Origin of the sequence: Aurantimonas sp. E1-2-R+4 (assembly GCF_036549515.1) — a bacterium.
Classification (GTDB): Bacteria; Pseudomonadota; Alphaproteobacteria; order Rhizobiales; family Rhizobiaceae; genus Aurantimonas; species Aurantimonas coralicida_A.
The window spans coordinates 115,343-155,933 of record NZ_JAZHLK010000002.1 but is presented as its reverse complement, the minus strand read 5'-3'; the positions used below and the strand labels follow the sequence as shown (position 1 = coordinate 155,933).

38 protein-coding genes, 2 tRNA genes and 2 pseudogenes (1 of these 42 only partly in view) are annotated in these 40,591 nt (G+C 63.0%); 33 read left to right on the top strand and 9 right to left on the bottom strand.

The features are described from left to right. The first annotated feature begins 284 nt into the window (after positions 1–284). The 8 genes from VQ045_RS02140 (at position 285) to VQ045_RS02105 (ending at position 6,177) form a co-directional block, all read left to right on the top strand. Positions 285–863 (top strand): head-tail connector protein, encoded by a 579-nt coding sequence (locus VQ045_RS02140; protein WP_331828997.1) that lies wholly within the window; start codon positions 285–287, stop codon positions 861–863. Then, positions 863–1,273, top strand: coding sequence for a hypothetical protein (locus VQ045_RS02135; RefSeq protein ID WP_331828996.1), 411 nt, complete (start codon positions 863–865; stop codon positions 1,271–1,273). The genes VQ045_RS02140 and VQ045_RS02135 overlap by 1 nt, the downstream gene beginning before the upstream one ends. A 50-nt stretch (positions 1,274–1,323) precedes the next feature. Then, positions 1,324–1,677 (top strand): phage terminase small subunit P27 family, encoded by a 354-nt coding sequence (locus VQ045_RS02130; protein WP_331828995.1) that lies wholly within the window; start codon positions 1,324–1,326, stop codon positions 1,675–1,677. Positions 1,678–1,686: 9 nt separating this feature from the next. Then, positions 1,687–3,291 carry a terminase large subunit gene (locus tag VQ045_RS02125; RefSeq protein ID WP_331828994.1) on the top strand — a complete coding sequence of 535 codons (1,605 nt, stop codon included), beginning with the start codon at positions 1,687–1,689 and terminating at the stop codon, positions 3,289–3,291. 69 nt (positions 3,292–3,360) lie between these two features. Next, positions 3,361–4,356: an exonuclease domain-containing protein gene (locus tag VQ045_RS02120; RefSeq protein WP_331828993.1), complete on the top strand. Its 996-nt coding sequence runs from the start codon at positions 3,361–3,363 to the stop codon at positions 4,354–4,356. 527 nt (positions 4,357–4,883) lie between these two features. Beyond that, positions 4,884–5,255, top strand: coding sequence for a hypothetical protein (locus VQ045_RS02115; RefSeq protein ID WP_331828992.1), 372 nt, complete (start codon positions 4,884–4,886; stop codon positions 5,253–5,255). Next, the gene (locus VQ045_RS02110) at positions 5,252–5,656 is read left to right on the top strand and encodes a hypothetical protein (protein WP_331828991.1); all 405 of its coding nucleotides are present in this window, start codon (positions 5,252–5,254) and stop codon (positions 5,654–5,656) included. Before VQ045_RS02115 ends, VQ045_RS02110 begins: the two co-directional genes overlap by 4 nt. Before the next feature lie 254 nt (positions 5,657–5,910). Then, on the top strand, positions 5,911–6,177 hold the full coding sequence (locus VQ045_RS02105; protein ID WP_331828990.1) for a hypothetical protein: 267 nt from the start codon (positions 5,911–5,913) through the stop codon (positions 6,175–6,177). A 140-nt stretch (positions 6,178–6,317) separates the two neighbouring features. Here the strand turns inward: VQ045_RS02105 and VQ045_RS02100 are convergent. Beyond that, positions 6,318–6,393, bottom strand: a tRNA-Asn gene (locus tag VQ045_RS02100). Between the two features lie 176 nt (positions 6,394–6,569). On the opposite strand from VQ045_RS02100, the gene VQ045_RS02095 reads away from it, so the two are divergent. Continuing rightward, on the top strand, positions 6,570–6,908 hold the full coding sequence (locus VQ045_RS02095; protein ID WP_331828989.1) for a hypothetical protein: 339 nt from the start codon (positions 6,570–6,572) through the stop codon (positions 6,906–6,908). 173 nt (positions 6,909–7,081) lie between these two features. Beyond that, positions 7,082–7,357 (top strand): hypothetical protein, encoded by a 276-nt coding sequence (locus VQ045_RS02090; RefSeq protein ID WP_331828988.1) that lies wholly within the window; start codon positions 7,082–7,084, stop codon positions 7,355–7,357. Between the two features lie 74 nt (positions 7,358–7,431). On the opposite strand, the gene VQ045_RS02085 is transcribed toward VQ045_RS02090, so the two are convergent. Next, a tRNA-Cys gene (locus VQ045_RS02085) sits at positions 7,432–7,505 on the bottom strand. A 330-nt stretch (positions 7,506–7,835) separates the two neighbouring features. Here VQ045_RS02085 and VQ045_RS02080 point away from each other — a divergent pair. From VQ045_RS02080 to VQ045_RS02040, 9 genes are all read left to right on the top strand, one after another. Then, entirely contained in the window at positions 7,836–8,951 is a 1,116-nt protein-coding gene (locus VQ045_RS02080; protein WP_331828987.1) for a GNAT family N-acetyltransferase/peptidase C39 family protein, read from the top strand. Positions 8,952–8,962: 11 nt separating this feature from the next. Then, on the top strand, positions 8,963–10,417 hold the full coding sequence (locus VQ045_RS02075; RefSeq protein ID WP_331828986.1) for a RimK family protein: 1,455 nt from the start codon (positions 8,963–8,965) through the stop codon (positions 10,415–10,417). 179 nt (positions 10,418–10,596) lie between these two features. After that, positions 10,597–11,250, top strand: a complete 654-nt coding sequence (locus VQ045_RS02070) for a protein-L-isoaspartate O-methyltransferase family protein (RefSeq protein WP_327622935.1) — start codon at positions 10,597–10,599, stop codon at positions 11,248–11,250. A gap of 248 nt (positions 11,251–11,498) precedes the next feature. Further along, on the top strand, positions 11,499–12,863 hold the full coding sequence (locus VQ045_RS02065; protein ID WP_327650861.1) for a TolC family outer membrane protein: 1,365 nt from the start codon (positions 11,499–11,501) through the stop codon (positions 12,861–12,863). A 177-nt stretch (positions 12,864–13,040) separates the two neighbouring features. Next, positions 13,041–14,237 carry a PopZ family protein gene (locus VQ045_RS02060; RefSeq protein WP_331828985.1) on the top strand — a complete coding sequence of 399 codons (1,197 nt, stop codon included), beginning with the start codon at positions 13,041–13,043 and terminating at the stop codon, positions 14,235–14,237. 143 nt (positions 14,238–14,380) lie between these two features. After that, positions 14,381–17,221: a valine--tRNA ligase gene (locus VQ045_RS02055; RefSeq protein ID WP_331828984.1), complete on the top strand. Its 2,841-nt coding sequence runs from the start codon at positions 14,381–14,383 to the stop codon at positions 17,219–17,221. Positions 17,222–17,606: 385 nt separating this feature from the next. Further along, complete coding sequence (locus VQ045_RS02050) at positions 17,607–18,893, top strand: long-chain fatty acid transporter (protein WP_331828983.1); 1,287 nt, start codon at positions 17,607–17,609, stop codon at positions 18,891–18,893. Positions 18,894–19,155: 262 nt separating this feature from the next. Continuing rightward, complete coding sequence (gene ilvD / locus VQ045_RS02045; RefSeq protein ID WP_327622931.1) at positions 19,156–20,880, top strand: dihydroxy-acid dehydratase; 1,725 nt, start codon at positions 19,156–19,158, stop codon at positions 20,878–20,880. Then, on the top strand, positions 20,867–21,697 hold the full coding sequence (locus tag VQ045_RS02040; protein ID WP_327622930.1) for a tetratricopeptide repeat protein: 831 nt from the start codon (positions 20,867–20,869) through the stop codon (positions 21,695–21,697). Before ilvD ends, VQ045_RS02040 begins: the two co-directional genes overlap by 14 nt. Positions 21,698–21,733: 36 nt before the next feature. On the opposite strand, the gene xth is transcribed toward VQ045_RS02040, so the two are convergent. Both xth and erpA read right to left on the bottom strand, forming a co-directional pair. Then, the gene (xth, locus tag VQ045_RS02035; protein WP_331828982.1) at positions 21,734–22,528 is read right to left on the bottom strand and encodes an exodeoxyribonuclease III; all 795 of its coding nucleotides are present in this window, start codon (positions 22,526–22,528) and stop codon (positions 21,734–21,736) included. A 9-nt stretch (positions 22,529–22,537) separates the two neighbouring features. Continuing rightward, positions 22,538–22,879 (bottom strand): iron-sulfur cluster insertion protein ErpA, encoded by a 342-nt coding sequence (gene erpA, locus VQ045_RS02030; RefSeq protein WP_331828981.1) that lies wholly within the window; start codon positions 22,877–22,879, stop codon positions 22,538–22,540. 106 nt (positions 22,880–22,985) lie between these two features. Here erpA and VQ045_RS02025 point away from each other — a divergent pair, with 106 nt between their 5' ends. The 13 genes and pseudogenes from VQ045_RS02025 to VQ045_RS01965 all read left to right on the top strand — a co-directional run bounded on the left by VQ045_RS02025 (position 22,986) and on the right by VQ045_RS01965 (position 36,597). Next, complete coding sequence (locus VQ045_RS02025; RefSeq protein ID WP_331828980.1) at positions 22,986–24,200, top strand: deoxyguanosinetriphosphate triphosphohydrolase; 1,215 nt, start codon at positions 22,986–22,988, stop codon at positions 24,198–24,200. Between the two features lie 247 nt (positions 24,201–24,447). Then, on the top strand, positions 24,448–26,148 hold the full coding sequence (gene argS / locus VQ045_RS02020; RefSeq protein ID WP_442879818.1) for an arginine--tRNA ligase: 1,701 nt from the start codon (positions 24,448–24,450) through the stop codon (positions 26,146–26,148). A 90-nt stretch (positions 26,149–26,238) separates the two neighbouring features. Further along, a complete protein-coding gene (locus VQ045_RS02015; RefSeq protein ID WP_331828979.1) occupies positions 26,239–28,098 on the top strand; it encodes an SPOR domain-containing protein in 1,860 nt (619 codons plus the stop codon). Positions 28,099–28,217: 119 nt separating this feature from the next. Beyond that, on the top strand, positions 28,218–29,240 hold the full coding sequence (nagZ, locus tag VQ045_RS02010) for a beta-N-acetylhexosaminidase (protein ID WP_331828978.1): 1,023 nt from the start codon (positions 28,218–28,220) through the stop codon (positions 29,238–29,240). A gap of 243 nt (positions 29,241–29,483) precedes the next feature. Next, entirely contained in the window at positions 29,484–30,608 is a 1,125-nt protein-coding gene (locus tag VQ045_RS02005) for an ABC transporter ATP-binding protein (RefSeq protein WP_327622923.1), read from the top strand. Positions 30,609–30,651: 43 nt separating this feature from the next. Next, positions 30,652–30,891, top strand: coding sequence for a twin-arginine translocase TatA/TatE family subunit (locus VQ045_RS02000; protein ID WP_331828977.1), 240 nt, complete (start codon positions 30,652–30,654; stop codon positions 30,889–30,891). Between the two features lie 86 nt (positions 30,892–30,977). Continuing rightward, a complete protein-coding gene (tatB, locus tag VQ045_RS01995) occupies positions 30,978–31,547 on the top strand; it encodes a Sec-independent protein translocase protein TatB (RefSeq protein ID WP_331828976.1) in 570 nt (189 codons plus the stop codon). Beyond that, the gene (tatC, locus tag VQ045_RS01990) at positions 31,544–32,350 is read left to right on the top strand and encodes a twin-arginine translocase subunit TatC (RefSeq protein ID WP_327622920.1); all 807 of its coding nucleotides are present in this window, start codon (positions 31,544–31,546) and stop codon (positions 32,348–32,350) included. Before tatB ends, tatC begins: the two co-directional genes overlap by 4 nt. Positions 32,351–32,409: 59 nt before the next feature. Next, positions 32,410–33,078, top strand: a pseudogene (locus VQ045_RS01985) (serine--tRNA ligase); the annotation flags it as partial. A 9-nt stretch (positions 33,079–33,087) separates the two neighbouring features. Next, entirely contained in the window at positions 33,088–33,858 is a 771-nt protein-coding gene (gene serS / locus VQ045_RS01980) for a serine--tRNA ligase (RefSeq protein WP_331829001.1), read from the top strand. Continuing rightward, positions 33,858–34,613 (top strand): 5'/3'-nucleotidase SurE, encoded by a 756-nt coding sequence (surE, locus tag VQ045_RS01975; RefSeq protein WP_327645796.1) that lies wholly within the window; start codon positions 33,858–33,860, stop codon positions 34,611–34,613. Before serS ends, surE begins: the two co-directional genes overlap by 1 nt. Next, entirely contained in the window at positions 34,610–35,260 is a 651-nt protein-coding gene (locus VQ045_RS01970) for a protein-L-isoaspartate(D-aspartate) O-methyltransferase (RefSeq protein WP_327645794.1), read from the top strand. Before surE ends, VQ045_RS01970 begins: the two co-directional genes overlap by 4 nt. Positions 35,261–35,433: 173 nt before the next feature. Then, positions 35,434–36,597: a peptidoglycan DD-metalloendopeptidase family protein gene (locus VQ045_RS01965; protein WP_331828975.1), complete on the top strand. Its 1,164-nt coding sequence runs from the start codon at positions 35,434–35,436 to the stop codon at positions 36,595–36,597. A gap of 349 nt (positions 36,598–36,946) precedes the next feature. Here VQ045_RS01965 and VQ045_RS01960 read toward each other — a convergent pair whose 3' ends face one another. From VQ045_RS01960 to VQ045_RS01950, 3 genes are read right to left on the bottom strand one after another with little or no spacing between them, the layout of a single operon-like run. After that, complete coding sequence (locus VQ045_RS01960; protein WP_331828974.1) at positions 36,947–38,242, bottom strand: GGDEF domain-containing protein; 1,296 nt, start codon at positions 38,240–38,242, stop codon at positions 36,947–36,949. Positions 38,243–38,254: 12 nt separating this feature from the next. Further along, entirely contained in the window at positions 38,255–38,644 is a 390-nt protein-coding gene (locus VQ045_RS01955; RefSeq protein ID WP_331828973.1) for an Hpt domain-containing protein, read from the bottom strand. Next, on the bottom strand, positions 38,641–39,429 hold the full coding sequence (locus tag VQ045_RS01950) for a GGDEF domain-containing protein (protein WP_331828972.1): 789 nt from the start codon (positions 39,427–39,429) through the stop codon (positions 38,641–38,643). Before VQ045_RS01950 ends, VQ045_RS01955 begins: the two co-directional genes overlap by 4 nt. Between VQ045_RS01950 and VQ045_RS01945 the strand changes: the two genes are divergently transcribed. Further along, positions 39,322–39,588 carry a hypothetical protein gene (locus VQ045_RS01945; RefSeq protein ID WP_331829002.1) on the top strand — a complete coding sequence of 89 codons (267 nt, stop codon included), beginning with the start codon at positions 39,322–39,324 and terminating at the stop codon, positions 39,586–39,588. The two genes, VQ045_RS01950 and VQ045_RS01945, sit on opposite strands and share 108 nt — an antisense overlap. 11 nt (positions 39,589–39,599) lie before the next feature. Here the strand turns inward: VQ045_RS01945 and VQ045_RS21935 are convergent. Both VQ045_RS21935 and VQ045_RS01940 read right to left on the bottom strand, forming a co-directional pair. Continuing rightward, positions 39,600–39,830: pseudogene (locus VQ045_RS21935) on the bottom strand (response regulator); the annotation flags it as partial. Positions 39,831–40,027: 197 nt separating this feature from the next. After that, positions 40,028–40,591: the 3' portion of an ATP-binding protein gene (locus VQ045_RS01940; RefSeq protein WP_327622911.1), read on the bottom strand. Its footprint extends 324 nt past the window's final position; only the last 564 of its 888 coding nucleotides appear in the window; the start codon falls outside the window, past its right edge; its stop codon occupies positions 40,028–40,030.

Genomic DNA, 40,591 nt, shown 5'->3' with positions numbered 1-40,591 from the left:
GGCCTCGCAGTTTGTTACCATCGTCGATGGCGATGACGGCCTGCTCTACACCATCGGCGTGGACGCGGTTCGCAGGCCAGATCACGAGATGCCACGCCGCACCGCAGCTTGATGCTGGGCGTGGTTGTGTGTCGCAGCCGCAACACAACCTCCGGGGGTGGTCGTCGACTTTGGCCGGGTGGCCTCGCACCGACGCCCCCCCGTCGCGCACGACGCGCTCGAATTGGCGCAGTCGCAAAAGGCTGACGCCCCTTACCCATTAGCACTACTAAGGAAACAATTAAATGTCTCTGATTCGCGTAACTGGACCGGCGGCGGAAGTCCTTCCGACCGTCGATTTCAAGCAGCACTCTCGAATCGATTACGCCGATGAAGATGTGCTAATTGCGTCATATATCAAGGCCGCTGTAAGCCGCTTCGATGGCCCGTTCGGATTGCTGGGGCGCTGCCTCATTTCGCAGACCTGGCGGCTGTCGCTCGACGCCTTTTCGACGCGGATCACCATTCCTACGTCGCCGGTCCAATCAATCACGTCAGTGAAGTATCTCGACACGGACGGAGTCGAGCAGACCCTTGCCGCTTTCCGCACCTACGGCATCGGAGGGCTTGAGCGCCCGTTCCTCCTCCCGGCGGAAGGCGAATCCTGGCCGCAGAGCGCAGAGCGTCCGGACGCCGTGACGGTCGAATTCGTCGCCGGCTATGGCGCCGCGCCTGAGGATGTCCCCGCCGACCTCATCAACGCCATCCGTCGCACGGTGGCGCACTACTTCGAAAATCGGGAATCCATCGTGATCGGCGACAGGTTTGATGAGTTGCCCGACGTTTCTGCGGCGATCAACGCGCACCGACTGTGGATCTTCTGATGACCGACCAGATCAAAATCAAGGGGCTGTCGATTGTCGACCAGCGCCCGAATAAAGCCGGTAACACGATTATCGCTTTCTTCGATTGCGAGGCTCGCGGCATGCTCCTGCGCCAGTGCGCGCTGATGCGCACGGCGAAGGGTGGACTGTCGGCCAGTCCGCCGCGAGTAGAGCTATCCAGCCGGCGCTGCAACGGCGTCTGGTTTATGGATTGCGCATTGTCCCATGCGGTGATGGATGCGGCGCGCACCGTCTACATCGCTATGGGCGGGACGATGGCTGAGTGGATAAAGCACGAGGACTGGAGGGCTCTCCCTGACGGCGTAGACGGCGAGGACGACTCGTCTGGCCTTCGGCGCGTTCTCGGCGCCGACGCGATCAACGAGACGCTGGCGCAGGCGGGGATATGAGCCACCACACACGCGGCCGTAAGGCCGAGCCGAAACCGATCGGCGATGCCGTGCGCAAGGTTCCGAAACCGCCCGCCGACATGAGCACTGAAGCCAAGGCGGAATGGCGGCGCGTGATGCCGGTCCTTGTCGAGCGGCGCGTGCTTTCACCTGCCGACATCGGCGCGGTTGAACGTTTCTGCGAGGCGTCCGGCGACATTAAGATTGCACGGGCCGCCATCGCAAAAGATGGCGGCTACGTCGAAAACCGGCTTGGGGAACTGAAACGGCATCCGGCCTTCGCTACATTGCGCGAGTCCACTGCCGAGGCTCGTCGCTGGGCGGCCGAACTTGGTCTGACACCTGCCAGCCGCAGTCGAGTCGGCGCGCATGAGGATGACGAAGACAATCCGCTAGACCTTTAAGGAGCCAATATGGCGCGACCCGCATGGCTGTTCGATGACAGCCCGATTGATGATCCCATGGGTTATGGCCAGCGGGCGGTCGATTTCCTTCTGGCGTTGAAGCATCCAAAATCGCGGCTTCCCGGCAGGCAATTCCAGCTCGATCCCTGGGTGGAGCGTCTGGTGCGGCGCATCTACGGTCCACGTGATGACGACGGCCAGCGGCAGGTCCGTACCGTGTTCGCCATGATCCCGAGAGGCGCCCGGAAAACTTCCATCGGAGCCGCGCTTATAGCGCTCCATACTTTCGGCCCGGAACGTGTCCCGAACGGCCAGACGGTGAGCGCAGCGGCGGATTCCAAACAGGCACTTATCGCTTATGACGAAGCACTCGGCATCGTCCAGGCTGATCCTGCAATCGCCGGCAAGCTGCAAATCCGCATCGGTACTCACAAGATACGTCATCCGCGAAAAGGTGCGACCTACGAGTCCATATCCAGCGACGGCGCGACACAGCACGGCAGGACGGTGAACTTCCTTCTGTCGGACGAAATCCATGCATGGAAGAAGCGCGACCTTTGGGAAGCGCTGAAAACCAGCTTGGCGAAGACGCCTGAGTCCCTGCACGTCATCACCACCACGGCAGGGCGCGGACAGGAAAATCTTGCGTTCGATCTCGTTTCTTACGCCCGCAAGGTTGCCAAGGGCGAAATCGATGATCCATCCTTCCTCCCTGTGCTCTTCGAGCCCGATGCTGGCGCTGACTGGAAAGACGAGGCGCTATGGCACGATGTCAATCCCGGCCTGACGCTCGGATATCCCGATCTGAAGGGCTTGCGGGCAATGGCTCGGGAAGCCGAGAACCGGCCCGCCGATCAAGATGCCTTCCGCCAATACCATTGCAATTTCTGGCCTGATCATTCGACCTCGCCCTTCGTGGATATGGCGACCTACGATGCCGGCTCCGAGCCGATCGACCTTTCGGAACTGCAAGGCTTGCCTTGCTGGATTGGCGTCGACCTCAGCTCATCGGGCGATCTTACCGTCATCGTCGCCGCATTTCGTAATGGTGATGGCTACATCGTGGTTCCGTGGTTCTTCTGTCCAAAGGAGAATTTGCGCCAGCGGCAGGATCAGGCCGGGGCACCATATGTGCGGTGGGCCGATGAATCGCTGATCACTGCGACGCCGGGCAACGTGGTCGACTTCCGTGCTGTCGAGGATAATATTCGCGAGTTATGCGACCGGTTCGATGTTCGCGAGATTGCCTTCGATCCGGCGCTGGCCCGCAACGTCTTGAACAACCTTTTGGACGAAGGCTTGCCGGCGATCGAACACCGGCAGGGCAGCCTTTCCATGATGCCGGCAATTGCTGAACTGGAGCGGGCGATTGTCGCCAAGCGGTTCAAGCATGGCGGGCACGAAATCCTCCGCTTCTGCTTCGCCAACGTCGAAGTCGAGACGAACAGCCATGGCCACAAGGTGCGACTCCACAAGGGTAAGCGGCATCTTTCAATCGATGGTGCTATCGCCGCGGCAATGGCGGTCAATCGTGCGGCTGCGGGCGGTAGTGCCGAGGCGGGCAGTCTTTATGACGACCCGAACTGGCAGACGGCGGTGGCGGCGTTTGGGTGAGTGGAGGTGCGCCTCGACAATCTCCCATGCGACCAGCATGATCTCCCAATAACCTTGGGAGCCATTTGAGTGGATTATTTCGTACTAGACCTGGAAACAGCTAATCCCGACTATTCATCGATTTGCCAGATTGGGCTCATCGAGGTTCGAGAGGGGGATGTCATTGCGTCAGATTCATTTCTCATCGATCCGAAGGATTTCTTTGATCCATTCAATACCTCGATCCACGGGATCACGCCCGCGCACGTGAGGGAGGCCCCCTCCCTCACGGAGATCTACGATGACCTGTCACGCCGCCTCCGTGATCAGATCGTGCTGCATCATGGTCCTTTTGATCGTGTCGCCATGATGAGAGCGGCCGAACGCCACGATCTGCCTCCGATTCCGGCACAGTGGCTCGACAACCAGGCGGTGGTTCGCCGGGCATGGCCCGATTTTGCCCGCAGCGGTTACGGTCTTCGGAACCTCTGCCGGCACTTCGAACTCACCTTTTCTCATCACGACGCGCTAGAGGACGCCCGCGTCACCGAGATCATATTCAGACGAGCCGTCTCAGAAACGGGGATCGAGCCGGGAGACTGGCTTGCACGCGCACGGCAGCCGCGTACCAGGGGACGAAAGAGCCATGCGGAAAGGCAGGGTATAAGCGACGGGATTTTCTACGGCCAAACGATCGTATTCACGGGTCAGCTAGGGGCGCCCAGAGCGAAAGCCGAGGAAATCGCGAACGCACTTGGCTTCACGACCGCCGCTGCGGTGACGAAAAAAGCGGCAATACTGGTCGTAGGTCTCCAAGATAGGGACAAGCTCGCGGGATACGAGAAGAGCAGCAAGCAGCGAAAGGCCGAGATTCTCCGGGACACAGGGCACGAAATAGACATCATCTCGGAGGCGGATTTTTGGGCATTAGTGCCAGACTCTCTGCGCCCGCCCACTAAGAGCAAGAAGGCAGCACCCTCAAGGCGACATCCATCCAGCATTAGTGTCGAACTTTCGCTTGAGACACTGTTCTCAGATGAGGAGTTAGCTGAAATGTTCGGATTCTCTGAAGAGGAAAGCGACTGACAGCATCAGGCGACAGCCCTGAATGCGAAGACCGAACAAGGTTGTCATATTTGACTGACCCTGCCACAAGCAGCTATCAAGCAAGTGGTAGATTGGTAAAATGGTATTTGCTTGCGTCCTGCTAGCCTTCACTGCGGCTCTGCCTCCTTCCGGCGACATTTATGCCACAGAGAGGCAGGCGCCCCGTAAGGAACGCTTGCTTCTGCTTCGGTCGGTGGGTATGTGTGTCCTCGGAGCGTCAGAAACTCCCGAGTCGCACCGCCAAGGCGGTAGTCTCATCTACAGAGCAGGACTGATCTCGCCAAAGATCTGACTGCAAGGGAACGTGCCGGACTGCGAGCCGCGCACGAACGGTAGTACTATGCCGGGAGTCCGGCCGCTATACAAGACCTCATCTTGAGGGAAGGCGGTCGGGCACGTTCTCTCTGTGACGTGTTTCTGACACTCCCGGTGCCAGTGCCGCTTGCTGGTTTGAAGGTACGCCTTCCCGGCCGTCAGAAAGCCGGTCCAATGCAGAGACCTAAAACATGACTATTCATCAGAATGCCATCGCTGATACCGCAACCGATGAAGCCCGGTACGCTCGGCTCGAGATCGTCGACTCCGAGGTCATCGACGACGCGATCCTCGTTTACACTGCCCGCGAGATCGCCGCCCCGTACCAAGAGTTCGAACGCTCTATCGTCCTGGTAGACGAGGACCCGCGCGTGGAGGAATTTGGTCGCCTCGAATTCTGGCAGCTGTGTCGCGCAATTGGGCGGGAGGATTTCCCGACCGAAACTGTGGACATCCTTCTGCGTGACTTCGCGGCTGTCGTGTCTGCAGGTCAGATCGTGAGGTTCCTCGATCGAGCCTGGTACCGGCAGCCGGCCAACGACAACGCCTCGGTGTCGGCATGAGCGCGGCGACGGCACGCCACGTCGGGCCGCAGCTTGCCCGGCAGGCCAGCCGCGCACTCGCCGCGCAACGGGAGATCCTGACGACCAGCCCCATATCGGACGCCAAGGCGTGGGCGCTGTTCGACCGTCTAAGGGCGCTGGAGGCAGAAGCCGAGTTCCACCCTAGCGGCAACGGCGACGGCTTGTTGTTCAAGCTGGCGACGCTATCGGCGGTTATCGAGATGTTGCCGGTGGAGATGGACCCCGTCACCGAGTACAATCTTCGCCGCATCGGACGTCTGGTGGAGCAGCTACGCGAGGACATCGAGCGACTGACCGGCGCCAGTGCGGAGGCGTTGGGCTATGCAGGTCACTATTTCGATGCGGAGCCGGCGGCGGACAACGACGACGTGGCGGCATAGCGGCCCGCAGAACCAACAGCGAACGGCGACGACGTTTTGTGTGCATCCTCGCCGACCTCGATTGACGGTCCAGCGGAATAGCCGCACGGTTCGGTCACACGCCCGGCGATGTCGGGCCATCGTCTCGCCGCAACCCATTATGCGAGACCCCAATGCAAAGCGCCCGTGAAGGGCAATCAAGCCGAGGCTCAATGAAGGGTCGCGGAACAATGATGACGCGCGCTTACAAGGCCGCGAATGAGGAGAGACTTACCATGGAAAAGGCACACGGATTGCTGGCTGATTTCAATGATGACGCCGCGCACGCGATTACACTTACCGTCGCCTGTTTACGAGACGGCATAAAAGAGGACCAGGCTCGCACTGGCGACCATACGCAAGCGAGCCTCACCATGACGACTCAGGATTGGGAGGAGACGTTCGCATTCTTTGACCAACTGGTCGCGGAGTTAAAGACGATGGGAGACGGTTTCCGAATTAGCGCGGTCCTGCTGGCCTGCGACTCTGTCCCCACCGATTAGCCATTCGCGACTCGCTGAACTGGTCTGATACCCCTCGTAAATCCGCTCGGATCTAACCGCGACGTAGTTGGGAGTGGGAGTGGGAATGAGAAAGGCCAGAGCGGATTTGATCAATAAAATCAACGCTCTGGCCTTTAATTTGGCTCCCCGAGCAGGGCTCGAACCTGCGACAATTCGATTAACAGTCGAACGCTCTACCAACTGAGCTATCGGGGAATGACGCGTCAGGCGCGTTGGCGTGCCTATAGCAAAACGATGACACTCTTGCCAAGCCGCGAGTTGAGGAAAAATCCCCGATCGCGGCGCGAATGGCGAAAATGGCTTTGTTCCGGCCGGCCGCATTCCCATTTCAAGGGCCGGGCCGATAACTACTGGTAAATCATGGCGGCAGGATGAGCGATCAAGAGACGCAGCACGACGAAAGCGATGGCGAGCGCAAATCCGAGAGCCGCGGGATCGAGATATTCGGTCGCAGACTTCCGCTGCCGGCGAGCCGCGGATGGCGGATAGCCCTGGGAAGCGGCCTTGTCGTGGGCGGCCTCTTGGGTTTCCTGCCGATTCTCGGCTTCTGGATGATCCCGTTGGGGCTCCTCGTCCTGTCGGTCGATCTGATCTTCGTGCGCCGCTGGCGCCGCCGGTCAACGGTGAAGTGGGGACGCGCCCGCTCGCCCCGCGACGCGAGCCGAGCCGGCAAGCCAACGCGCGAACCGCCCACGAACCAGCCATCATAGAGCATTCGTCGCGACGACCCTATAAGGAGCGTCGTATCCGCAAACCTCGCCGGAGAGCGGCCACGCACCGATGCTCCGCGTTACCGTTCGATTCATAATAATTGTGAAGGCGGGGAACCAGAATGTCGCGCCAAGCCTTGTGCCCAAAAGAAAACACATTGCAGGTGGCGCACATGTTTACGAAGACCGGAATGACGATCTTGGCCCTGACCTTCGGCTCGCTGACCCTTCCCGCTTACGCTCAGGATGTGGTTGGCTCGGATCAGTTCGAGGCGCCGGTCGAAATGGCGTCGCTTCAGATCGCTCCGAGACAGCCTGGCGAGACGGCTTCGATCCCGGTTCCCATGCCGCGGCCCGACATCACCCAGGCGGCGCAACCGCAGCAGGAAATCCGCCGGACCGCCAGCGGCATTCGCATCGTCGGCCCTCGCTTCTTTCCGGCAGAATAGGGCGCGTCACCGGTTTGTCGCCGGCGCGCGTCGGCCAAAGCCGAAAGTAGTCCGTTATACATCAGGGAGAGGAATGGAGGCCTCGGAGGGAATCGAACCCCCGTACAAGGATTTGCAGTCCTCTGCGTAACCACTCCGCCACGAGGCCTCACCGGCGCCGTACCTACGGATTCCGTTGGATTTCCGCAAGGCCGGAAATGCCCATTCGGAAAATCTGGCTCGAGCGCCATGCTGACCGAGCGGTCGAGACACGTCGGCATTGGTGAACGCTCGATTTTAGAACGCCAACATCCTGCGCCATTGCATCACGCGCATGCCGTCGTCGTATCGCACGCTGGCACCGGATCCTTTGCCTTGCCAACCGTCGGGATTGGGCGCACGCCTAGTCAAATCCGCGGCCCAGCGTCTCGACAGACAGAAAATGATTCGGAACAATTCGCGAGCGCCTTCCGCGCCTGCCATCCCCGACGCTGCCGACATGCTCATCCGTGCGGCGCGCACGGATGATATCGATCGGCTGGTCGAGATCGAGGTGGCTGCTTTCGATGTCGATCGCATCTCGCGCCGCTCGTTCCGTAATCTCGTCAGCGCGGACAGTGCCATCGTGCTGGTCGCGGAGGATGGCGGACTTGCTGCACAAGCCTGCCGGGTCGTCGGCTACGCGGCCATCCTGCTGCGTCGCGGCACGGGGCTTGCGCGGCTCTACTCCCTCGCCATCGCACCGGATGCGTCGGGGCGTGGAACCGGCCGGAAGCTGCTCGAAGCGGCAGAATCCGCGGCCTTCGATCGCGACCGCATCGCCCTTCGACTTGAGGTTCGCGAGGATAATGCCGCCGCGATCGCGCTCTATCGCTCCCGTCATTTTCGCTCGACCGGACGCTATCTCGACTATTATGCCGACCACATGCCGGCACTTCGCTTCGAGAAGACCCTGCGCGGCGACCAGGCGATCGACACCGGTGTCCCCTATTATGAGCAGACGACGGATTTCACCTGCGGCGCCTGCTGCCTGATGATGGCGCTGGCGCGGGATGTTCCCGGTTTTGTGCTGGAGCCGGTGGCGGAGATCCGCCTCTGGCGCGAGGCGACGACGATCTTCATGATGTCGGGACCCGGCGGCTGCGAGCCCTATGGCTTGGCGGTGGCGGCGCATGAAGCCGGGCTCGGCGCCGAAATTCATGTCTCGGAACCGGGCGATCTGTTCCTGGAAGGGGTTCGCAGCGCGGAGAAGCAGCGGGTGATGGCGCTTGCCCAGGAAGATTTTCGCCGTCGCGCCGACGCCTATGCGATTTCGGTCACCATTCGCCCGTTCACCCTCGTTGAACTGCGCGCCGCGATCGCCGCGGGCAAGACCGCCGTGGTGCTGATTTCTGGCTATCACATGTTCGACAAGAAGGTGCCGCACTGGGTGCTCGCCCATGGCGACGATGGCCGCCATATCATCATCCACGATCCCTGGGTGGCGGACGAACGCGGCGAATCCGTCGCCGACGCCGCGAGTCTTCCGATTCCATACGAAACATTTGACCGGATCGCGCGTTTCGGCAAGGTCGGCCTTCGCGCGGCCGTTTTCCTCTCCCGGCGCGAGGCTTAAAAGGTCGTCCGATGTCTCAATGGGTCGTCCTCGTCGGGCGCGCGTCCGATCTCGACAACGGCGCGACGCCGCACAAGGTCATGACCAGCCGCGACTATCTTGCGCGATCCGGGCTGTTCTGGGGCCAACGGCCCAAGGTCATCAACCTGTCGCGGTCCTACGCCTATCAAAGCAGGGGGTATTACGCCTCGCTCCTCGCCGAGGCCCGCGGCCACCGCATCATCCCCTCGGTCGAGACGATGATCGACCTTTCGGAAAAGAAGCTTTACGAAAACGCCTTGCCCGAGCTCGATGCCGTGCTGTCGAAGGCACTCGACAAGGGCGAAGCACCGACTGCCCCGATACGCATCTATTTCGGCCACGCTGACGACCCCCGCCTTGATCGTTTCGCCAAGCTGATCTTCGACTGGTTTCGAGCGCCGGCCCTTGAAGTCCATCTGGAGCCCAAAGCAGGACGCCCGCGAATCCGGCGCATCGGTTTTGCCTCGATCGGCAAGCTCGACAGCGCCGAGACGGCGCGCCTGCTCGTCGCCATGGAGCGGTACACCGCGCGCCAATGGCGCGCAGCCAAAGCCAAGACTCCGGCGAAATATGCATTCGCCACCCTCTACGACCCCAAGGAAGACATGCCGCCGTCTTCGGTGGATACGCTGCGGCACTGGGCGCGCATCGCGGCCCGGCTCGGCGTCGATGTCGAACCGATCGGTCGCAAGGATCTGCCCCGGCTGGCCAATTTCGATGCCTTGTTCATCCGCGAGACGACCTCGATTTCCAATCACACCTACCGGTTCGCTCGCCGCGCCATGCAGGAGGGCATGCCGGTGATCGATGATCCAATCTCGATGATCCGCTGCACGAACAAGGTCTATCTCAACGAATTGATGGCGGCGAATGGTGTCGCCACCCCGTCATCGGTGATGATCGGGGGCAAGGAGGACTTCGCCAGGGCGGCGGACGAGCTCGGCTTTCCGATGGTGCTGAAGATCCCCGACGGGTCGTTCTCGCGAGGCGTGAAGAAGGTCGACGACGTCGCCGGTCTGGTGACGCTGGCGAATGCCTGGCTGGAGGATAGCGACCTTCTGATCGCCCAGAAATTTATGCCGACGACTTTCGACTGGCGGATCGGGGTGCTCGGCGGCGAGCCCTTGTTTGCGGTCCAGTACCTGATGGCCAAGAGCCATTGGCAGATCATCAACCACGACAATGGCGGGCGACCCTTGGAGGGTGGGTTCAGGGCGTTCTCGCTCGGCGATACGCCCCCGCATGTGCTGGATGCCGGACTGCGGGCAGCCCGCTGCATCGGCGACGGACTCTACGGCGTCGATCTCAAGGAGACCGACGACGGGATTTTCCTGATCGAGGTCAACGACAATCCGAACCTCGAGCATGGGGTTGAGGATTTTGCTGAGAAGGACGAGGTCTGGACTCGGCTCACCCGGTGGTTCATCGACCGCATCGAGCGTTGAGGCCGGTCGCCGAAAGTGTGCGTCGCGAGCGGGATAACCGCCGCTCCTTGGCCCGCGCCGAGCCGGAACCGCGCCGCCATCGCCCAGAGGCCGGTCCGCCTTGCGCGCGGCAAGAGCCGCGACTATGGAAACGGGGCGGCCGCAAGGCGACGATGCGGCGAGACACGAGGATTTCGACCATGGATTTCGAGACCGCCCGCACGAAGATGGTGGACAACCAGATCCGCACCACGGACGTCACCCGTCACGACATTCTGCGGGCGTTCCTGCAGGTGCCGCGGGAAGAGTTCGTGCCCGCCTCGCGCAAACCGCTTGCCTATATCGATGAGGATCTGCCGATCGGCAACGGCCGCTACATCATGGAAGCCTCGCCCTTCGCCAAGCTCCTGCAACTTGCCGCGGTCACGCCCGACGACGTCGTCCTCGATGTCGGATGTGGTTCCGGTTACTCCTCGGCGGTCCTGTCGCATCTTGCTGGCTCGGTGGTCGCTCTGGAAGAGGATGCCGACCTTGCCGCGTCCGCGGGCGACAATTTGGCGCGACTCGATTACGTCACCTGCGTCGTGGTCGAGGGAAAGCTGGAGGATGGCTACCCGTCCGAGGCTCCGTATGACGTGATCTTCTTCGAGGGGGCCGTCGAGCGCTTGCCGGACACATTCTTTCAGCAGTTGCGCGAAGGGGGGCGTCTCGTGGTCGTCGAAGGCGTCGGAAACGCCGCCTCGGCCAGGCTCTATTTCAAAGACGAGAACGGCCTCGTCTCGGACCGCTTCGGCTTCAATTGCAGCGTGAAGCCGCTGCCCGGATTCGACAAGGCGAGAGAATTCGTCTTCTGATCACATCGTCGTGGCAGATATGTTTCGTTTCACGATAAAGCCACTGGAAATTCAGGTCCGCACTTGATCAGACCGTTACAATACTGATCAAATACCGTCGGTATGGAATGGCGTAGCGGGAAACGTCTGCGAGGGATTGTTCGCGGGCATGCTTTTCTCGACCCCATCCGCGGTATGGAGTCATCGGGTTGCGTAGTATCTGGATTGTCGCCGCACTTGTCGCCGGTACGTTCTTGTCAGTTCCCGCCATGGCCGAGACCCTCACCGGGGCATTGGCCAAGGCCTACGCCAACAGCCAGGGCTTGAATTCGGCGCGGGCGCAACTGCGTGCCACCGACGAGAATGTTCCACAGGCGCGGGCTGGACTCAGGCCGTTCGTCAGCGGTGTAGGCTCTGCCAACGCGACCCGAAGCCGGACGACCTTCGGCGACGATATTTCGTCGCAGACGGCGCGGTCGGAATCAATCGGCTTTGGTATCCAGTTGAACCAGACGCTGTTCGACGGCTTTCAAACCCCCAACAACGTCGCCGCGGCGCAGGCGCAAGTTCGCGCCTCGCGGGAAAACCTCGCCAATACCGAGCAGAATACCCTGTTCGACGCGGCGACCGCCTATATGGACGTGCTACGCGACCGGCAGATCGCCGCGCTACGCCGCCAGAATCTCGGATTTCTGCAGGAGCAGGTGCGGGCGTCGCGGGCGCGCTTTGAGGTGGGCGAGGGAACGCGCACCGACGTAGCACAAGCCGAATCCCAGCAGGCCCTCGCGACGGCGCTGCTCAACAGCGCGCTGGCGCAGGTCGCTTCCAGCGAGGCGACCTATCTCGATGTGGTGGGCAATCCCCCAACGAATCTGAAGCCGGGCAGAACCCCGGCGGGTTACATTCCGAAGTCGCTCGATTCGGCCGTCGCCATATCTCAGCGCGAGCATCCGGCGATTTTAGCGACGCTGGCCGTCGTCGACGCGGCGGCCTTTCAGGTCAAGTCGGCCGAGGGCGCGCTGCTGCCGACTCTGAGCCTGACCGGCCGTGTTGATGATACCTATGCGCTGAGCGAAACCCATGGGGGCAACCTGCCCGGCGTCAATACGTCGCTCGGCCGTCCGAACGTCAATACGCAGAACCAGGTGTCGGCGACCGTGGGCGCCCAATTGACGATACCGATCTACCAGGGCGGTCGTGCGAGTTCCAAGGTCCGCCAGTCCAAGGAAGTGCTCGGCCAGCGTCGGATCGAGGTCGACGGAACCCGCGATCAGGTGAGAACGGCGGTGGCGAGCGCCTGGGCACAGTTGCAGGCCGCCCGTGCCAACATCGCCGGCTTTCAGGCGCAATCGCGGGCCGCTCGCCTGGCCCTGGATGGTGTCATCGAGGAGCGCAACGTCGGCCAGCGGACCACGCTCGACGTCCTCAATGCTCAAGGCGAGGTGATTTCGGCGCAGATTTTGCTCGTCGGCTCGCAACGCGACGAGGTGGTGGCCGGCTATGCAGTGGTCTCGGCCACCGGCCGGCTGTCAGCCGAGCGGCTCGGCTTGGCCGGCAAGACCTACAAGCCGGAAGAGCATTACGAGCAGGTCCAGGACCAATGGTACGGTCTGAGAACGCCGGACGGGCGGTAGACACTCCGCGTACGTGTCGCGGCCGAGGCCGCCATCGCGACAGCCTCGGCCAAGAAGCTGGTGATAGTTTCCCCAAAAGGGCTCGCGGGATTCACGCCGGGGCTCTTTCCATTTAGGCTTCGCGCATGATTCGATCGATAGGGTCGACCCTTGTCGCGGAATTTGCGGGAGCGTCCCATGAGCAATGCCCTTTCGGCCCGTGAGCCGTCGATGGACGAAATCCTGGCCTCGATCAGACGGATCATCGAGAGCGGCGACGAGACCGTTATCGCGACACAAGCGCCCGATCTCGAGCCTTTGCACGGCGAGCCGGCAAACGCCGCCGGCAAGGCTGCGGAGCTGGCGGCCGATGCGGTGGTCTGGAGAGCCGAAACGCCATCCGAATCCGACGGCGCGTCTGTCGCTTCGGGGGCGATTGGAGACGAGACGGCCAAGCCACCGAGCGCCGGTACCGCCACACCCGCTGCCGACGGCACAACTGCGCCGGGACGCCCCCGGCTGGGGATCGTGCCGCCCGTCAAGCCGGTGGATTCCATGTTTGCCGAGCAGCCCGGCGAGGCTGGCGCCGAACAGTCGACCGCGGGGCTGAAGGTCGACCCCGTCGCCGAGATGGGTAGCTTGCCGGATCGGCAGACGGCCGAGGTGATGCAGGGTGAGGATGGTCTCGTTGAGTCCGGCGAGGATTCGTCACTGTCGACCGCGCGGCTGCGCGCGGTGTCGTTGGCCTCCGTATCCGAGCGCCGCATCGAGGCGGTGCGCGCCGGCGCTGTCCCGTCTGAAGCTTCGGAGCCGATCGAAGAGGGCGATGACGATTATCTTGGCGCCCTGTCAAACGCGATCGATGCAGAGGGCGACGAGGGCGAGACCGTGGACCCGCTGCCGGATGGCGACCAGACGATTGGTTTGGACGATGACGAAGATGCGGTGGGCGAGTTCGACGAGGAGGGGTTCGCGTCCGAACTGATCGAGAACGCCAGCCAGATTGCGGCTGAATCGCAGGTGGAAGGGCAATCGGGCGCGGTGGAGGTTGCGACCGCGTCGTCGCCGGCTGCCGCTACAACGGAAGCGGCCGCACTCGACCTGCCGGCAGGTTCCAAGGAGGCAAGTTCGGCGAGCGGTCCGAGCCTTCACGGAAACGCGGCCAGCGCACCGATCCACGAACTGATCTCACAGGAAACGGGCAGCCGCGTCGCCGCATCCTTCGACAATCTTGCGCGCGTCATTCGCGAGGAACATCTGGATTCCATCGACGAGACGGTGGGCGAAATCCTGCGGCCGATGCTGCAGGAGTGGCTGGACGACAATCTGCCGAGCCTGGTCGAGAAGCTGGTCCGCGAGGAAATCGAGCGGGTCGCGCGCGGCGGCCGCCGCTGATCGCGCCGACGAAGGCTGTTTTCCGGGGTCCCGGGAGTGTCGCGAGCCGCTCTTCGTTGACAGCCGCGAAAGCGAGGCTGTAACCGGAAGGCACGCTTCAACGCCCTCGGGCAATGCCCCGTGCCGGGGCCACCGGACATGTCATGATTGAAAAGACCTACGACGCCGCGGCGATCGAGCCGCGCATTGCCGAACGCTGGGAGAAGGCCGACGCCTTTCGGGCTGGGGCGGGAGCGGCCGAAGGCGCCGAAGCCTATTCGATCGTGATACCGCCGCCGAACGTGACCGGCTCGCTCCATATGGGGCATGCCCTTAACGATACGCTGCAGGACATCCTGATCCGCTTCGAGCGCATGCGAGGGAAGAATGTCCTATGGCAACCGGGCCTCGACCACGCCGGCATCGCCACGCAGATGGTGGTCGAGCGGCAATTGGCCGAACGTAAAGAGCCGGGTCGCCGCGACATGGGCCGCGACGCCTTCATCGATAGGGTCTGGCAATGGAAGGGCGAATCCGGCGGCACGATCCTCGAGCAGCTGCGCCGGCTTGGTGCCTCCTGCGACTGGTCGCGCGAGCGTTTCACCATGGACGAGGGGCTGTCGAAGGCGGTTCTCCATGTGTTCGTAGAGCTCTATCGTAAAGGGTTGATCTATAAGGATAAGCGGCTGGTCAACTGGGACCCGAAGCTGCTGACGGCGATCTCGGACCTGGAGGTCGAGCAGAAGGAGGTGGCGGGCCACCTCTGGCATTTCCGCTATCCGCTGGCTGACGGCGCGAGCTACGAGCACCCTTACAATCTGGACGACGAGGGCAACCGCGTCGCTTGGAAACCCTCCGACGGCGAGCCGGCGGGACACGAAACGCGCGACTATCTGGTGGTCGCGACGACCCGGCCCGAGACCATGCTGGGCGATACCGGCGTCGCCGTCCACCCGGACGACCCACGCTACAAGGACCTTGTCGGCAAGCATGTCATCCTGCCGCTGGTCGGCCGCCGCATACCGATCGTCGCCGATGAATATCCGGACCCGGAGGCCGGCACCGGCGCGGTGAAGATGACGCCTGCCCATGATTTCAACGATTTCGAGGTCGGCAAGCGGCATGATCTGCAGCAGATCAGCATCTTGACCGTCGCCGCGGCGGTCACTCTGGCCGAGAATCCGGACTTTCTCGATGGCGTCGAGCCGTCGGACGATCTCGATCGCACGGTCGCCGAACTCGATGGCAAGGATCGCTTTGCCGCGCGCGATATGGTCGTGACGATGATGGAGGAGCGAGGCTATCTCGACCGGGTCGAGAACCACGCGCATACGGTGCCGCATGGCGACCGTGGCGGGGTGCCGATCGAACCCTTCCTGACCGACCAGTGGTATGTCGACGCCAAGACGCTGGCCGAGCCGGCGATCGCCAGCGTGCGCGAGGGTCGCACCAAATTCGTCCCGAAGAACTGGGAAACGACCTATTTCGACTGGATGGAGAACATCCAGCCTTGGTGCATCTCGCGCCAGCTCTGGTGGGGCCACCAGATTCCGGCGTGGTACGGGCCGGACGGCGAAATTTTCGTCGAAAAGAGCGAGGAGGAAGCGGTCGCCGCCGCGCTCGCCCACTACGTCATGAACGGCACGATCTCCGATGACGAAGCCAAGGCGATGGCGGCCGATCCGGCCCGCCGCGACGGCTTCCTGCATCGCGACGAGGACGTTCTCGACACCTGGTTCTCGTCGGCGCTGTGGCCGTTCTCGACGCTGGGCTGGCCGGAGAAGACGCCGGAGCTCGCCACCTACTATCCGACGAGCGTGCTGGTGACCGGCTTCGACATCATCTTCTTCTGGGTCGCCCGGATGATGATGATGGGGCTGGAATTCATGGACGAGGAGCCGTTCCACACGGTCTATGTCCATGCGCTGGTCCGCGACAAGACCGGCGCCAAGATGTCGAAATCAAAGGGCAACGTCGTCGACCCGCTCGATCTGATCGACGAATATGGCGCCGACGCGCTGCGCTTTACGCTGGCGATCATGGCCGCGCAGGGCCGTGACGTGAAGCTCGATCCGCAGCGCATCGCCGGCTACCGCAATTTCGGCACCAAGCTCTGGAACGCTACCCGTTTCGCCGAGATGAACGGGGCGCTCCACGGTGCCGCGCTCAACCCGGCGCCACTGACGCTGCCGCTGAACCGCTGGATCGTCACCGAACTTGGCCGCACCATCGCCGAGACCGAAGCGGCAATCGGCGCCTACCGCTTCAACGACGCGGCGGCGACGCTCTATCGCTTCGTCTGGAACCTGTTCTGCGACTGGTATGTGGAACTCGCCAAGCCGACGCTCGGCGGCAGCGACGAGGCGGCGGCGAACGAAACCCGCATCGTGATGGGATCGGTGCTCGACCGCATCTACGCGCTGTTGCACCCATTCATGCCGTTCATGACCGAGGAATTGTGGGCAACGACGGCGGAGACTCGGCCCTCGCTGCTGTGCCACGCAGCCTGGCCATCGCTGGATTTCGCCGATCCGGCTGCCGCCGACGACATCAACTGGCTGATTGCCGTTGTGTCCGAGATCCGTTCGGTTCGCGCCGAGATGAACGTGCCGGCGGGCGCGCAAGCGGCGCTGCTGGCGATCGCTCCCGACGCGTCGACAGCGGCGCGGCTTGATCGGCACGGCACGGCGTTGAAGCGACTGGCCCGGCTTGCCTCGATCGAGACCCGCGATGGCGCGCCCGACCAGTCGGCCCAGATCATCGCCGGGGGCGCCACCTTCGCCCTGCCGCTGGCTGGCATGATCGACATCGCGGCCGAGCGGAGCCGACTGGAGAAGGCCGAGGCCAAGGCATTGGCGGAGATCGAGCGAATCGACCGGAAGTTGTCGAACCAGAAATTCGTGGCGAATGCGCCCGAAGAGGTCGTCGAGCAGGAGCGGGAGAAACGCGAGGTCTATCGGCTCGAGGCCGAGAAGCTTGCCACCGGGCTGGAGCGACTGCGATAGCCGCCGCAACACATTTCTATCGTTCCGGTGATCGCGAATCATCTTCGCGGTGGACATAAAGCGGGTTCACTTGGATGACGAAGCTTGTCACATTTTTGGCACGCTAGCGGCGGAAATCCTGGCACCGGCGAACCGAAGCGACGACGCGCATTGCGTTAGGTCAAATCGCGTCTGCGGTTGATCGCGTAAATTACAGGAAATCCAACGCGTCAAGGCCAATTTCTAAAGTCGCGCCTGACCCCAGGTCATTCTGTTGCGCGACAGCCGCAAGTTGGGCCCAGGTGTTGGCAGGTACGTTACGTCAAACGAATTTCTCGTTTACGTTTGCGTCAACTCCCTGGGCATAAGCTCTTTCCATACGGGAGCTTGAAACGGGGGGACCACGATGACACTTCGGAACCTGATGGCCTGCGCATCGATCGCCAGCGTGGCGCTGACGACGACGGCGCTGGCGGGCGGATTTCAGCGGGGCACGGCCGACACCGATATCCTGTATGAATCGGGACCGTTCTCGATGCGGACCGGTCTGATCTATGTGAATCCGATGCGCGGGTTCGAGTCGATCAACGGCCAGAGCGGCGATTTCGGTGACTACGCCCAAGCTTACAACATTCCGACCTACGCGGTCGGTTTCGGCGGCGAAAATTTCGGATGCGCCGGTACCTACATCATCTCCTTCGCAGCAGATTCGGACTACACGGGCTCGCCCGGCGGCGCGCTTCCTGCCGGGCCTACGGCTGGATCGCGCACGCTGGCCAACGAGTTCGACTCGAACGAGTTTGGTATGACCTGCCGCGTCAGCTACGCCAGCGACATGGGCCGGTTCAGCCTGCTTGGCGGCGTGTTCGCCGAAGACTTCAATTTCCAGGGCAGCAGCGCTTCTTCCGTCCCGACGGGCCGAACCACTCCGCCGTCACTCGGGTCGCTGCCCATTTTCCTCCCGGTCCAGACCACTGTGGATACGCGCGGTGACTACGAATTCGGCTATCGGGTGGGGCTTGCCTATGAAAAGCCGGAGATCGCGCTGCGCGCCCAGGTTCTCTACCGCTCGGAAGTGACCCACGACACGTTTACCGGCACCGGTACGGTAGCCGTGGCGGGCGACGCCTATGTCATCGGAGGCGGCGGCCAGCAGGTCGTGATCCCCAATGTCGCGCCGCCTGTCGGCACGCCGCTGGCTGTCGGCACGTCGAGCTTCAACGAGGTCACGAGCCCACAGAGCCTCTACATCAATGCGCAGACCGGCATCGCCGAAGGCACGCTGCTGCTCGGGTCGTTCCGCTGGACGGACTGGAGCACCAACAAGTCGGCTATCAGCTCCATCACCACCGGCGGCGTGACCCGATCGAGCGTCTCGCCCTACAATTGGCGCGACGGCTATACGGCCTCGATCGGCATCGGCCGGGCCTTCACCGACGAGATCGCCGGCGCGATCTCCATCGGCTATGACCGCGGTGTTTCGACTGGCTCCGAGACGACCTACACCGATCTCTACACCATGGCCGGTGGCGTCTCGTTCAAGGCCAACAAGTGGAGCGAGGTCCGCGTTGGCGGCCTCGTCGGCTACTGGACCGATGGCGCGCAGTCGATCAGCGACGGCGCCTATTTCAACGGCACCGTCGGCAACGACATCGTGCTGGCTGGAAATGCTTCGATCAAGCTGAATTTCTGACGCCGGAGCGGGGCCTTCCACAGGGCTTCAAGGCAAGAGCGAACGACGAAGGGCGCGTCCGATGGGCGCGCCTTTTGGCGTTTGGCGCTCACTATTCGCTGCGCGAAATCGCCGCTGTGGGATCGCGGCAACACTATTGCAGGAGTGCATCGATTATAGTCGCCGGCGACACACAACGCCCCGTTGCCGCCACAAAACGCCGTCACCTCAACGGGTGTGGCCTGGGTCTGGTCGCGCGGCGGGTAAAGAGTACGAGGGGACGATGGACGCGCACGCAATCAACAAGAACAAGCTGCCCAGCCGACACGTGACCGAAGGTCCGTCGCGGGCACCGCACCGCTCGTATCTTTATGCGATGGGCCTGACCAAAGAGGAAATCCATCAGCCGCTGGTCGGCGTCGCCTCGTGCTGGAACGAAGCCGCGCCCTGCAACATCTCGCTGATGCGCCAGGCGCAAGTGGTCAAGAAGGGCGTCACGTCCGCCAAGGGCACGCCCCGCGAATTCTGCACGATCACCGTTACCGACGGGATCGCCATGGGCCATCAGGGCATGAAAGCGTCGCTGGTCTCCCGCGACCTGATCGCCGATTCCGTCGAGTTGACCATGCGCGGTCATGCCTATGATGCGCTGGTCGGGCTGGCCGGTTGCGACAAGTCGCTGCCGGGCATGATGATGGCGATGGTGCGTCTGAACGTGCCGTCCGTCTTCATCTATGGCGGCTCGATCCTGCCCGGAACGTTCCGGGGCCAGCAGGTGACGGTGCAGGACATGTTCGAGGCGGTCGGCAAGCATTCCGTCGGTGAAATGTCCGACGCCGACCTCGACGAAATCGAGCAGGTCGCCTGTCCGTCGGCCGGTTCCTGCGGCGCGCAGTTCACCGCCAACACCATGGCGACCGTGGCCGAGGCGATCGGCCTGGCGCTGCCCTATTCCTGCGGCGCTCCGGCGCCCTACGAAATTCGCGACAAGTTCTGTTACGCCTCCGGCGAGATCGTCATGGAACTCCTCGCCCGCAACATCCGGCCGCGCGATATCGTCACGAGAAAGGCGCTGGAGAACGCCGCGGCGGTGGTCGCGGCCTCGGGCGGCTCCACCAACGCGGCGCTGCATCTGCCGGCGATCGCGCATGAATGCGGCATCGAATTCGATCTGTTCGACGTCGCCGAGATCTTCAAGAAGACCCCCTATGTGGCCGACCTGAAGCCGGGCGGCCGCTATGTCGCCAAGGACATGTTCGAGGCCGGGGGTATTCCGCTGTTGATGAAGACGCTGCTCGAGCACGGCTATCTGCATGGCGATTGCCTGACAGTCACCGGCCGCACCATCGCCGAGAACATGGCGAAAGTCGCCTGGAATCCGGATCAGGATGTCGTGCGCCCGGCCGACAAGCCGATCACGGTGACCGGCGGCGTCGTGGGCCTCAAGGGCAATCTCGCGCCCGATGGCGCGATTGTGAAGGTCGCCGGCATGAAGAACCTGAAGTTCTCCGGCCCGGCGCGCTGCTTCGATTCCGAAGAGGCCGCTTTCGAGGCCGTCTCCAAGCGCGACTACAAGGAAGGCGAGGTTCTGGTCATCCGCTACGAAGGGCCGAAGGGCGGTCCGGGTATGCGCGAGATGCTGTCGACGACGGCGGCCTTGTACGGGCAGGGCATGGGCGACAAGGTCGCGTTGATCACCGATGGGCGGTTTTCCGGCGCGACGCGCGGCTTCTGCGTCGGCCACGTCGGGCCGGAAGCGGCCGTCTGTGGTCCGATCGCGCTTCTGCGGGACGGCGACATCATCACCATCGACGCGGTCGACGGCACACTGGACGTCGGCCTGTCGGATGACGATATGAAACAGCGGGCCGAGGGCTGGCAGCCACGGGAGACCGACTTCCAGTCCGGTGCCATCTGGAAATATGCGGAGCTGGTTGGAACGGCGCGCCACGGCGCGGTGACCCATCCCGGCGGAGCCGCGGAAAAACACTGCTATGCGGACGTCTAGACTGATCCTTTCGGTTGCGCTTGTCGCCACGGCTCTGGCCGGGGGCGGCGGGCGGAGCCTTGCTCTCGATCCGGCGGCGAAGGTCGATCCCGACGCCGGATCGCTGGAGCTGTTCTCCTTCGGCTTCAAGGCCTATAAGCGCGGCGAAAAGCTGGAGGCGTTCGAGGCCCTGCGCTTCGCCGCCGACAAGGGACATCCGGGCGCGCGCTGGAAACTCGGCAAGATGTATGCCGAGGGCGACGGCGTTCCGGAAAACGATTACGAGGCCTACAAGATTTTCGAGCAGATCGTCCGCGAGCAGGACGAGGACGGGGGCTTCTCCAACGCCGCATATGTCTCGAGCGCTGTCGTGGCGTTGGCCGACTACCTTCGGCGAGGGATTGCCAACAGCCCGGTCGCGGTGGATCTGCCGCGTGCCCGCCAGTTTTATTTTCACGCCGCCTCGTTCTTCGGTGACGCCAGGGCGCAGTTCGAACTCGGCCGCATGACCCTTCGCGGCGAGGGCGGCAAGGCCAATCCACGTCAGGCGGCGCGTTGGTTGAAGCTTTCGGCCGACAAGGGGCATGTCGGCGCGCAGGCGCTGCTGGGCTATTTGCTCTTCGACGGCCAGAAGATTTCGCTCGCCGCCGCGCCGGTGCGCGGGCTCGCAATGCTGACCATCGCGCTGAGGCGGGCATCCCCGCCGGATCAGGAATGGATTCGCGGGCTCCAGGAAGAGACGTTTTCGCTGGCCTCGGAAGCCGACAGGCGCACGGCGCTGGCGTATGCCGAGCAGCAGATGGCGTCCGCCGCGGGCGTCGTCAGCACCAAGAACTGAGCGTTTCCGTGCGACCACTTAGAATCGCTGGCGCTTTTAGGATCCAGGCGGGTCCGCGAGTTCGATGACGACCGGGACGTGGTCCGACGGCTTTTCCCAAGCCCTTACATGCTTGTCGATGCCGACGGAGACGAGACGCTCCTGTGCCTCCGGCGACAGCAGCAGATGGTCGATGCGGATGCCGTTGTTCTTTTGCCAGGCGCCGGCCTGATAATCCCAGAACGTGTAGGTGCCGTCCGCGTCGCTCGATGCGCGCAGAGCATCTGTCAGACCCAGATTCGTTAGGCGCCGGAAGGCGGCGCGGGTCTCCGGCTGAAACAGCGCGTCGCCGAGCCAATTGTCCGGAAACGCCGCGTCGGCGCGCTGCGCAATGACATTGTAATCGCCGGCGAGCACCAGCGGCTCCTCGCGCTCCAGCGCGGCCCGTGCATGGGCGATCAGCCGCTCCATCCACGCGAGCTTGTAGGCGAATTTTGGCGTGTCGATCGGGTTGCCGTTGGGCAGGTAGAGCGAGGCCACCCGGAGCGGGCCGCTGTCGGTCTGCCAAACGCCTTCGATGTAACGGGCGTGCTCGTCGGCATCGTCTCCCGGCAGGCCACGACCAACCGCGATCGGCGCCGTCTTCGAGAGCAGGGCAACGCCGTTGAAACCCTTTTGGCCGTGGGTTTCGACGTGGTAGCCGTGCTCCTCGATGGCCTGGCGCGGGAAATTCTCATCGACGCTCTTGATCTCCTGCAGGCAGGCGATGTCCGGCGAACGCTCGTCGAGCCAGGCGAGGAGGGCGTCGAGGCGGGCCTTGACGCCGTTGATGTTCCAGGTAGCGATCAGCATCTTGGGGCGTCAGACCGAGAAGCTGGTGCCGCAGCCGCAGGACGCGATGGCGTTGGGGTTGCGGATTTGGAAGGACTGGCCCATCAGATCGTCGACGAAATCGACGACCGCCCCTTCCATATAGGCGAGCGAGACCTGATCGATGAGAACGCGCGCGCCGTCCCGCTCCAGAACCACATCGTCCTCTTCATGTCCGCTGGTGAGGTCGTATTTGTAGGAAAAGCCCGAGCAGCCGCCGCCTTCCACCGAAATGCGAAGGGAGTCGGCATCATTCGTCTGCGACAGGATCGCCGCGATACGTCGGGCCGCGGCATCGGAAACGGTCACGGTATGGGTCGCTGTTTCGCTCATCTTGGCGTCCGGCGCGGATCAAAGGACCGCACCGCTCCTTGTTCGAGAACTGCCACTTAAGTATGGACCGGGATGAAGCCGGTCAATCGGGACGGATCGTTTCCGCATGGATGAGACAGATTTCGCGCGGATCGGAATGGGTGGCTTGGGGCGTGCCGCCTATGCCGTGCGGCCGGAACGCTCTCGCGGCCGGCTCTTCGTCGAGCCCTCAAGCCCCACTCGCACACCCTACCAGCGGGACCGCGATCGAATCGTCCACTCCACGGCGTTTCGTCGGCTGAGCCACAAGACGCAGGTTTTCGTCGCCGATGAGGGCGATCATTTCCGCACGCGGCTGACCCATACGATCGAGGTATCGCAGATCGCCCGCGCTTTTGCCCGCGCGCTCCGGCTCGATGAGGATTTGACCGAGGCGATCGCACTCGTCCACGATTTCGGCCACACGCCCTTTGGCCATGCCGGTGAGCGGGCGCTCGATCGCCGGATGCGGGCCTATGGCGGCTTTGACCACAATGCCCAGTCGCTCAGGATCGTTACGGCGCTCGAACGCCGTTATGCCGAATTCGATGGGCTGAACCTTGCATGGGAAACGCTCGAAGGACTGGTCAAGCACAACGGTCCGCTGATTGGTCCGAATGAGCCCAAGCCAGCGCCAGTGCCGAAGCCGATCGCCGATTTCGATGTGCTGTTTCCGCTCGATCTCGGCGGTTTCGCCAGCCTCGAGGCGCAAGCGGCGGCGATTTCCGACGACATCGCATATAACACCCACGACCTCGACGATGGGTTGCGGGCCGGCCTCATCGACATTGCCGATCTCGGTGAACTGGAGTTGGCGGGATCGATCCTCGACGATGTCCGGGCAGCCTATCCCGGCCTCGACCATGGCCGGATGGCTCACGAAATCCTGCGCCGCCATATCACGCGGATGGTCGAGGACGTGATCGGGACCGCGCTCGCCGGCATCGCGGATCTCGCGCCGGCCGATGTCGATGCGGTGCGCGCGGCCGAGCGGCCGCTCGTCACTTTTTCGCCGCCGATGGACCGGGCGGTGAAGCAGACCAGAAAGTTTCTGTTCCAGCGCGTCTACCGCAACGATCACGTCATGCGCGTCATGCAGACCGCCGAGGGGATCGTCGAAGATCTGTTCGCGCGTCTGTTCGAGCGACCTGACCTGATGCCGGGTGAGTGGAGCCGAAATGTTGACCGTCTTCCCGAGGAGAAGCGGGCGCGCCGGGTGGCGGATTATTTGTCCGGGATGACCGACACTTATGCCTTGAGCGCGCATCGGCGCCTGTTTGACGCGACGCCGCAATTGCGTTAGCCGGCCATTCCTCTTTACACAGCAGACGGTAAGACGCCCGGGCCGCGAATGCAGTCACCGGGCGCGCGGCCATGTCGGCCCGCCGGAACCAGTCGAGGCCAAGCATGAACATCTTCGCCGATTTCGAAGATCGGGTGAGAAAAGCGGTGGAAGCGATTCTGTCGGAACGCGAATCCGCTTTAACTGATTTGTCGCGGGTTACGGTGGAGCCGCCGCGCGACGCGAGCCACGGCGATCTTGCTACCANATTCTGTCGGAACGCGAATCCGCTTTAACTGATTTGTCGCGGGTTACGGTGGAGCCGCCGCGCGACGCGAGCCACGGCGATCTTGCTACCAACGCGGCGATGGTCCTGGCCAAACCGCTCGGCGTCAAGCCGCGCGAACTGGCGACCGAGATCGCCGCGCGCCTCGCCCGCGATCCGGACGTGGCGACCGCCGAGGTCGCCGGGCCAGGCTTTATCAATCTCAGACTGCACTCGGGATTTTGGACCGGGCATCTCGCGGCCATTTTGAAAGCCGGTGGCGATTACGGCCGGGGGCCGCGCACCGGCCGCAAGGTGAATGTCGAATATGTCTCCGCCAACCCGACCGGCCCGATGCATGTCGGCCATTGCCGCGGCGCCGTGGTCGGAGACACCATCGCCAACATCATGGCCTTTGCCGGCGACACGGTCACGCGCGAATACTACATCAACGATGCCGGCGAGCAGGTGAACGTGCTCGCCCGTTCGACCTTCTTGCGTTACCGCGAGGCTCTGGGCGAGACGATCGGCGACATCCCGGCGGGACTGTATCCTGGCGATTATCTCAAGCCGGTCGGCGAAGCGTTGAAGGCGGAATTCTCGGATCAGCTGCTAACGATGGACGAGGCCGAGTGGCTGCCGGTCATCCGCGATCGCGCCATCGACGCGATGATGGCGATGATCCAGGCCGATCTGAAACTGCTCGGCATCGAACACGAGGAGTTCTTTTCCGAGCGGACGCTGCACGCCGACGAGGGCGGAAAGATCGCCTCGGCGATCGATGATCTGCGGGCCAAGGGCTACATCTATCAAGGCACGTTGCCGCCGCCGAAGGGGCAGGCACCGGAGGATTGGGAGGACCGCGAGCAGACCCTGCTTCGTTCCACCGAGGTCGGTGACGATCAGGACCGGCCGCTCGTGAAGTCCGACGGCCGCTACACCTATTTCGCCGCCGATGTCGCCTATTTCCGCGAAAAGTTCGAGCGCGGCTTCGAGGAGATGGTCTACATTCTGGGCGCCGACCACGGCGGTTACGTCAAGCGCCTCGAGGCGGTCGCGAAGGCGATTTCCGGCGGCGCAGCTGAGATCGACGTCGTGTTGTGCCAACTCGTGAAGCTGTTCCGCGACGGTGAGCCGGTGCGTATGTCGAAGCGCTCGGGTGACTTCGTGACGCTGGCCGAAGTGGTCGAGGAGGTCGGCCGCGACCCCGTTCGTTTCATGATGCTGTTCAGAAAGAGCGACGCGCCGCTCGACTTCGACTTCCAGAAGGTGACCGAGCAGTCCAAGGACAACCCGGTTTTCTACGTGCAGTATGCCCACGCCCGCTCGGCGGCGATCTTTCGCCAGGCGGCGGAGGTGGGGCTTCCGCTGCCCGATTTCCCGACGCTCGATGCCGGCGTTCTCGCCGGGCTTTCGGACGAGGGCGAGCTGGCGCTGATTCGCAAGCTCGCCGAGTTTCCTCGCCTCGTCAAAGCCGCGGCTGAGGCCAAGGAACCACACCGTCTGGCCTTTTATCTCTACGACCTCGCTTCGGCTTTCCACAGCCAGTACAATCGCGGCAAGGACTTTCCGGCCTTACGCTTTGTTAACTCTGAGGACGGCATGATAACGCAAGCGCGACTGGCGCTGGTCAAGGCCGTGGCGGTTGTTCTCGAAACCGGACTCGGCTTGATTGGTGCCGACGCACCGGAAGAAATGCGCTGATTCATCACGCTTTGGTCAAGTTCCTCTCCTAGCGGTTGATGACAGGGGCCGGCAGCCTCCGGAATGAGGGGAAGGGCAGGGTATATGTCGATGGCGGATACGACGAGTTCCAATCACTGGAGCGATCAGCAGGTCGACAATATCGAGGATGATCCTTTCGCCGAACTGTCACGGCTGATCGATGAGCCATGGGGCACGGAGCCAGTCAGCGACCGGCCGGACCTATCGGCATCTGCGCTGCAAGGCGGGGAAAACAGCATGTCCGTCGGCGGGGATAGTGGCTTCTCCGCGCCCGAGGCGCTGAGCCGTCCGGCCGACGATGCGGCGGATTCGCTCGATCTCGACGTGGATGACATGGTCGGCGCGCTCGATGCGGAATTGAATGCATCATTTCTGGAGGAGGACGCGCGCGAATCGATGCCGCACTCCGTCCGGCCCGCTGCCGCTATCTCCAATCCGCAAGTAATCGCGCCACAGCTGTCGAATCGGGGTGTGGAAGCCAGCGCTGGCGGTTTCTCCATGCAGCCGATCGAGGCGAGACCGGCCAGCGACCTGGAGGTTGCGTTACGCGGCCTTTCGGCGCCGGTCAATCCTCGCGGAATCGCTTTGCAGCACAGTGAAGCCTTTGCACCGGCGCGGCACGATACGTCGCCGTCGTCGGACGTCGCCGACAAGCCCTTCGACGATTTCGATGAATTGATCGCCAGCGAACTCGCCGCAATGAATCCGGCGCCTCGGCCGGTTCCGGCGACGCCTGCCCCCGTCGACGGGGCGGACGCGGATACTGGCGCGCCCCAAGGCCATGCAACTGCGCCGGTCCGGCATTCGAAGGCAGGCGAGGATGCTCCCGCCGCCAAGGTGCCCGCCGCCAAGGTGAAAGGCCGACCTGCCGTCGCCGATACGATTTCAGCAGCATTCGCCCCGGCTGCGGCCAGCCGAACACGCTTTTCGCCCCGGATGCCCGGACTCGCCGCCAGCGTTGTGGCGATCGCCGTCGTTGGTGCCGCCGCGGCCTATTGGGTTTCAGGCGATGTTGTCGTTGGCTCCGGCGATCTGTTGATCGTGCGGGCTGATACCGATCCGGTCAAAGTGGCCCCGAAGGATCCTGGTGGCCGGGCAATCCCGAACCAGAACAAGGCGGTTTACGAACGCGTGCAAAGCGCCGACGCCGACATCGTCCCGGCGCAGCAGACTCTCGTCACAGCAGCCGAGGAACCGGTCGATCTTCCAGGCGTCGATCTGAACCCGATCAGCAGTGCGCGCGCCGCGGAACCGGTGCGCATCGCCGATGCGGCGAATGACGGCTCGCCGATCGCGGTGCTGACGCCCCGCCGCGTGCGCACCATGACGGTTCGACCGGATGGAACGCTCGTCATGGCGAATACGGTTCCCGAGACCTCCATGGACGATATGCGCGGCAATGGAGCAGCGCTGATCGAGGCGTCATCCCGCTCGATGGTTCCGGCCGACGCGAACGCCAGTGTCCTCGTTCAGTCGTCGTCGGGCGTGCCCGTGCCGGCCTTACGACCGGGAAGCGACAATGCCGCCCCGGTCAGGGTTGCCACGGTAACGACGCCGGAACCGATGTCGTACGCGGGGGGCTCGACGGCCGTTGCCGCCCTTCAGACGACCGCGCCTGAAACGGTTGGATCGATCGCAGCCGCTCCCGCGACGACGCCGGTCCCCGCAGCCCAGACCCCGGGCGCCGACGGCTATTTCGTCCAGATCTCGTCGCAGCCAAGCGAATCCGCCGCCAAGCAGACGTCGCAGACGCTCGGGCAGCGCTATGCCGAGGTCATCGGCCAGCGTGATCTCGTGATCCAGTCGGCGGACATCCCCGGTAAGGGGACCTACTATCGCGTGCGGATCGCCACCGGCTCGAAGGCCGAGGCGTCGACGCTATGCACCGAGTTGAAATCGGCCGGCGGCAGCTGCTTCGTGGCGCGCTGAGCGCCAGCGCTGTCACGCTTGTCGGCGGGGCGTTCAGCCCGGCCACTTTTACCCATGACCATATCGAAGGACGGACCGGCCGCACAGCCGCGCCGTCCGCTCTTGCATCGGAGATACGGATGAGCGGATCGAAGGCCTGGATCGCCGCCCCGGCGGCGCCTCGACTGAGCGCGGACGAGCGCAGGTTCTTCGCCGACGAGAGTCCGTGGGGTTTTATCCTCTTTGCGCGAAACGTCTCGGAGGCATCCCAGCTTGAGGATCTGGTCGCGGAACTGATCGAGCTTGGCGGCCGAGCCACGACGCCGATCTTCATCGATCAGGAGGGCGGGCGGATTCAGCGTTTGAAGCCGCCGCTCGCGCCACAATATCCGCCGGCGGCCACGATCGGAGAGGTTTATGCGTCCGATCCGGAGGCCGGGCAACGGGCCGCCTGGCTGCAAGGTCGTCTGCTTGCCGATGATCTGATGGCCTATGGCATCAATGCCGATTGCATTCCATGCATCGACGTTCCGACGGCGGATGCACACTCGGTGATCGGCGATCGCGCCTATGCGACGAACCCGGAAGCGGTGGCGACGCTTGGCGGGGCCGCTGCGGACGGCCTTCTCGCCGGTGGCCTGTTGCCGGTGATGAAACATATTCCCGGCCATGGCCGGGGCAATGCCGACAGCCATCTCGCGCTGCCGGTGGTCGCAACGACGCGCGGTGAGCTGTCACGCACCGACTTCGCCCCATTCCACGCGCTTCGAAGTCTGCCGGCGGCGATGACCGCGCACATTCTCTACAGCGCCATCGATCCGGTGCATCCGGCGACCTTGTCGTCGACGGTCATCGAAAGCGTTATCCGCGAGGAGATCGGGTTCGACGGCCTGTTGATGAGCGATGACATCTCGATGAAGGCGCTCGCGGGCGATCTCACCGACCTCAGCCGCAGGGCGCTCGAAGCCGGCTGCGACGTGGTCCTGCACTGCAACGGCGATTTCGACGAAATGCGAAAAGTCGCAGCCGCGGCGCGGCCGTTGTCCGGCGACGCCCAGCGGCGGGCCGTTGAGGCGGAATCGGTCATTTCGGCTCGCGGGACGGGCGGCGATATGCCGGCATTGCGAGCCGAATACGACGAATTGGTGGGGGCTTCCGTGTGACGCGGGACCACTGGAAGAGGCTGCGGTTGTCAGCCCGAACCTTTTTCCTGCGAAAGAAAATCGGTCACGCATAGGAAATCGGATCGCGTCGATCCTATTTCATCTGGATCTGGGCGGTAGACGTCGCAAGCGTGTCGGGTAGACCGTCGAACGCGGTTGCCGTTCCAGTGGCGACCGGTTACCGAGGTCGCGAATTAGCGGGCCTCAAGGCTTCGCTGGACGAACCGACGGACAGGCCGAAGCGTGCAGGACCACCAGAGCACAGCCACCGCTCCATCGACGAAGGGCTCCGGACGCACCAGTGCCGGCGTCAGCTTCGCCGCGCGTCTTGCCTTCGAAGACATCGTCCACACCGTTGGGTCGACCACGATCCTGTCGGGGATCAACCTGGCGGCCGAGCCTGGCGAAATTCTCTGCCTGCTCGGGCCCTCCGGCTCAGGCAAGACGACGATGCTGCGAATCGCTGCGGGAATTGAGCGCCAGAGCGCCGGCCGCCTGATGCTCAATGGCCAGGAGATTGCCGGTCCCGACGCGTTCGTGCCGCCGGAAAAACGCGGTATCGGCCTGATGTTTCAGGATTTTGCTCTGTTCCCGCACATGAGTATCGCCGAGAATGTCCGCTTCGGCCTGACGGCGCTTTCGGGTGCGGCGGCGAAGAAGGAGGCGATGGTGGCGCTGGAGCGGGTCGGGCTTGCCGATGTCGCCCGCCAATATCCGCACACCCTGTCGGGCGGCGAGCAGCAGCGGGTGGCGTTGGCCAGGGCGCTGAGCCCGCGGCCGACAGTCCTGTTGATGGACGAGCCATTTTCCGGCCTCGACAGCCGTCTCAAGGATGTCGTGCGGACCGATACGCTGCAGATCCTGCGCGAAAGCCGCGCGACGGCGATCATCGTGACGCACGACGCCGAGGAGGCGATGCGGATGGGCGACCGAATCGCGCTCCTGCGCGACGGCCGGCTCGTCCAGGTGGGGACCGCCGCGGAACTCTATAGCCGCCCGGCCGATCTTTTCACGGCCGGCTTTTTTTCCGAGCTTAACGTCATCGACGGGGAAGTCCGCGGGGGCCGTGTCGTCACGGCGCTCGGCCCGGTCGCGGATTCGCCTTTGTCTGACGGTACGCCGGTGACGGTGGCGTTGCGCCTCATGGGCTTGCGCCTAGAGGAACAGCCGAGCGGCGTCCTCGGGCGTATCGTCGCCCGCCGTTTCCTCGGTGGTGTCGACCTCATGACCGTCGCGATCGAGGGGCTCGATTATCCGCTCCGATCGCGCATGCGCGCTGGAATCGTACCGGACGGTAAACGCGATGTTGTTGTTTCCGTTGATTTGCAAGACGTTATCGTGTTTGAAAAGACCCCAGATCATCGTTAGCTTGGCGGGAGCGAACGGCTCACGCGTTCCATGGAGAATTGTTATGGGTAGCTTCAGCATTTGGCATTGGCTCATCGTCCTTGCGGTCGTGCTGCTCCTGTTCGGTCGCGGCAAGATTCCCGAGTTGATGGGCGACGTCGCCAAGGGCATCAAGAGCTTCAAGAAGGGCATGTCGGACGAGGACGCCGAAAAGGCAGAGACGGCGCAGGAGCGCCGGACACTCGATCACACCGAGGGCGACGTGGTACGGCACGACGTGGCGACGAAGAAGACGGTCAACTGATCGTCTGATCGCCCTGCCGTCAGGCGACCGGGCCATGTCGGTGCCCGCACGCCTTCTTTTCTGGTTGTCGCTCTCGAGGCCTTGCGATGTTTGATATTGGTTGGGCCGAACTGATGATGGTCGCCGTGGTCCTGGTGGTCGTCGTCGGCCCTAGGGATCTGCCAAAAATGTTGCGCACCTTCGGGCGCACGACCAAACAGTTGCGCTCGATGGCCGGGGATTTTCGCCGGCAGTTCGACGACGCGTTGCGCGAAGCCGAACTCGATGACGTGCGTTCGACGGTGAGCGATATCCGCAAGCTCGATCCGACCAAGGACGTGCGCGCGGCGATGAACCCGATGAAGGCGGTCGGGGATGAGATTCGGTCATCGCTCAAGGCGGCGGCCAGCGCGCCGGAACCAAAGGTTCCAAGCCCGACGGCTCCGGCGATAGCGGAAAAACCCGACAAGACTGGCGCGACCGCAAAGACCGACGGCTCCTCGGCGACGCCTGCTTCGGGCGCAAAGCCGGCTGCGACCTCCGGTGACCCAAAGGTCGCCGCGGTCAAGCGCGCGACCAAAGCCAAGCCAGCCGCCAAGGCTAAGCCTGCGGCCAAGGCCAAAATCCCCGCCAAGGCCAAGCCGACTGCGAAAAAGACAACCGAGGACGTCGCGTGACACGCACTGACAGCGATATCGAGGCCTCTTCGGCGCCATTGATCGATCATCTCATCGAATTGCGAACGCGGTTGATCTGGAGCATCGCCGGATTCCTCGTGGCATTCATTTTCTGCTTCTTTTTCGCCAAGCAGATCTTCAATTTCCTCGTCGTCCCGTATCAGACGGCGACGATCTGGGCCGGGATCGACGACCGCCAGGTCGAGCTGATCTACACCGCGCCGCAGGAATTCTTTTTTACCCAGGTCAAGATCGCGGCCTTCGGTGGCTTCTTCATCGCCTTCCCGCTGATCGCGGCGCAGATCTACAAATTCGTGGCACCCGGTCTTTATCGCGAGGAAAGGGGCGCTTTCCTGCCGTTTCTGGTGGCCACGCCGCTCCTGTTCCTGCTTGGCGCGGCGCTGGTCTATTACTTCTTCACCCCGATGGTGATGTGGTTCTTCCTGTCGATGGAGCAGTCGGGCACCGAGGAGGGGCAGGCGGCCATTCAACTCCTGCCGCGCGTGTCGGAATATCTGTCGCTGATCATGACGCTGATCTTCGCGTTCGGATTGGTGTTCCAGCTTCCGGTGGTCGCGACCTTGCTGGTCAGGGCCGGGATCACCTCCGCCGACGGTCTCGCCTCGAAGCGCAAATACGCCATCGTGATGGCATTCATCGCCGCCGCGATCTTGACCCCGCCCGATCCGATGTCACAGATCGGCCTTGCCCTGCCGACGATCCTTCTCTACGAGGTGTCGATCTTTGCGGCGCGGATGATCGAGAAAAAGCGGGCCGAAAAACTCGGTGAGAGCGAGACGTAAGGCCGACCTCGACGTCTTGGAACCGGTCCCGTCGCTTACCGGTCGGGAACGGGGATTACATGCTCGACATCAGATGGATACGCGAGAATCCGGAAAAACTGGATGAAGCGCTGGCGCGCCGGGGTGCCGCGCCGGCTTCGGCCGAGCTGATCAAGCTCGACGAGGCCCGTCGCGAGCATCTGACGCGGCTTCAACAGCTTCAGGGCCGGCGCAACGACGCCTCGAAGGCCATTGGCAAAGCCAAGGGCTCAGGCGATTCCGGCAAAGCCGACGAACTCATCCGGGAGGTCGCCGAGATCAAGGCGGCGATCCAGGAGGGCGAGGAAACCGAGCGGCGTATCGACCAATCGCTCGACGATGCGCTTGCGCGCATTCCAAACCTGCCAGCCGACGACGTTCCGGTCGGGCTGGACGAGAGCGCCAATGTCGAGATTCGCCGCTTTGGTGACAAGCCGGAATTCGGCTTCGAGCCGAAGGAACATGACGAACTCGGCGAAGCGCTGGGCATGATGGATTTTGAACAGGCGGCGAAGATTTCCGGCGCACGCTTCACCATCCTGCGAGGCGGCCTAGCCCGTCTAGAACGGGCGCTCGGGCAATTCATGCTTGATCTCCATACCGGCGAGCACGGCTACGAGGAGGTGGCAACGCCGCTGCTGGTGCGTGACGAGGCGCTGTTCGGTACCGGCCAGCTGCCGAAATTTAAAGATGATCTGTTCCGAACCAGCGTCAATGACATGGAGCGGTTTTGGAAGGAATACGAAAGCGCCCGCGAGGAAGATCTTGAGCACTTCCGCAATATGCCGGAAAGACCTTCTGGCGAGGAAATTAATGCTCGATCCCTAACGCGCCAACGCGAATGGGTGACGCGTCTCAATGCGGGCGAGTTTGCTTTAGGAAGATGGCTGATCCCGACCGCCGAGGTGCCGCTGACCAATCTCGTGCGGGAACAGATTATCGACGCGGCCGACCTGCCGACGCGGGTGACGGCGTTGACGCCATGCTTCCGCTCTGAAGCGGGCTCGGCCGGCCGCGACACGCGCGGCATGTTGCGCCAGCACCAGTTCTACAAGGTCGAGCTGGTATCGATCACAGCTGCCGAGACCTCCGTCGACGAGCACGAGCGTATGACGGCTTCGGCCGAGGAAGTGCTGAAGCGCCTCGGCCTGTCATACCGCGTCGTCACGCTGTGCGCCGGCGACATGGGATTCTCGGCGCGCAAGACCTACGATATCGAGGTCTGGCTGCCGGGGCAGGGCGCCTATCGGGAAATTTCCAGCTGCTCGGTCTGCGGCGACTTCCAGGCGCGGCGCATGGGAACGCGCTACCGTCCGGACGGCGAAAAATCGCCACGCTTCGTCCACACGCTGAACGGCTCCGGCGTGGCTCTCGGGCGCGCGTTGATCGCCGTGATGGAAAATTATCAGAACGCCGACGGAAGCATCACCGTGCCCGAGGTGATCCGACCGTATATGGGCGGGATCGAACGGATCGAGAGGCCGGCCTGATGCGACTCCTGCTCACCAATGACGATGGCATTCACGCCGAGGGCCTCCAGGTCCTGGAGCGGATCGCCCGGACGATGAGTGACGATGTCTGGGTCGTTGCGCCCGAAACCGACCAGAGCGGCCTGTCGCACTCGCTGACGCTTTCCTCACCCCTGCGTTTGCGCAAGATTTCGGAAAAGCGGTTCGCCCTCTCCGGCACGCCGACCGACTGCGTCATCATGGCGGTCAAGCGGCTGATGGATTCTCCGCCGGACATGGTGCTGTCGGGGGTCAATGCAGGCCAGAACATTTGCGACGACGTGACGTATTCCGGTACCGTGGCCGGGGCCATGGAAGGCACGATGCTCGGGCTGAAGTCGGTGGCGCTGAGTCAGCAATTCACCCGCGGCGGCGACCGTGAGACATTATGGGAGACGGCCGAGCAGCACGCCCCGGCTGTCCTCGATTTGCTTGCGGGGTATCAGATTCCACCCGGCCATCTCGTCAACGTCAACTTTCCGGCGGTGCCGGCCGATGCGGTCCGCGGGGTGGAGGTCACCCGCCAGGGCAAGCTCGACTATTCCCTCGGCATGGAAGAGCGGCGCGACGGCCGCGGCTTTCCGTATTTTTGGCTGACCTTCGGGCGCCAGGCGGGGGAGGAAGTCGAGAGTTCCGATATCGCGGCTTTGTCCGCCGGAAAAATCTCGGTGACGCCGCTCCATCTCGATCTGACCGCCCACGCGCTGCGCGAGGGTCTCGGAGACCTGTTTCGGTGAGGTCGGAGGGCCGGGACCGCGAGGACCTTGCGGCATTTCTCCTGAGCCTGCGCACCCGGCGGATTGCCGATCCCAAGCTGCACGAGGCGATCGAAACGGTGCCCCGGCGTTTCTTCCTGCCTGACGGCATCGAAAATGCTTATGAAGATCGGTCGGCGCCGATCGATTGCGGGGAGACCATGCCCGGCGCGCTTTTCGCGGTCCGGCTGGTGTCGGCGCTGGAGATCGAGGCGGACCATCGGGTCCTCGAGATCGGAACCGGCAGCGGCTACGTCACTGCGCTGATGGCGCGTCTTTGCGCCCATGTCACCTCGTTCGATCGCTACAGGCGGCTCGTGGAAGCGGCGAGCCGGCGCTTGAAACTGGTCGGCGTGAGCAACATTTCCCTGTTTCTCGAAGACGGCAGCGACGGCTTCGCCGCCGGAGCACCCTTCGATCGGGCGATCGTTCACGCTGCCTTTCCGACCGTGCCGCGCCTGTTTCTCGACCAGATCCGCCCTCACGGGGTGCTGATCTGCGCGCTCGGCGAGGAAGGCGGAGAACAGGCGCTGGTGCGCCTGCGCAAGGTGGGCAGCCGCTTCGAGCGCGAGGATCTCGGTCCAGTCCGCTACCAGCCGCTGGCGTTCGGCACGGCCGAGATGCTGTAGCTGGGCCGTTACTTTCAAGCCGCTCGCTTGGGCTGCTCCACAAGAAATAACGTCGGCCGCCCGGTGATTTAACCCGGCAGTAAGATTAACGCGCTTCAATGGTCTCGAGAGTAATCCCGCGTGCTCAAGGGACGACGATGCGAATCAATGTGCTGAAATCTCTGCGACTCCCTATGGCTCGCTCCGTTGCGGTGGTCGCCCTGGTGGGGTTTGCCGCTGGATGTAGCTCCGATGTGGCGCGCTTCGATGACGGCTTCTACACTGGAGCCGTCCCGCAGATGCCCACCCGCACGGCGGCTGTCAGCCAGCCCTATCCGGGTGATGTCGATCGGATGAATACCGCCGGTATCAGCCGCTCATCGGGATATGCGCCGTCGTCCAGCCGCGCACCCACCGCTCCTGTGCAGCGCAACACGCTGCCGCCGCCACCGCCGCCCACCTATCAGGCCTCCACTCCCGCCTACCAAGCCTCCGCTCCCGTGACGTCCTCTGTGTCCCAGCCGGCGGCACGGGGCACGCCAGCATCGACATTGGGAGAGCAAGCGGCGCGAATCGCCAAGCCCGCGCCACGGCACTCCGAGAGCGGTGCGAAAGTGACGGTCGAAAGTGGTGACACGCTGTTGTCGATCGCACGGCGGACCGGGGCTTCGGTTTCCGACATCAAGCGTGCGAACGGCCTGGACGACAGCACGATTCGCATTGGTCAGACGCTCACCGTCCCCGGCGGAAATGTTGCTGCGACGAAGGTCGCCAGCGTGGAAGCCAAAGCAGCTGCGCCAACGAAGGAGGTCGCCAAGCCGCGGACCGAGAGCGCCGCGCCCGAGCCCTATACGCCGCCGGCGACGGCCGAGAAGGCTGCCCGCCCGTCTGCCGAGACCGCCTCGAAGCAACCGCAGCCAGTGACCACCGTCAGCCAGGAAGTCGAATCCACGGTCGCGGCAATCGCGCCCGATGCGACCGGCATCAGTCAGTTTCGCTGGCCGGTCCAGGGTCGGGTGATCAGTCGTTTCGGTGAAAAGGTGGGCTCGCGGCGCAATGACGGCCTCAACATCTCGGTACCGCGCGGCACCCCGGTCAAGGCGGCCGAGAACGGGATCGTGATCTATGCCGGCGACGGTCTCAAGGAATTCGGTAACACCGTTCTTGTGAAACACGACGACGGCCTCGTGACCGTCTATGGCCATGCCGACTCGATCTCCGTCGAGCGCGGCGCCAAGGTGAAACGTGGCCAGGAAGTCGCCAAATCCGGCATGAGCGGTGACACGGACGTTCCGATCCTGCATTTCGAAGTGCGCAAGAACTCCGCCCCGGTCGATCCTACGAAGTTTCTGCAATAAGCGCCGACCTCCAGGCGTTCGACGGCCCGGTCCTGCGTTTCGGCGCGCGGCCGGGTCTTTTCCGTTTCATATTGTCTGATATCGCGTGGCTAGAGACCGGTGAGCTCAAAACGTTCCGGTCAGAGCGGAGCCTTGTGCGGCCAATCGTCTGCCGCACCGACGCCATGCAGGTTGGTATCGTGGCCTTGCTGAAGGGCCAGACCCATTTGACCTGATAGCAGGAAGACAGGAGGCCCGGTTAGGCTTGGCCGGGCCGAATCATCTCAGCTGTCGATCTGAACGGCATCGAATCCAATGAGATACCGCGAGATGCGGGGGGAATCGGTTCTCACCCTTTGTCATCCCGCCTCTAGCTCTTGGCGGAGACGACCCTGTTGCGGCCCGAGCGTTTGGCCTCGTAGAGGGCGGCGTCGGCGGCCGCGATCAATTCATCGGCGCTCTTGCCGGCATCGGCGCCGGCCACTCCCGCACTGAAGGTGACGTGGAACGGTTCGTCTGGACCGCGCATCGGGATGTCCGCAAAATGCTCGCGAATTCTGTTCATCACGGCATTCGAGGGTTCGATCGGCGTGTCCAGCAGGATCACGCCAAACTCCTCGCCTCCATAGCGCGCGACGACGTCGATATGGCGGAGCCCGCCGACCAGCGAGTGAGACAGCGTCTGGATGACACGATCGCCTATCTGATGGCCTTTCGTGTCGTTGACTTGCTTGAAATGATCGATGTCGAGCAGACAGACGCTGAACTGCGAACCGGTACGCCGACAGCGCTCCAACTCCACCGCGACGCGATCTTTGAACCGCGCATGGTTCAAGAGTCCGGTGAGACTGTCTCGCTCGCCGATCTGGCGCAGGGCGACAGCCCGTTCGGCGCGCATCCGCACGAGCGATGCAAGGTGATCGAAGCCGACGGATTTGTTGATGAAATCGTCGCCGCCAAGTTTGCGCGCCTGGCGCTGGCGCTCGACATCCTGCTCGGCGGACAGGAAGATGATCGGAAGCGACAGGTTGCGGCGCGATTGGCGAATGATTTGCGCGACCTCCATCCCGTCCGCGACGGGCATGTGCATGTCGAGAAGTATGAGATCGGGCGTGTTGCTGCTGATTTCTTCCAGTACGCGGCTCGGGTCCGTCAAGATCCGCGCACGCATATCGGCCGCTTCCAAGGCGAAGGCGAAAGCTTCGGCGGCGATTTCGTCGTCGTCGACGATTAGGATGGAAAGAGGCTCGGCCTCGCCAGTATCGTAGTCGTCGAGCCAGGCGCCTAGCTCGACGGTGTCGAGAGGCGTCGACAAGATGGCTTCGACGCCGGCGCGTGCCGCCGCCAGCTTGAATTCGAAGCTGGTCTCGTCAGCGAGCAGGATGACACGGTGCCTGGCCGATTGCTTGCGTGCCAAGGTCAAGTCGGGATCGACCTGCGTGTTGATGAGAACCGCGACGCACGCGTCTTCGGTCTGATCACCACGTCCGTCGACCGGTCGATAGCCCAAGCCCGAGATCATCGATGCGCATTGCTCGGTACGGGCATCCTCCTCGAAGAACCTGATGCATTTCCGAATGGCCGCACCCTGGGAGGACATTCCGCCGCGGTCCTGATCCTGCTCGTCGAGCCGCGCCACGTCGATGAGTTTACTATCCAAGAGCATCAGCCGAATACCTCAAGAACCGTCGGATCTCGGGCCATCGCTTGGCCCTTCGGGTACGTGGCATCCGGCTTCATCGCCAAGAATCACGCGTCTTATTTCGGGGACGATTGTTTCAGCGAGGTCCCTAAGATCCGCATCGCTGCGGTGAGAAAGAACAAAATGCTCCAGTTCGCTGGCTCGCGGCGTCAGGGCACTGAAGTCGAAGATGCCAGCTCTGCCCGCCATGCGATGGGCGATTTGCCCGATCTCTTGGCGAACCTCTGCCTTGTCTCCAGGTTCGGCCAGGCGACCGACCAATCTTTCCAGTTCGGAAGTCTGAAGGAGCGTATCCTCAATGAACCGCCCCTTCAGCGCCGCCATTCTGGCTTCCATCGATGTCGCCGGAACATTCGAAGGGTTCATTCCGAGCCCTCCAGGAATTGGACGCCGATATCGTTTCCGCTCTGCCATTTCGTTTCGACGGCACGTTTGCTGCCGGATCCGACAACGAGGAGGTCGAATCGGTCGGGCGCCGCGAAATAGATGTCGACCCGCAATAGGGCGCCCGAAGCGGAGAGATTGCGAACAGTGCAGTCGATGACCGCGTCGCCTTGCCGGAGATACATCGTTCCCCGCTTGAAGACCCGCTGGCGGCGTTCCGCGCGTCGCTCGTCCCGTTCGTTGATCAGTGAGGGCTCGGCACGATCGCGCTCAGGGGATGGGGATGCATCCGGCTGGCTGGAGGCCTCCAGCGATCCCGTTGCCTCTGCAAACGCGATACCAAATGGCTTCCCATTCGCAGCGGCTGTATCGAGCGCCTGCTGCGCAGCCTGGATGAGAGCGACCGGATCGGCCCCATCGGCGGGAGACATCGCCGCGCCGATGGCTGGAATGATCTGGACGACGCTACGATCCAGATTGACCTCCAGTGTAAGCTCTTGTGCCAATCGACGGCAGCACTCGGAAATCGCTCGCGCGTTGACGTCGCGGTCGATCAGATAGAGAAAACTGTCATCACCCAGCGATCCGCAGAGGTCGCCCGCGTGGGTGGCCAGATTGAGCCGTTTGGCAAAGTTGTGCAGCAGCCGATCGCCGGCGATATGTCCCAAGCTGGCCCGGATCTGCGCCAGGTTGCGAAGCTTGATGAGAACGACGCCGAAGGCGGAAGGCGTGCCTCTGCCGGTGAATTCGCCCAAGCGCTCCTGCATGAATTGCGCGCCGTACAGGCCGGTGACGTTGTCGAACTGCAGGCGCTTTTTGATGAGATCGGCTTCGATGGTTTCCGACTGCGCCTTTTGCGTGTGCCGACCGCCGAGCGGATCGCCGTCACCAATTCGTGCTTGTTCAGGTCGCGTTTTGAAACATAGTCGCTGAATCCACTGCGAAACGCCTTGACCGCTGTTCGCTCGCTTCCGCCACCCGTCAACATCACGATCGGCGGGGCATTGGGAATCGTCGCCCGTATCGTCTCCGCGATATTCAGCCCGTTCTCGGTGCCGAGATTATAGTCGACAAGGACACAATCGATTGGATCCCCCTTGAGGGCACGCAACAGTTGCGGACCATCGGACGTCTGGGTGATTTCCATATCTCCGTCATGACCCAGCATGGCGGAAATATACTCCAGAAAAATCGGATCATCGTCCAAAACGGCTAGCTGTATCGAACTTGCGCTTTCCATTGGTCAGCAATCCTTAAATAAAGCAAGCCGGACGAATTGGCTTTAACTTCATTCTACGGGTGGAGACCTTTTGTAGCGGTTAACGACAACAACTTTGGTTCTGACAGTTTGGTGAAGTTTCCATCTCACGCGCCGTTTAGGCCGGTGAGCGGGCGCCCCAGTCGTCCGGCCAGATCCTGCACGAACTGGTAAGCGACGCGCCCCGATCGGCTACCGCGGGTTGTCGCCCATTCGAGGGCTTCGCGGCGAACCATTTCGGGATCGGCGGCAATGTCATGCGCGGCCAGATAACCGTCGATCATCGCCAGATACTCGTCCTGGCTGCAGCGATGGAAGCCCAGCCAGAGGCCGAATCGATCCGATAGCGAGACTTTCTCCTCGACCGCTTCACCGGGATTGATCGCGGTTGACCGCTCGTTTTCGATCATGTCGCGGGGCAGAAGGTGGCGACGGTTCGATGTCGCGTAGAACAGCACATTGGGTGGCCGGCCCTCGACGCCGCCCTCCAGCGCCGCCTTCAGCGATTTATAGGCGCTGTCGCCCATGTCGAAGGAGAGATCGTCGCAGTAGAGAAGGAACGGGCAGGGCACTTCGCGTACCAGACTCATTAGCTGCGGCAAATGATCGATATCCTCGCGGTGGATCTCGATCAGCTTGAGATGGGGCGTTTCGGCGGGAAGCGCGGCGTT

Excerpts from the sequence above, each read along its gene's own strand:
- VQ045_RS02000 (WP_331828977.1), top strand. The coding sequence starts at position 30,652 with ATGGGTAGCTTCAGCATTTGGCATTGGCTCATCGTCCTTGCGGTCGTG.
- VQ045_RS02075 (WP_331828986.1), top strand. The coding sequence starts at position 8,963 with ATGTCTCAATGGGTCGTCCTCGTCGGGCGCGCGTCCGATCTCGACAAC.
- VQ045_RS02095 (WP_331828989.1), top strand. The coding sequence starts at position 6,570 with ATGAGCGATCAAGAGACGCAGCACGACGAAAGCGATGGCGAGCGCAAA.
- VQ045_RS02055 (WP_331828984.1), top strand. The coding sequence starts at position 14,381 with ATGATTGAAAAGACCTACGACGCCGCGGCGATCGAGCCGCGCATTGCC.
- serS (WP_331829001.1), top strand. The coding sequence starts at position 33,088 with ATGGAGCGGTTTTGGAAGGAATACGAAAGCGCCCGCGAGGAAGATCTT.
- VQ045_RS02040 (WP_327622930.1), top strand. The coding sequence starts at position 20,867 with ATGCGGACGTCTAGACTGATCCTTTCGGTTGCGCTTGTCGCCACGGCT.
- VQ045_RS02050 (WP_331828983.1), top strand. The coding sequence starts at position 17,607 with ATGACACTTCGGAACCTGATGGCCTGCGCATCGATCGCCAGCGTGGCG.
- xth (WP_331828982.1), bottom strand. The coding sequence starts at position 22,528 with ATGCTGATCGCTACCTGGAACATCAACGGCGTCAAGGCCCGCCTCGAC.
- VQ045_RS01965 (WP_331828975.1), top strand. The coding sequence starts at position 35,434 with ATGGCTCGCTCCGTTGCGGTGGTCGCCCTGGTGGGGTTTGCCGCTGGA.
- ilvD (WP_327622931.1), top strand. The coding sequence starts at position 19,156 with ATGGACGCGCACGCAATCAACAAGAACAAGCTGCCCAGCCGACACGTG.
- surE (WP_327645796.1), top strand. The coding sequence starts at position 33,858 with ATGCGACTCCTGCTCACCAATGACGATGGCATTCACGCCGAGGGCCTC.
- VQ045_RS02110 (WP_331828991.1), top strand. The coding sequence starts at position 5,252 with ATGAGCGCGGCGACGGCACGCCACGTCGGGCCGCAGCTTGCCCGGCAG.
- nagZ (WP_331828978.1), top strand. The coding sequence starts at position 28,218 with ATGAGCGGATCGAAGGCCTGGATCGCCGCCCCGGCGGCGCCTCGACTG.
- VQ045_RS02140 (WP_331828997.1), top strand. The coding sequence starts at position 285 with ATGTCTCTGATTCGCGTAACTGGACCGGCGGCGGAAGTCCTTCCGACC.
- VQ045_RS02105 (WP_331828990.1), top strand. The coding sequence starts at position 5,911 with ATGGAAAAGGCACACGGATTGCTGGCTGATTTCAATGATGACGCCGCG.
- VQ045_RS01945 (WP_331829002.1), top strand. The coding sequence starts at position 39,322 with ATGTCCCAAGCTGGCCCGGATCTGCGCCAGGTTGCGAAGCTTGATGAG.
- tatB (WP_331828976.1), top strand. The coding sequence starts at position 30,978 with ATGTTTGATATTGGTTGGGCCGAACTGATGATGGTCGCCGTGGTCCTG.
- VQ045_RS02125 (WP_331828994.1), top strand. The coding sequence starts at position 1,687 with ATGGCGCGACCCGCATGGCTGTTCGATGACAGCCCGATTGATGATCCC.
- VQ045_RS02025 (WP_331828980.1), top strand. The coding sequence starts at position 22,986 with ATGGATGAGACAGATTTCGCGCGGATCGGAATGGGTGGCTTGGGGCGT.
- VQ045_RS02070 (WP_327622935.1), top strand. The coding sequence starts at position 10,597 with ATGGATTTCGAGACCGCCCGCACGAAGATGGTGGACAACCAGATCCGC.
- VQ045_RS02015 (WP_331828979.1), top strand. The coding sequence starts at position 26,239 with ATGGCGGATACGACGAGTTCCAATCACTGGAGCGATCAGCAGGTCGAC.
- VQ045_RS02060 (WP_331828985.1), top strand. The coding sequence starts at position 13,041 with ATGAGCAATGCCCTTTCGGCCCGTGAGCCGTCGATGGACGAAATCCTG.
- VQ045_RS02135 (WP_331828996.1), top strand. The coding sequence starts at position 863 with ATGACCGACCAGATCAAAATCAAGGGGCTGTCGATTGTCGACCAGCGC.
- VQ045_RS02090 (WP_331828988.1), top strand. The coding sequence starts at position 7,082 with ATGTTTACGAAGACCGGAATGACGATCTTGGCCCTGACCTTCGGCTCG.
- VQ045_RS01960 (WP_331828974.1), bottom strand. The coding sequence starts at position 38,242 with ATGCTCTTGGATAGTAAACTCATCGACGTGGCGCGGCTCGACGAGCAG.
- erpA (WP_331828981.1), bottom strand. The coding sequence starts at position 22,879 with ATGAGCGAAACAGCGACCCATACCGTGACCGTTTCCGATGCCGCGGCC.
- VQ045_RS01950 (WP_331828972.1), bottom strand. The coding sequence starts at position 39,429 with ATGCAGGAGCGCTTGGGCGAATTCACCGGCAGAGGCACGCCTTCCGCC.
- VQ045_RS02065 (WP_327650861.1), top strand. The coding sequence starts at position 11,499 with ATGGCCGAGACCCTCACCGGGGCATTGGCCAAGGCCTACGCCAACAGC.
- VQ045_RS02115 (WP_331828992.1), top strand. The coding sequence starts at position 4,884 with ATGACTATTCATCAGAATGCCATCGCTGATACCGCAACCGATGAAGCC.
- VQ045_RS01955 (WP_331828973.1), bottom strand. The coding sequence starts at position 38,644 with ATGAACCCTTCGAATGTTCCGGCGACATCGATGGAAGCCAGAATGGCG.
- VQ045_RS02080 (WP_331828987.1), top strand. The coding sequence starts at position 7,836 with ATGCTCATCCGTGCGGCGCGCACGGATGATATCGATCGGCTGGTCGAG.